Origin of the sequence: Amycolatopsis sp. NPDC057786 (genome assembly GCF_042797905.1) — a bacterium.
In the GTDB taxonomy this organism is placed as follows: domain Bacteria; phylum Actinomycetota; class Actinomycetes; order Mycobacteriales; family Pseudonocardiaceae; genus Amycolatopsis.
Genome location: NZ_JBHVKW010000054.1, coordinates 1 through 55,039, shown reverse-complemented (window position 1 = coordinate 55,039; position 55,039 = coordinate 1). Strand labels below are relative to the sequence as shown.

The following is a 55,039-nucleotide window of genomic DNA, read 5'->3' as shown; positions in this document are numbered from 1 at the left end:
GCCCCCTTCCTTGCGCCAGGCGCAAGGAAGGGGGCCTTCATGTACTTGGCGAGGGATGACCTTCAGGGCTGGACGCGGACGTCACTACCCGCCGCGACCGTGACAAGGGGCCGCCACGCCACATTTGACTTACCACTCACGAGAACGGTCAGAGGCGCCGCCGCTCCAGCATCGTCAAGTCGGCATCGAAGTCCGGGAACCCGGCGGGCACCGAACGCGTGCTGACGCCGGGCGAGACCGGAGGCAGACCGGCCCACCGCCGCACGGTGTTCGTCGCTTCGGCGGCCTGCGCCGCGGGAAGCTGCGAGATCCGCGCGCCGTGGTTCCCGCCCGGCACCGTGTAGCTGTACGAATCCTTCGTGCCGAAGCCGAGCTTGAACGGCTCCGCACTCCACGGGTCGTTCTCGCCATTGACGAACATCAGCCGCTTCCCCTGGGACTTCACCCAGAAATCGATGTCCGGCATCGCCAGATGGTCGAACCGCGGGATGTCGACCGAATCCGGCACGAACGTCCGCGACACGTTGGAGCCCGGGTAGCGCAGCAGATCCCGCAGATAGCCTTCGTAGGACTCGGGGGCGCCGAGCTGGTAGGCCGCCTGGAAGTAGTACGGGACGTAGACCTCGAGGTTCTGGTCGGAGTAGGTGTTCAGGCTCTCGACGCGTTCGAACCAGGCGTAGACCTCCGCCGCCGGGGCACCCGCCTTCGGGATCGTCGCGCAGTCCGACTGCCTCTGGTACTGCCAGAAGGCGAAGTACGAGTCGATGACGGAGATCTCCAGCGACACGTCCGCGGAGCCGACGGTCTTGAACGTGTAGCCGTTCTTGGCCGCGTCGGCGGCGGCGAGCGCCGCGAACTCGGAACGCCGGGTCAGCACGTCACGCTGGATCGCCTTCAGCGCCGACCGGCAGGCCGGGGCGTCGCCGACGTTCGCCAGGAACCGGTTGTAGCGGTCGTGCGCGTTGATGACGTCGTTGGGCGCGACGTACGGGATCGTCGCGTCGACGTCGTCCGGGAAAAACCTACGGAAGTAGGTCGCCGTCATGCCGCCCTTGCTGCCGCCGGTCGCGAGCCACTTGCCAGGATAGATCCGCTTGAACGCCTCGACGGCGCGGTGCTGATCGGCGGCGGCCTGCCAGATCGTCAGCTGCTTGCCCCAGTCCGGATTGTCCGGCCGGGAGGGGGTGAAGAACCGGTACTCCATGGACAGCTGGTTGCCGTCGACGATCTGGGTCGGCTCCGAGCGGTTGGGCGCTTGCGAGACGTTGTACCCGCTCGTGTACACCACGGTCGGCGACCGGAATTCCTTGTGCAGCAAGGTGAATCGCTGCTGGAAGGTGCCGCGGTCCGGCCTGCGGTGGTCGACCGGCTGGGTGTAGGTGAGTTTGAAGAACCGGTACCCGGTCGGCGCCGGATTCTCCGAGACGACGGTCAGCCCGGGGATCCGCGCGAGCGCGTCCTCGATGTCGCCGGGTGCCGCCTGCGCGGCCGGGGTCAGCCCGGCCAGTGCGAGAACGATTGTCGCCAGAACCGACCACGCGGCCGTAAGCTTCCGCATCCATGCCCTCCCCATCGGGACCTGTTGAGCGGTCGGATACTCACAGAGACCCCGCCGGTGGGCAATCGCCTATCCGGTCGAGCCGCGCAGCACCCGGTCGACGTAGGCCTTGATGGCCGCGAGGGCTTCGGGAGAGCTCCACAGTTCGAGGACGTGGGCGTCGTCGCCGGTGCGGTGTTCGGCGATGCGCTCGTGGAACGGCCGGTGCAGCTGCGCCTTCGTGTGCGCGTACGCGGCCGCCGGGATCTCGGCGAGCTTCCCGGCCACCTCCACCGCCCGCTCGACGACGTTCCCGGGCGCGGTCACCTCGTTCACCAGGCCGAGCCGGAGCGCGTCCGCCGGCAGGTGGGTCTCGCCGAGGAACGCGAGTTCGGCGAGGACGTCGGCGCCGAACCCGGACCGCAGGATCTCCAGCGCCGCCAACGGGAACGGCACGCCGACGAGCAGCTCGGTGATCCCGATCCGGCCGGGGCCGTCGGCGAGGACGCGGCGGTCGCAGGCGGCGGCGAGCACCGCCCCGCCGGCGATCGCGTGCCCGTTGACGGCCGCGACCACCGGGCCGGGGAAACCGAAGACCGAGAGGAACGCGTCCGACAGCGCGGGCAGGAAGTCCTCGAGATAGTCCGCGCCGCCGTCGTGCACCCGCCGCAGGTCGACACCCGCCGAGAAGATGCCGCCGGTCCCGGTCAGCACGACACCGCGATGGCCGGCGAGCTGGACGTCTTCGAGCCGGACGGTCAGTTCCCGGCAGAACTCGGTGTCGAGTGTGTTCGCCTTGCCGTGCTGCAGGGTGACGACGGCGATCCCGCCTTCGTCGTCCACGCGGATCGAGGAGGTGGCCATGGCCTCGACCGTACCCGAGCCCGCGAGGATCTACAGTGGACCGCTCAGTCCCTGAGCTTCACGGTGACCGTCGGGCTGAAGGACCGCTTGCGGTTCCAGCCGGTCTCGGCGCCGATACCGAGCTGGATGGCGCGGTCGGCGGGCGCCCAGTAGCCGGTGCGCACGAAGTAGGCGTCCATCGAACACAGCCTGGCACAGGACTTGCGGTTGCAGATCGTCTCCCAGCCCCACTGCCTGCCGCTCTCCTCGACGCCGTTGCGCCGGACGAAGAGATGCGGATTGCCGATTTCGCGGCAGTAGGCGCTGCCCTCGGAGATGTAGAGGACCCCGTCGATCTTGTAGAACCGATTGTTGTCGAGAAGTGTCACCTGGCCCGAGACGGCGAATCCGACCCGGCCGCCCTTGCCGGTGCTCATGGTCCAATCAAGAGAGAATTCCTGGACCGGTGTCTCGACTGACTGGGTCATGGTGACATCCCCGCTTTCCGCTCGCGTCGGCACCTTTCCACTGAAGATAAGGATTTTCCGGAGGTCCCCGAAGATGAATGCGGGGTTTTCACCCAATGAGTCGATGATCGGAAAATCGATGTTCTCATGCGCATGAAACACCGGTTACCCGCGCTAATGGGTGAAGGTCGCCACGGCCAGTGAAAACCGGGGCCCACCAGGGAAGAGGGTTTCGTCTTCCCGGTGGACCCCGGTGTTTTTCCGGTGCGGAAACGCTCTCAGCTGGTGATGTCCTTCGTCGCGAACCGGCGGCCGGCAAGAAGGAAGAACACCGTGCCGTACAACGCCGCGGACAGCATGCCGTTGGCCATGTTCGTCCAGTCGATGTCGGTCGAGATCAGATCCATCCACGAGAACGCGAAATGCGTCGGAAGGTAGTCGCGCAGCCCTTCGAGCGCGGTGATCTGGTCGAGGATCTGCGAGACGATCGCGACGATCACCGCTCCGCCGACGGCGCCCAGCGGGGCGTCGGTGGCGACCGAGAGCAGCATCGCCAGACCGGCCACCCACGCCAGCTGCAGGATGATGTAGACCGTCGCGAGCCCCATGGCGATGAGACTGTCGCCGAACGACACGGCGTCCCCGGTCGGGCTGATCGCGTCGCCCGCGCCGTACCAGATGACGCCGACCACCAGCGAAACCAGCGGCAACAGGATCAGCGCGACCGCGGACAGGATGCCGGAGACGATCGCCTTCTGCCGCAGTACCCGGTGCCGGGGGACCGGCATCGCGAGCAGGTACTTCAGGCTCGACCACGACGCCTCGCTCGCGATCGTGTCGCCGTAGAACAACGCCACGATCATCGGGAGCAGGAACGTCCCGGAGACGAACAGCGCGAGCACCACGAAGTTCGGCGCGCTCGCGGTGGCGAGGTCGACGAAGCCGCCGCTGCGGCGGTTCGGGTTGGCCTGCCCGATCTCGAACGCGATCACCAGGATGAACGGCAGCAGCGCGACGAACCCCAGCATCAGCTGGGTCCGGCGGCGTTTGAGCTGCCGTTTCAGTTCGACGCCGAGCCGCAGCGTCCGGTCGGCGCGGTAACCCGCCACCGCCCCGTCCGGGCCGACCTCGGTCGGTTCGTGCGACGCGACCTCGGTCAGCTCCAGCAGGGCCGCCGGATCGGTGTGCACGCCGTGATCCGCCCGGGTCGCCGGGCCGGAACCATTGGTCTTACTCACCCTTCGAGTCCTCTCCGACCAGCTGCAGGAACGCGTCTTCCAGACGGCGCCTCGGCCCGGCCTGCTCGACCGCGACCCCGGCCCGCACCAGGACGGCGACCGCCTCGGCACGCGCGAGACCGTCGAGATCCGCGTGGACCAGTTCACCGTCGACGTCGACGCCGGATACGCCGCCGACCTTCCGCAGCGCTTCGGCCGCTTCGGCGGGCTTGTCGACGCGGAACGTCGCCTCGCCGCTGGACGCGGCCAGTTCGCCGACCTCACCCGAGGCGACCAGCATGCCGCGGTGCATCACGACCACGTGCGTACAGGTCTGCTCGACCTCGGCCAGCAGGTGGCTCGAGACCACCACGGTGCGCCCGGTCGCCGCGTAGCGCTGGAGCACCTCACGCATCTGGTGGATCTGTGGCGGGTCGAGCCCGTTGGTCGGTTCGTCGAGCACCATGAGCTCCGGCAGGCCGAGCATCGCCTGCGCGATGGCGAGTCGTTGCCGCATGCCCTGGCTGTAGGTGCGGACCCGCCGGTTCACCGCGTCGCCGAGCCCGGCGATCTCCAGTGCCTCGGCGAAATGCGCCTTCTCCCTCGGGCGGCCGGTGCTCGCCCAGTACAGCTCCAGGTTCTCCTTGCCGGACAGATGCGGCAGGAAGCCCGAACCCTCCACAAAGGACCCGATCCGGGACAGCACCGGCGCACCGGGCGCGATCAGGTGGCCGAATACGCGGATGGTGCCCGCGGTCGGCGTGATGAGCCCCATCAGCATGCGCAGGGTCGTCGTCTTGCCCGCGCCGTTCGGCCCGAGCAGACCGAGCACCTGGCCGGGTTCGACGCGGAACGACAGATCCTTCACCGCGACGAACCCGCCCGCGTAGGCCTTGCGCAGACCTTCGATCACGAGCGGCGTCTTCGCCAGGCTCTCGTCGACGTCATGGGCACGGCGGCGGCGGAACGCCGCGATCACGGTAATCGCGATCCCCGCGAGCAGCGTTCCGGCGATCCCGAGCAACTGCGCGGTGGGCGCGCCCGCGCCGACCGAGTTGCCGGGGACGACCGGCACTCCGAGCCGTCCGCCGTCCGCCAGCCCGATGCGGAACACGGCGGGCTCGACCGGCGTCGCGAACGCCTGGTCCGTCGTGGCGACGACCAGCCGCAGCGTATGCCCGGCCTCCAACGGTCGCACGATGCCCGGCAGGGTCACCGTCACCTCGACCGGGCTGCCGTCGGCGGGCAGGCCCGAGACGCGGAAGGGGGCGACGGCGTTGGCCGGAAGCGTGCGGACACCTTCCGAGTTGACGTCGTAGAGCTTCGCGAACAGGACGGCTTCCTTCTGGGGAGCCGCGGCGGCCGGATCGGCCGAGATCTGAAGGCGGACCGTCGACGAACCGGCCGCGATCGTCTGCGCGTCGAGCGGCGGTGTCGCGAACTGCGCGGCCTGCCCCGGCGGATCCAGGCTGAACAGACCGGAAAGCCGGGACGAACCCGCCACCGCCCCGTTCAAGCCGGGGATCCCGCTCACCGCGGCGGGATTGCCGCCGGCGGGCCGCACGACCGGCTGTGGCGGGCCCGCCAGGGTGAACTGACGTCGCTCGGTGGCGTCCCCGGTCGCTCCCGGGTACGCCGGTGCGGTGACGGTCCGGACCGAGGGGGCGCCGTTGGCCCGCAGCGTGCCCTGGATGTCGTAGCTGAACCCGGTGCCGGGGTCGGTGCCCTGCCCGGTGAGGGAGAACTTGAGGAAGTCGGCGATCTGCGCGCGCAGTTTCTGCCCTGGCTTCCCGCCGTCGTGGCCGCCGGTGTACCAGATCGTGCGGACCTTGCCGCCGGCCGCGGTGATCTGCCGGGCGGTCGCGTCGGACTGGTCCAGCCCGAACAGCGTGTCGCTTTCGCCCTGCACCAGCAGGGTCGGCACGGTGATCTTGTCCGTCACGGACGCGGGGGAGACCCGGCGGAGCAGATCGACGGTCTTCTGGCTCGCCTTCCCCGTGGTGGCGAGCTCGGTGTAGGCCTGGCAGACATCGGCGGTGAACCGTCCACAAGGGTCGGCCGGACCGGACGGTGGCCGCTGCCCGTTCTGGCCACCGAGCGGCAGTGACTGCGCCGCGGCCCCCGCCGCGCCGGTGCCCTGCGCCGCACCGGATTCGCTCGTCTCGTCGCCGGCTTCGGGCGCGTCGTTGGCGGGGGATCCGCTCTGCGCGGCGCCGGAACCGGCGGAGAAGAAGATGCCTGCCCACGACTTCTTGAAGACGCCGTCCGCGGTGAACGCGCCGGCGGCCGGGGTGGCGGCGTTAGGCGCGGCCGGGGCGGCGGCGTTCGGGAAGAGGCCCTGCGCGAGATCGTTGTAGGTGATCACCGGCGCGATCGCGTCGACCCGTTTGTCGGTCCCGGCGAGCAGCAGGGACAGCGCGCCACCGTACGAGGCGCCGGACACGGCCACCTTCGGGTCGCCGTTCTCGCTGAGGACCTCGGGCCGGGTGGCCAGGCCGTCGATCAGCTTCTTGGCGTCGGCGACCTCCCGGTCGGGGTCGTTCAGCGCGATCTTCCCGGTGCTGCGGCCGAAACCGCGCGCGGACCAGGTCAGCACGACGAAACCCTTGTCGGCGAGTTCGCGGGCTTCGGTGGCGACGCTGTTCTTGTCACCGCCGAAACCGTGGGCGAGCAGGACGGCCGGAGCCGGGGTCCGTTCGGGCAGGTACGTGGTCGTGTCGATCTTCACGACCTCGGACGAGCCAGGGGTTTCGGGCAGGTCGAGGGTCGCGTCCTGGGTTCTGACCGCGGACGGCGCGGGTTCGCTGTTCGTCCACACGACGGCCGCGGCGGCCAGGACCACCACGACCGCGGCGAGCGCGGTGAGCTTCGCGCCTCGCGTGCGAGGGAGCGGGATTCGGGGCACGGAACGACCGTATTTCACCGAAGCTGAGAACCGCTTCCCCGGCACACACGGACCACACAAGGGTGACGTTAGGCCGCCACCGGAACGGGTACTCAAGGAGCGAGAAGAGGTGGGTGTGACGGGAGTTACGCCATCATCTTGGTGACAAGGGCAACCTTAACTGGCGTCATGCGTACAGACAGGTCAAACTGGACCAGCTGTGAGGGGAGTATTCCTTCGCGGCGGTGTCGTCAGCACGGTGGTCTTCGCAGGCCCCCGGCACCGTCGGCCGGTTTTTCGTACCGGCGGAAGAGACCTCCGGTTAGTTGCTGCTGTGCACTTTCCGGAGGGTTGGTTACATGTCTGTTCCCCTGTGGCTATGGATCGCCACGGTCGGCGGTCTGCTCGCGCTGATCGCACTCGACCTCGTCATCGTCGATCGCAAGCCACATGAGGTCACCACCGGCGAAGCCGCCAGGTGGGTCATCTTCTACATCGCCGTGGCCATCGCGTTCGGCGTCGGCGTCTGGGTCTTCGCCGGGCACGACTTCGGTGTCCAGTTCTTCACCGGGTACATCACCGAGTACTCGCTGAGCGTCGACAACCTGTTCATCTTCATGATCATCATGACGTCGTTCAAGGTGCCCGCGATCCACCAGCACCGGGTGCTGCTGATCGGCATCCTGCTCGCGCTCGCCATGCGCAGCGTGTTCATCGCCGTGGGCGCCGCGCTGATCGCGCAGTTCGTCTGGGTCTTCTTCCTCTTCGGCGCCGTCCTCATCTGGACCGCGATCAGCATGGTCCGCAACAAGGACGAAGAAGAGGAATACGAAGAGAACGCGCTCACCCGCTGGGTGCGCAAGCTCTTCCCGGTCACCGAAGAGTGGCACGGGCACAAGTCCTTCGTGAAGAAGGACGGCAAGCGCTGGATCACCCCGATGTTCCTGGTGATCGTCGCGATCGGCAGCGCGGACCTGCTGTTCGCGGTCGACTCGATCCCCGCGATCTTCGGTATCACGCAGGAGGCCTTCCTGGTCTTCACCGCCAACGCGTTCGCGCTGATGGGCCTGCGCCAGCTGTACTTCCTGCTCGGTGGCCTGGTCACCAAGCTGGTGTACCTGTCCTACGGCCTCGCGGTGATCCTCGCCTTCATCGGCGCCAAGCTGTTCCTGCACGCGCTGCACGAGTACCACGTCGTCCCGGACTGGCTGGACATCAACAACTGGGTCTCCCTCGGCGTCATCGTCGTGGTCCTGACCGTGACGACGGTGGCCAGCCTCGCGAAGGCGAAGAAGCTGGAAGCCGCCCAGCAGGAGTCTTCAATCAGTAGTTAGAGCTGCTAAGGATCGGGTACCGTCGGGGCCGTGCGTCCCGTTGACATCGAAGCCCTGACGGTCCCCGGCATCCTCGCGCTGCGTGGCGACCTGCTGCTCACCGCGGTGAGCAGGCCTGATCTGAAGACCAACAGCTACCGCGGAGCCCTGCGCAGGGTCGATCTGGGTGGCGGTGGAGAGGGGGCCTGGACCCACGGGGCCAAGGACTCCGCCCCCGCCATCTCGCCGGACGGCCGATGGGTCGCGTTCCTCCGGGCGGGGGAGGGCTCCGGGCGCGCGGCCAAGCCGCAGGTGCACGTGATGCCCGCGGCCGGCGGTGACGGGAAACGGATCACCGACGTACCTCTCGGCGCGGGTGCCCCGGTCTGGGCACCCGATTCCCGCCGGATCGCCTTCGTCGCCCGTGTGCCCGAGCCCGGCCGCTACGGCACCGAGAACGCGGACGGCGAAACGCCGGAGCCGGGGGAAGAAGCGCCGCGGCACATCACGAACCTCTTCTACCGCGTCGACGACGTGGGTTTCCTCAACGACCGTCCACAGCGTCTGTTCGTCGTGGACGCCATCGCCGCGCTGGACGACGAGTCGCCCGCCGAGCTCACGCCGCTGACCGACGACCGGGCCGACGTCGACCATCCTTCGTGGACGGCCGACGGCGAGCAGGTCCTGTTCAGCGGTCCGCGTGACTGGGCCGCCGAAGACACCGTCCGTTCGGACGTCTACGCCGTGCCCGCGGGCGGTGGCGAACCCCGGCAGCTGGTCCGCTCCCTGGGCACCGCGGACCGGCCGGTCGTCGCCCCGGACGGTTCGATCCTGTTCTACGGCAACGAATTCCCCGGTATGGAAGACGTCGCCCGCAACACCGGGCTCTGGCGGGCACCGTGGCCCTCCGGTGACGAGCCCTCTTCACCGCGCCGGTTGACCGACGTCGAAACGGTGGACTGCGACAACGCGGCGGGCTCTCCGGTCGTCGTCGGCGACGAGGTCCTGGTCGTGGTCAGCGCCCGCGGCGCCGCCGAGTTGCGCGCCGTTCCCCTCGACGCCGAACTGGCCGAGCTGAAGTCTCTGCGCCACCTGGCGGGCGAGCGCACCGCGGTGAAGTCGTTCGCCGTCGACGGTGAACGGATCGTCGCGGTGATCGGGACGCCCGAGAGTTCCGGGGACGTCGTGCTGCTTTCCGGCGGCGAACAGCGTGTGCTCACCGACTACTCGAAGGCGTTGCGGGACACCGGAATCCTGCCGCTGGACGAACTGAACGCGACCGCTCCGGACGGCTACCCGGTCCACGGATGGGTCGTCCGGCCCGAAGGAGACGGACCGCATCCCGTGGTCCTGATGGTCCACGGTGGACCGTTCGCGGCGTACGAATGGAAGGTCTTCGACGAGGCGCAGGTGCTCGCCGCCGCGGGCTACGCCGTCGTCCTCGGCAACCCGCGCGGTTCCGCCGGCTACGGCGAAAGTCACGGCCGGAGCATCGTCCACGGCCTCGGCACCGTCGACGCGGACGATCTGCTGGCGTTGCTGGACGAAGCGGTCAAACTGCCCGATCTGGACGGTGACCGGGTCGGCGTGATGGGCGGTTCGTACGGCGGCTTCATGACCAGCTGGCTCGCCGCACACCACGGCGGCCGGTTCCGCGCCGCGTGGAGCGAGCGCGCGGTCAACGCCTGGGACTCGTTCGTCGGCAGTTCCGACATCGGCTGGTTCTTCGCCGGGGGCTACGCCGGCGACGATGTCGAAGAGCAGCGCAAGCGCAGCCCGCTGACGTACGCGGGGAAGATCGACATCCCGTTCATGGTCGCGCATTCCGAGCAGGACTGGCGCTGCCCGCTGGAGCAGGCGCAGCGGATGTACGTGGCGCTGCGGCAGAACGGCGTCGCGGCCGAATTCCTGCTGTTCCCCGGCGAGGGGCACGAACTCACGCGTTCCGGTCTGCCGCGGCACCGGGTGCAGCGGTTCGACGCGGTACTGGAGTGGTGGGGGCGCCACCTCTGATCTTCGGTCCCTGGAGTGCCATGAAAGGTCCTTTCCTTGCAAAATTCGCAAGGAAAGGACCTTTCATGGCACTGGGGTCAGCTGAGAAGCGTGTAGTTCAGCTCTTCGCACACCCGGCCCAGCGGGACGTCGAGCCCCGGATGGTCCAGCGGGAGCAGGACGTCCGGCGCGACCGGCAGCGAGTTCCCGGCGGGCGGGTCCCACAGCGCGAGCGCGGGGCCGCCGGAGTCCATGGACGACCGGTACCAGACGCCGTCGAGGTCACCGAAGGCGGCGCGGATGGCGCGGGCCCAGGTCTGGGTGATCTTCTTCGGGCCGCTGGAGATCTCCTGCGAGGCGCCGACCCTGGTCGGCCACAGGCCGGCGAGGTCGAGCAGCCGCAGCGTGCGGGTCGGCCGGACGACGACCAGGCGCGGGCCGCGGGACTTGCGGTCGACCGTCGACGTGGTCTGGAAGACCTCCGCGATGCTGGTGCGCACGGTGAGACCGAAGTACAGGACGCCGTTTCCGGGGTCGGTGACCGGACGACCGCCGCGACCGGGGGTCTGCGGGTCGAACCGGCCGTGCGGAAGCGGGCCGGTGTAGCGGAACGAGTTCCACTGCTGGGGGTGGTTGCCGTGCGCGGTGAAGATCCTGACCAGCCTGGTGCCGGGGTGCACCGTCACCACGTCGTTGGTGCGGTGCAGCTCCTTGACCAGGACAGAGCGTGCGGGCGGCAGGGGGAGCCGGGCCATACCTCGGGAGTCGTCCGTCCTTGTCGGGTGATCTTGCTCGGTGGGGTCAGCCTACGGCCTACCCCCGACTGAAATTTCCGTCGTCGGGCAAGGATCTCAGAACGGCGAGCCCAGCGTGGCCACCAGTCTCGCGACGTGCTCGGGGTCGCCGCCGGAGAGGAGCCATTGGCGCGGGGTGGCGGGGTGCTCGTTGATCACCAGATCGGCCTGCGGAGTGCTCATGAACGCGGCGACGACGAGCGCGGGCTGGTCTTCGGGGACGGCGCGCAGCACGACCTCCAGGCCGGGCAGCACCCCGGAACCGGCGAACTGCCAGGCGGGCAGGCGCCAGCCCTGGTCCTTCCATCCGGTGAGCCTGCCTTCCTTCAGGCGGTGCCGGATCCGGCTGTCGTCCACGCCCAGTGCCTTCGCCGCCTCCAGTACGCTCAGCGCGGAATCGGCGAGTACGGCGTGCGCGGCGACCGTGCGGGCACGGAAGTCCGGCTCGTCCTCGCCCCGGGGGGAGAGGTCCAGGCCGACGTCGGTGAGCGCGGCCCGCTGGTCCGCCGAGAAATAGTGCGACGGATCGGGGTTCGGTGGAGTCAGTCTCCGCGCCGCGTCCTCGACGAGGTTCAGGAACTCGTTGGCGTCGACCTTCAGGCCCGCCTTGGCGAGAACGTTCTCGAGCGCTATGGACATAGCGCCTAGGGTAACGCGTCTGTGCGGGTTCGTGCGGTCTCATCTCGATTTCGTGGGTGAATTCACCAGAGATGAACACAGAGTGCACGGAATCAAACACGCGCAGTAGGCAATGTCGCCACAGTCTGCCTGGATCGGGCGAGCTTGTCCAGGACTTCGGCTTGACAGGTGGTAAACGGGAACTTACCTTCCGAATGGTAAACGATTTCTTCCCACCGCTTCGGAGAACCCGGCTGGCGTGGGGCCGGCTTGGGGGAACAAGGGGGTGGGGCGTTCCTGGGCGGCCGGTGCGAACCGGTCGCCCAGGCACGTCGTGCACCTGGGATCTCCGGGTGTCAGCCGCGCCGTGAACTCCGGCGCACGATCAGTTTCGCCTGCAGTGTGGTCGTGGTGGCCTTGCGCGTGCTGTCGCCGATCCGGGCGAGCAGCAGTTCGGCGGCGACCCTGCCCACCTCGTTCGCGGGCTGGGCGACCACTGTCAGCGGCGGGTCGATCAGCGTCGTCCACGGCGCGTCGTCGAACGACACGATCCCGACGTCCTGTCCCGCTCGCAGACCGCGTGCGGCCAGTGCCTCCAGGACACCGATCGTCATCGTGCTGTTGCCGACCAGCAGCGCGTCCGGCGGCTCGGGTTCGTCGAGCAGGCTGAGCGCGGCGAGCCTGCCGCCCTCGGCGCGGAATTCGGCCCGCCGGGTGAGCGCGTTCTCCTCGCCGACGGCATCGGTGTAACCGGCCAGCCGGTCTTCGGCCGTGCGCACCCCGGGCGGTCCGCTGACGCAGGCGACCCGCCGGTATCCGCCGTCGAGCAGATGCCGGGTGGCGTCGCGGGCGGCGAGGCGGGTGTCGACCAGCACCTGGTCGCCGGTGTTCTTCAGCAGCGGCCGGTCGACGGCGACCACGGGAGTGCCGCGTTCGGTCAGCCGGTCGACGTTGGTGGCCCGGCCGGTGGGGGAGAGCACCACGCCGGCGACCCGCTCCTGGAGCGCGACGTCTATATAGCGCCGCTCCTTCTCCTCGTTGTCGTCGGCGTTGCACAGCACCACCGAATAGCCCGCCGTCTGCGCGATGTCCTCCACGCCGCGGGCGATCGCGGTGAAGAACGGGTTCTCCACGTCGGAGATGATGAGCGCGAGTACCGCGGTCTCCTGACGGCGCAGATTCCTCGCGAGGCCGTTCGGGTGATACCCCAATTCGGCCGCGGCGGCCTGCACCCGTGCCGCGAGCACCGGGTCCACAGTGGACTTCCCGTTGAGCGTTCTCGACACGGTCGCCGTCGAAACCCCGGCCTTCGCCGCCACGTCGTTGATGGTGGCCACCGTGACCTCCCCTTCCGCAGGTGTGTTGACACCCTCGCACGGGAAGAATAGCTTGGCCGACAATCGTTACCATCCGCTGATCGCGCTACTCGCGCGGAGGAGTTCGGAGGCGTCGTGCGGGAACCGGGCCTGGTGCTCGGCATCGACATCGGCACCTCGAGTTCCAAAGGTGTCCTGGTCGATTCCCGGGGCGCCGTGGTGGCCCGGGCGTCCCGGCCGCACGGAACTTCCCGTCCGCGTCCCGGCTGGTTCGAGCACGACGCGGAAACCGTGTGGTGGCAGGACTTCGTGGCGCTGGCAAGGGAACTTTCGGCGGGCGCCGGGGATCATCCCATCATCGGAGTGTCGGTCAGCGGGATCGGGCCGGTGCTGTTGCCCGCCGACGCTTCCGGGAAACCTTTGCGCCCGGCGATCCTTTACGGCGTCGACACTCGCGCTTATGACGAAATCCGGGAACTGAATCGGGAATTCGGCGAAGAATCCATTGTGGAACGCGGCGGGAGCGCGCTCGGCTCACAGGCCGTCGGGCCGAAATGGCGCTGGCTGGCCAAGAATGAGCCGGACGTATTCGAGCGGGCGAAGCTCTTCCTGATGGCGAGTTCGTTCCTCGTGCTGCGCTTGACCGGTGAATACGTCCTCGACCATCATTCGGCGAGCCAATGTGATCCGATGTACGACCTGCGCGAGGCCCGCTGGGCGCCGGACCGGGCCGCCGCGATCGCCCCCGGTGTCGAGCTGCCGAGGCTCGCGTGGCCGACCGAGGTCGCCGGTTCGGTCACCGCCGAGGCGGCCGCGGAAACCGGCCTGCCGCAAGGGATCCCGGTGACCGCGGGGACTGTGGACGCCTGGGCCGAGGCGACCAGCGTCGGGGTCACCGCGCCTGGGGACACGATGCTCATGTACGGCACGACGATGTTCCTGATCCAGCTGCTCGCCGATCCCCGTCCAGTGCGGGGGCTGTGGACGACCCGCGGTGCCTTCCCCGGCAGCTATTCGCTCGCCGCGGGGATGGCCACCTCCGGCGCGATCACCGATTGGCTGCGGGATCTCGTCGGCGGTGAGTTCGCGGAACTGGCCGCGGCGGCGGCCGAGGTCCCGGCGGGCAGCCGCGGTCTGCTGATGCTGCCGTACTTCGCGGGAGAACGGACGCCCGTGCCGGACCCGGACGCGCGGGGTGTCATCGCCGGGCTCACCACCTCCCATGGTCGTGCCGATCTGTACCGCGCCGCCCTGGAAGGCACGGCGTACGGCGTGCGGCACAACCTCGAAGCCATGCGGGAGGCCGGTGGCGGCACCGGCCGGATCGTCGCCGTCGGTGGCGGGACACAGGGCGGGGTGTGGACGCGGATCGTCAGCGACGTCGCGCGGATCGACCAGGAGATCCCCGCGGAAACCATCGGTGCCGCGTTCGGAGACGCGGTCCTCGCCTCGATCGCGTTGGGGAGGGAACCGGATATCGAAGCCTGGAACCCCGTCGCCGAGATCGTCCACCCCGGCGCGGACGCCGAGGTCTACGACGAGTTCTACCCGTATTACCGTGACCTGTACCGGTCCACTGTGGACATCGCTCACTTCCTGGCGCGGAAGAACTCACTCGCTTTCAGCCCGGAGAGCTCCCGGCAATCGCGGCTCAGGTGAGCCTGGTCGGCGTACCCCGCCGAAAACGCCAGCGAGGCGAGATCCGGCGCCGTTCCCGCGAGGGCGATGGCGCGCTGGAACCGGGTGACACGCAGGTACGTGGCGGGGCCGTAGCCCACCGCGAGGGTGAACCGCCGCCGCAACTGCCGTTCCCCGGTGGTGAACCACTTCAACGCGGCGGAAACCCGGGGCGCCCCGCCGTCCAGCCTGGTGATGAGCTCCGAAACCTCCCGGTCGGCTCGTCCTGCTCCGCGCCGCTCGACGACGTCGGCCAGCGAAGCGGCACCTGAGAGCACGCGTTCGGCCAGCAGCGCGCCCTCCCCGCCCCACAGGTCGCCGAGGGGGACACGCTGATCGCGTAGCTCGTCGGCGCCCAGGCCCAGGACGTCACAAGCTCTGCCGGGGGCGAATCGCACGCCCCTTGCCCGTTCGCCGGTCTCCCAGGTCCAGGCCGCGGTGTCCGGTCCGGCGACGAAGACCTCACCGCCGCTCTCCACCAGATCCACGCAGCCGTCGGGCACGATCCGCTTCGGCGCCGTGCCCGTTTCCTCCCACAGGCAGCGCACGATGCCCGCCAGCTCGCCGGGTGCCGTCGTCTCCCGATACACAGTTGCCATGATGCCCCTGGCCTACGACAGAATCAGGCCGTGTCCGAAGCAGAAATCGATTCACTGGCCTGGATCCACGTCCGCGACCGCCGCCTGCTGTCGGTGCGGACCGAGGGAAAGGCCAAGTTCTACCTACCCGGGGGCAAACGTGAACCGGGAGAAGGCGACGTCGCCGGGCTGTGCCGGGAGATCAGAGAGGAGCTCGGCATCGAGCTCGACCCGCGGAGTTTCCGGTTCTTCGCGGTGCTGAACGAGCAGGCCGACGGATATGCGGACGGTCGCCGCGTCCGCATGACCTGCTACACCGCCGACCATCGCGGGGAGCCCACGCCCGGCCGCGAGATCGCGGAGTCCGCCTGGCTGTCGTCGGCCGACGCGCACCTCTGCCCGCCGGCAGGACGGCGGGTGCTCGGATTGCTCGCCGACGCGGGTCTCGTCGACTAGGCCGTGGGCGGGTCGGCGGCGGGGTGAAGGCTCCCCTCGTCGCGTCTGATGCGGTGATGGGAGCCTTCGGCCCTGGTCGTGAGTGGTGAGGACGGTTAGAGCCAGCCGTGTCTTGGCTACCTGCTGCCGATGTGCCGGTGGCGTTTTCGCGTGACTGGATGGACGACACACGTGTTGGGATGGACGACACGCGTGTTGGGATGGACGACTCGCGTGTTCAGGCGGACGACTCGCGGTGGGACCGGGCCGCGCGTCGTGTCGTCCATCCAGTCACGCGTGTCGTCCGCCGGATCACGCGTGTCGTCCGGTCGATCACGGGAAATCGGCGGTCCTGGACCTCGTGAGTGGCGTTTCGGGTTAGAACCCCAAACGCCACTCACGACCGGCGACCGGAGGTGAAGGGGCCTTTCACTGCATCAGACGCGGCGAAGGGAGCCTTCAGCCCACCGCCGGCCCAGCCCGCGAACAGGACTAGCAGTACGTCGACCAGACCGGATCACTCAAAGTGAGCTGTTCGGCTCACTTTGCTTACGCCGATCGCTCCATGACCAGCGGCTCCCCACTCACTGGGACACCCAAAAGGGTGAATATCGGGTTTCTTCCCGATAACGGCTAACGCGGAGTCACTTTCGTGCGAGAAGTAGACGACGCGCTCGACGGAAGCGCGCTCGGACGAGAGAAGACCTCTCCATGGGTGTTCCCACCGCGACCCCTTCGGCATCGGCGCCAGGGCAGGGTGCCCCAGGCAGGCTGAAGCCGCTGGGGACCGTCGTGGTCGTGCTGGGGGTGATGGCCGTCGCCGTCACCCTGACCAGTTACGTGCTGCCGAAGGCCTCCAGGCCCGTGCAGAACCCGCCCGCGCCGCAGGTCGAACAGGTCGAACAAGCCGCGGCCGCCGTGCGCGCCGTGATCCACTCCGTCGTCTACGAGCTTTCCGGCGCGGAGGGCGCCCAGAACGTCACCTACGTCGCGCAGGGTTCCGAACTCATGCAGAAGACCGAAGTGACGGCGCCGTGGAGCACCACCTTCGAGCGCAGGAGCCACGAAGGCCACGACGAGTTCTACAGCCTTTCCGCGCGGGGGGCGGGCAGCGGCGCGTTGCGGTGCCGGATCCTCGTCGACGGCGTGGTCGTCAGCGAGCGCGCCGCTCCCGCCGCGGGCGCTCCGGTGACCTGCACGGCGTAGGTCCTACGGCAGGATCATCCGGGTGACGGATGGTGCGATCGCGTTCGGCCCGGTGCTCGCCTCGGTCTTGGCCGTGCTGGCGATCTTCGGCGCGGCGGTGGTGCAGTTCGGGCGGCTGGGGCAGGGCAAGGCGGTGCTGTTCGCGGCCGGGCGCGCCGTCGTGCAACTCGCCGCCGTGTCGCTGGTGATCGTCGGGATCCTGAAATCCGGGTGGCTGACCGGCGGTTTCGTGCTGCTGATGTTCACGATCGCGGCGGTCACCTCCGCGCGCCGGATCGGCGTGGCGAAGGATCTCGTGTGGGTCGCGCTCGCCATCGCGTCCGGCGTGGTGCCGGTGCTGACGCTCGTGCTCGCGACCGGGGTGGTCCCGTGGCGGCCGATCGCGATCGTGCCGATCGCCGGGATCGTCATCGGCGGCGCGATGTCCGCGACCTCGCAGGCGGCGAGGCGCGCGCTGGACGAACTCGTGTCGCGGCACGGCGAGTACGAAGCCGCGCTGGCGCTGGGATTCCTGCGCCGCCCGGCCGCGCTGGAGATCTGCCGCCCCTCGGCGGGACACGCGCTGATCCCCGCCCTGGACCAGACCCGCACGGTCGGCCTGGTCACCTTGCCCGGCGCCTACGTCGGTGTCCTCCTCGGTGGCGCCGGGCCGGTGCAGGCCGGCGTGACCCAGGTACTCGTGCTCATCGGGCTGCTGGCCGCCGAGGCGGTCGCGGTCCTGGTCGTCGTGCACCTGGTCGCGGCGGGGCGGATCAGCCGAGCGGCGACTGAAGATGCGCCGTGTCGTTGAACCGCCGCACCATCCAGTCTTCGCCCGACACCACCAGATGCGAGATCGAGCCGTTGTCCGCCCCGAGGAACGCGAACCGGTTCTTCGCGCCGCTCGCCTGCGCGAAGACCTCGCCGATGACACCGCCGTGGGTGAACACGGCGATCCTCCGGTCCGGGTTGGCCGCCGCCAGCCTGCCGATGGTCGCCCTGATCCGCCCGCCGAACGACTCCATCGTCTCCGCGCCGGGAATGACGTCCCAGCGCTGTTCACGCCACAGCTGTTCGACGATCGGGTGACCTTCGTAGGTGTAGCGCCGGAAAAGCCCGTTCTCCCACTCACCCAGGTGGATCTCGCGCAGGTCCGGCTCGACCTCCGGCGTGAGCCCGAGCTTCGCCGCCAAGGGCGCCGCGGTCTGCGGCGTCCGGCGCAGTGTCGTCACGTACAGCGCGGAGATCCGCTCGTCCGCGAGACGGCGGCCCACCCGCTCGGCGTGGTCCCTGCCCTCCGGCGCGAGATCCGGATCGGCCTGCCCGTCGACGAGGTCGAACGGCGCGCTGCCCTTCGCCGGGGCCGATTCCCCGTGGCGGACAAGGAAGATCTCGGTCGCGCCGGGCGGGGGAGAGAACCGGTGCTGGCGGTATTCGACTTCCTGCTCAGGGGTGCTCATGCTCCGGACGATACCCAGGTCGCGTCCGGTGCGTCTTGTCCGCGATCTCCGCGCCCAGCCGGCCCCTGACGGCACGGGCGGATGCGGCCGAGTACGACCCGGTACGAGGCCGATCCGCCCGCACCGCCAGGAACCACCTGGATCACGGAGCCCATCGGACAAGACACACCGGACACGACCTTCAGCCCAGCTGTTTGTCCACGAAGCACCAGCGCCAGGTCTCGCCGGGTTCGTGGCTGCGCATCACCGGGTGCAGGGTGTCGTGGAAATGCTCGGTCGCGTGCTTGCCCGGTGAGGAGTCGCAACACGCGACGTTCCCGCATTTGACGCATTCGCGCAGATGCACCCAGGTCATCCCGTTCTCGACGCAGACGGCGCAGACGTCGGGGGAGCTGGGTTCGACCGCGGGCCACTCCTTGGTCAGATGTTTGCAGGATCCCGCCGTCGCGGCGGGGGTGCGTAGTTCCCGATCTGAGTCCGGCACGGCCTCCTCCTCCCTGTCCAGCATGGATTCCTCGATGTCGAGGCGTTCGAGGATCCGGCGCAGGACATCATCATCGGCCATTCCGGAGTCACGCGCCTCCAGGAACTTCTCCCGCTCGACTTCGAGCAGCCGCAGCCGAAGCCGCCGGTACGCGTCGCTCGGGGTTTCGGTCAGCGTGCTCTGCCTGCCGAGTTCCTCCCACGCCGAGTCCGAGCGGTGCTGGAGCCGGCTGCGCAGGCGTTCGACGATGTCGTCGGGATCCTCGGGGGTCCGGATCTTCTCCAGCTCTTCGAGCGCGGCCCTCGTCATGTCGTGGAGGACGGCCGCCTCCTGCAGCGCGTCCTCGGCAGGGTCGGGCGGCGGCAGTTTCAGGCGGCGCACCAGCACCGGCAACGTCGTCCCGTGCAGCAGCAGCGTTCCCGCCACCACGACGAACGCGACCAGCACCAGCACCGCCCTCTGTGGGGTGTCCGCGGGCAGCACGAACGCCGCCGCGAGCGTGACGACCCCGCGCATCCCCGCCCACGCGATCACCGCCGAATACCGCCACGGCCAGGCGTGACGGTGGAACACGCGTCGGGCCAGGCCGATGCCCGCCATCCAGACGATCCGGGTGACGATGGTCGCGGCCAGGGTGGCGGCGCAGATCAGGACCAGTTCGAGCGCGGTGAGCCCGCTGTCGCCGACCTCGGTCATGATCCGGCGGACCTGCAGGCCGATCAGCAGGAAGACGATGTTCTCCAGCAGGAACTGGATGGTCTGCCAGTTCAGCCTGCTGGCCAGGCGCGAGCGGCCGGACAGCATGCTCGGCGCCTTGTGCCCGAGGATCAGCCCCGCGACGACCACGGCGATCACGCCGGACCCGTGGATCGCCTCGGCGGCGAGATAGGCGACGAACGGGACCACCAGCGAAAGCGCGGTGTCGGTGACCGGATCTTCGAGGCGGGTGCGGATCAGCGCGGTGAGCGCGCCGACGGCGAACCCGATCACCAGCCCGCCGCCCGCGGCCAGCAGGAAATCCCCGCCGACCTGCAGCAGGCTCACCGAACCCGCGATGGCCGCGATGGCGGTCCTCAACGCGACCAGCGCGGCCGCGTCGTTGAACAGGCTTTCGCCCTCCAGCAGTCTGGTCAGCTTGCGCGGCATCCCGACCTTGCGGGCGACGGCGGTGGCCGCGACCGCGTCGGGCGGCGCGACCACCGCGCCGATCGCGAGCCCGGCGGCCAGCGGCAGACCGGGGATCACCAGCCACGCCACGACCCCGACCGCGGCCGTGGTGAAGATGACGAGCCCCACCGACAACAGCAGGATCGGCCCGCGGTTGCGGCGGAAGTCGATGAGCGACGTGCGGATCGCGGTGGCGTACAGCAGCGGGGGCAGCAGCCCCAGGAGCACGACCTCCGGATCCAGTTCGTATTCCGGGACGCCCGGCACGTACGACGCGGCGACCCCGACCGCGATCAGGCACAGGGGCGCCGACCAGTCGAGTTTCCGCGCCGCGGCGGTGACCAGGAGGACGGCCACCACCAGTGCCACCAGTTCTACCGCGATCTCCACGCCGCTCATCATCACCCGGGAGCGTCAATACGCGCGCATCGAGGCCCGGCTAACGCTCCTCGAACCGCACCAGAGTGCCCGCCGGGTCGCGGAAAGAGCAGTCGAAAGCGCCCCAGGACTGCTTCATCGGTTCTTGGACGACGTCCGCGCCCGCCGCCTGGATCCGGTCGAAGGTGCCGACCAGATCCGGCGTGGACAGCACGATGATGCCGTGGACGCCCTTGGCCATCAGCTCGGCGATCGTCGCCCGTTCCTCCTCGGTGATCTCCGGATCGGCGGCGGGCGGGTGGAGCACGAGCGACGTCTCCGGCTGTCCCGGCGGGCCGACCGTGGCCTGGAGCGGGCCCTGGTCGCGCACTTCGAAGCCCAGGATGTCGCGATAGAAGGAAAGTGAAGCTTCGAGATCGTCCGCGGGAAGGTAGGACGCCTGAATCGAGAGGGTCATACGACTCAAGGTAGGTCGGCGCGCGGCGGCGACGCTTCTCGATTCCTGATCGGTCGCATGACCTGTTTGACGACGCAGCCGGGCATGCCCCGGCCGTCTTCCGCCGCCTGTTTGCGGTACGCGCTCGGCGAGATGCCGACCAGTTCGGAGAAACGCGTGCTGAACGTGCCCAGCGACGAGAAACCGACGTCGAAGCACACTTCGGTGACCGACATGTCCCCGCGTCGCAGCAGCATCATGGCCCGCTCGATCCGGCGGGTCATCAGGTAGCTGTACGGCGATTCGCCGTACGCGGCGCGGAACTCGCGGCTGAGGTGCCCGGCGGACACATGCACGCCGCGCGCCAGCGCTTCGACGTCCAAAGGCTGCGCGTAGTCGCGATCGATCCGGTCGCGGACACGGCGCAGCATCGCCAGGTCCCGCAGACGCGGGTCGGGTTTGCCGGTCACCCGGAAAGCGTAACCCAAGCCCCGACGGGAGAGGCCCCCTCGCCGGGTGGCGAAGGGGCCTCTGGCGACGCCCGGTCTAGAGGGTGATCTTGTCGATGTTGGGGCCGCCGTTCGCCGTGGTGGCGACCGCCTTGATCTTGTTCACCCCCGCCGCCAGCGTCACCTTGACGGTCCTGGTCGTCCAGTTCGGCCAGGCCCCGGTGCCGCCGAAGCCGACACCGGAAGCACTGATCGAGCCGTTGACCGAGAAGTCCAGCGGCCGGTTCGCCGTCGACCCGTTGGCGTAGCGGACGACCACGTCGTAGGTGCCCGCGGCCGGCACGTTCACCGTCCACTCGACCGAGCTGCCCGCGACGTTGTCGTAGTTGACGAAGCCGGTGCCGGTGAACCCGGCGTGGTTCGACTCCACCGCGCCGCGGTCGATCGTGGCGTCCTCCGCCTGGTAGTCGATCGGGTCGGCCGGTCCGGAGCCGTCGGCGGGAACTGTCTGCGTGCCGGTGTTCCAGCCCGAGACGCGGACCGAAGGCCTGGAGCCCTTGAGGTCGGCGGTGCGGTACTTCGCGGTCAGAGTGGTCGTTTCACCCGGCCACAGGCTCACCGCGTTGTCGTTCCACTCCACCGGCAGCACCGGCTTTCCCGCGGCGTCCACGACCTTCGAGTCGACGTAGAACGCCGGGAGCTTGCCGCCCGAGGTGTTCTTCAGCGTCACGGTGGTCGTGGTGGTGCCGTCGCCACCGGCGACCGACTTCGCCGTCGCGCTGACCGCGGACTGCCCGAGGTTCTTCAGACCGGACAGGTCTGCGTAACCCGACTGAGGTGTGTAGTACCAGTCGCTGCCGGCCCAGTTCAGCGTGTCGGCCTTGGTGGAGAGCCAGTACACGTTCCGGCTGACCTCCTTGCCGGACGAGTCGGTGAGCACCAGCTTCGCCAGGTAGGTCGTCGAAAGCCCGCTCACCGCCGGGACGGTGACCGCGGTGGCCTTGGCGCCCAGCGCGCCGACGGACAGCCCGGTCTTGGTGTTGCTGTACTTCTCGGTGCCGTCGAGGTTGTACAGCTTCGTGGTCGCCGTCAGCCCGCTCACCGCGTTCGACGTCTGGTTGATCACCACGACCGACCGGTTGTCGTGCGAGTACTGGATGTGCAGCGGCTCGTTGGCCTTCTTCGCCCCGTAGTAGGCGCCGTTCTGGTCCATGTAGGCGTCGAACAGCTGCCAGTGCAGCGAGGTCCACGGGCTGTTGAGCATCCAGTAGATCAACCCTGTCGACGGGTTGGTCGAGTCTGTGTAGTTGCGCGAGTGCGACTCGAACTCCGCGCGGACGTTCTCGTACTGCGCGAGCTGCGCCTTCCGCACGAAGTCGTTCAGGTCGGCCGGCGCGCCGTAGCGCTTGGTGAGCGCGTTGGCGAACAGCTTCAGGTTCGCGAACGTCGTCGACGAAGAACGGTGGTACTGGGGTGCCGACGGGTCCTTCCACATCGTTTCGAGCTCGCTGTCCGACATCATCCGCTTCAACGTGTCCATCGTCGGGATGTCGACGCCCGCGCTGGTCTCGGAGTTGAAGCTCCAGGCGCCACCTCGGTCCTTCTGCGACTTGTCGTACCAGTAGACGGGCGGGACGTAGTCGTACGGGCCGTTCATCTTCATGCCGGAAGCGCCCGTGATCGGGGACGGCCGCTTCGACGCCGACGGGATCACCGGGAGGGTGAAGTCGGCGGCCTTCATCGCGTCGAGGTAGCCCTGTTCGATCCGCCGGTCCGGCGCGAAGTCGCTGCCGATGTGGAAGGAGATGACGCTCGGGTGGTCACGCAGGCGCTCGGCCTCGGAGAACATCGACGCCTTGGCGATCGGGTAGTCCGATTCGACCCACGGCTCGCCCTTCTCCTCGCCGTTGACGTGTCCTTCCCATTTGTCGCAGCATTCCCAGCCCGGCATGGTCAGCACACCGAGGTCGTCGGCGAGGTCGAAGAACTCGTCCGGCTCGATGTGGCCTTCCAGCCGGACCGTGTTGAGGCCGAGGTTCAGCACGTATTTGAGCTTGTCGGCCGCCGCGGTCTCGTTCCAGCGCAGGAACAGGTCCGGGGTGTAGCCGCCGCCCCTGATCAGCAGCGGTTTGCCGTTGACGCTGTACTGCCGCCCGCCGCTGGAGTTCAGCGGCGCCTTGACGTCGCGGACGCCGAACTTCGACTTCGAGGTGTCCGACGGCGTGCCGCCGACACTCGCGGTCAGGCCGAGTTCGTACCGGTGCTGACCGCCCATCCCGGCCGGCCACCAGAGATTCGGCTTGTCGAGGCCGACCACGCCGAAGGTGACCGTTTTGCGTTCCTTGGCGGCAAGCGAGACCGTCTGGGTGATCGGCTTGCCCGCGACCGTGCCGGCGACGGTGGCCTGCACCGCGTTCGCCGAGTCGTTGCGGACGTCGGCCTTCACCGTCAGGTCGGCGCGGTCCAGCGAGGAATTCAGCTTCTGGACCACGTGGGCGCTGCGCAGCGCGACCGGGCCGCTGCGGCGGACGAGGACGTCGCGCACGATGCCCATGTTCTGGTCCGGCGGGGTCTGTGCCCAGTCGATCCAGCCCATCGAGAGGTCGTTGTTGGGATCGTTGGGGTAGACCTTGAACGCGACGCTGTTGACGCCCTGGCGCACGTGCGCGGTGATGTCCAGGTCGTGCCGGGTGTAGGCGCCGTTGACCTGATCCTTCGTCGCGATCCTTGTGCCGTTGACCCAGACGTCGGCCTTGGAGAGCACGCCGCTGAAGTCGAGGTACGTGCGCATCGAGGTGTCCTCGACGTTCAGGTCCGTGCGGTACCACCACGGCACCGAGAACTGCGCGGTCGGGACGTTCTTCATGTTCGTCGAGTAGAACGGGTCGGCGTACTTGCCGTTCTGCAGCAATCCGGCGTAGACCGTCGAGCGCGACGACACCGGATACCAGCCGGCGGTGGGGAAGCCCGGCTTCGACACGGCCGAATCGTCGCTGACCTGTGCCGAAGACTGGATCACGTAGCCGGGGATCGGGGTGGCGTTGCCCGCGGCGGCGCCGACGGACAGCGGCACGGCCACTTCCGCGCCGGTGGCCGCGGGGGCGCTGGTCACTCCGCAGACCGCGGCGGCCAGGGCGGTGACGGTCATGGCCAGTAACGGGATCCGGGTTCTCTTCTGCCGAAAACTCACGAGCGCGCCTCCTTGGGCACACGGCGGCGGACCTTGGCGAAATCGTTAAGAAAGTTCCCTAACAATATGGGGAGAGATAGTAGCCGCCACGTCACGCGGAGAACAGACCCTTGCGCGGGTTCGTCAGCTGACGGGCGCCACGTAACTCCACTGCCCGTCGACGCGGACGAAGGAGCTGTTCTCGTGCATGCTGCCGGGTTGACGGTCCTGCCGGTAGTGGGCGCGGAACTCCACGGTGCCCTCGTTCTCCAGGAGGCCGCCGCCGGTCTTGCCGAGGATCTCCAGGTACGTCCAGCGTTGCCCGGGATCGAGTTCGAGATCGGTGGGCCTGGTCTTCGGGTGCCAGGTCTTCGTGAGGTATTCGGTGTCGCCGACGGCGAACGCGCTGAACCGCGACCGCATCAGGAGTTCGGCGGTCGGCGCGGTCGCGGCTCCCCGGTGGAAGCGGCCGCAGCACACGCCGTAGGGCTCGCCAAGGCCGCAGGGGCAACGGGACTCGTCGGTGATCACGCCGCCGATTGTGTCACCGCGCCGCCGCGGTGGTTTCGAGGTCTCGCGCCTGCTTGAGCCAGCCGGTGAACAGATCGGCGTCGATGTCCTCGACGGAGCGCAGCTTGACGTGCGCCATCTCCCGTGCGCTCGCTTCCAGCCTGCCGGACTCGTCGTCGACGAGCTGCCCCTTCCACAGGGCGAAGGTGACGTACGACGAGTAGGCCTTCATCAGGCAGGTGAGGTTCTTCCCGACGGCTTCGCCGGCGCTCCACGTCGGTGAGGCGTGGTACATCGCCTCGATGGAACCCGGCAGGGCGGCGTTGACGATCGGGCGCAACGCGGTGGCGACTTCGCGCAGGTTCTCGGGCAGGGCGGCGATGTAGTCGTCGACGTTCGCGAACTTGGCCATGACTCGTTCTCCTTCGGTCGGTGTGGTGCCCAGCCAACCGCCCGAAGGGTGAAGTTGTCAAGACAAAAAAATTAGTCGGTGGGTTTGAATGTCTGACCTCGTGTTTCCAGCGCCTCGCGGATGATGCGGAGTGCTTTGGGGCCGACGCCGTGCAGGCCCGCGAGCTCGGCTTCGGTGGCGCGGGTGAAGTGCTCCAGCCGCGTGTAGCCGGCCGCGGTGAAGGCGCGCGTCGCCGGGTTGCCGATGCCGGGCGGCAGGTCGGGCTGATCGTTCATGGGTGTCCTCTTCGGTCGGTGTCCGGCCTGGTCGCCGCCCATTGTGGACCGGTGCGGGGTCAAGGTGCGGGGAACTCGACGGCGACGTCGACGGCGGTCTCCAGCGTCGCTTCGCCGGGCCGTCCCGAGGCTGGGGCGGATTCGGCGATCACGACCAGCTTCTTGGTCAGCCTGGAGTCGTAGTTCTTGCCGGTGAAGCGGCTTCCCGGCGGTGCTTCGCCGAGGAGCACGACGTTGCCGGTGCCGTCCTTGTCGACAAGCCGTTTCAAGTCGCTCGCCTCGCCCGCCCTCGGCATCTTCACCCATGCGACGGACACGGCGATCGTGTTCCCGGCGCCGTCGTCGACGGTGACCACCACGCGGTCGAGATCCACGCAAGGATGGCGCAGGAAGAAACGCTGGACTTCGCCGAAAGAATGCGGTCCGCAGGTGAGTTCGCGCTTGGCGGTCCTCTTCAGCTGGCGCCAGCCCAGGCGTTGCCATGTCTCGGCATGGCGGCCTTTCTGTGCGGATTTCTTGCTGGAGCTTTTCCCTTTGAGGGCTTGGCTCGTGGCGGAATCCAGGGAGGCGGCAGTGCCTCCGCCGATGCCGTTGGTGGCGGCGACGACCACTCCTGCCGTGGCCATCGCGCCCGCGCCGTACTTGTATTTGATCCAGCGGCCGTCGGGGCCACGTGGTTGATCCACCATGATGCGTTCCGTCCCCTCCCAAGTCCGGAACGGCCGATCTTGCTCCGGGTTTTGCGGAATAATCGAGAGCTCTTGCGTCAATACGCCCGAACGGCGCAATCGATGGTCGGGTTTCCGCCGGTACCGAACGGTTTCCGGGGAAGCGCGGCTTGCCAGGGTGGGGCGCCTTGGCCTGGGCGCGATGAGGGGGGTCTTCATGTACTTCGAACGGGAGTGTTGTCCGGTGGGCAGATCTCGTCCATGACGCCGAGGTCGTCGCGTTGAGGGGGCATCGGCAGGTAGTGAAGGAGGCCTTCGCGGAGTGCCTGGGGGTGGGCATAGCGAGGGGCTCGTCGCCGGTGTGGCTGGCGGGCTCCTCGGGGGTTCAGCGGTGGTGGAGGGTGTTGCGTCTGGGTTGCCGGAGCGGGTCTCGGTATTGGGGTGGGATGAACTCTGGTAACCCGTCGGCGGCCATGCGGACTTCCCAGTCGCCGTGGTGGATCAGCCGATGGTGGAATCCGCACAGCAGCACGAGATTCCGGAGATCCGTGGGGCCGCCGTCTGACCAGTGCACGATGTGGTGAGCGTGGCAATTCTTCGGTTTCCGATGGCAGCCGGGGAACGCGCAGCCACCGTCGCGGATGTTCAGCGCGCGGCGTTGGCCGGGGGTGACGAAGCGCCGGAGTCGTCCGACGTCGAGGGGTTCTCTGGCGGCGTTCAGCACGACCGGCAGCATGAGGCAGTCGCAGGCGGCGAGGCGGGCTTCGCGGGCGGTCATGGTGCCGACGAAGTCGAGGCAAGCGGTCCCGAGGCCGGACTTGAGTTCGTCGAGGCTGATGGTGACGTTCACGAGGGTGCGGTAGCCGTTGGTGCCGGGCTGGTCCGGGCACGCGATCGCCAGGTCGAGGATGTCGACCCACGCGTCGCCCAGGCGTTCGCATTTCATCCGCAGATCCGCCTGCCCGAATTCGTCCACCGGTCGCGGCTGGGCGTAGGCCTCCAATGCGGCGGCGGTGCGGGCCCCGGTCTCGTCATCGAGCAGACCGGTCAGCTTCCAGAATCCGTCTTTGCGGCGCTCCAGGGTGATTTCCCGGCGCGGCTCTTTGGGTTCCGGGTCTTTCGGCTCGTTCCCGTCGGGATCGAGCAAGGCGAGGAGGTTCGCTTCGGCTTCCGCGAGCTGGCGGGGACCGGCGTCGCGGGCGAGATTCGCGAGGATCTTCTCCGCACTGGACCGGTCTTCGTCGGGGAGTTTCTTCAAGATCTCCAGGATCTGATCGATCCGCTCGTCTCCAACCAGACCCTCCGCGGCGACCGCAGCGGTGGCGGGCAGCGCAGGCGGGACTTCGGTGCCATCCAACGCGCGGGTGGGGTTCAACGCGAGCGCCCGCTTCACCACCGGGCCTGCTTCACCGCGCGACAACCCCGCCACATCCGCGAACCACGCGGCCGTCGACCCGTAGCCGTACAAGTCTTTGACGCCCCGAGACTCGATCTCCGCCAGGAATCTCCCCAGCCCCGGCGGTGGCCATCCGAATCACCCGCAGAGACTGCTGCACGCCATGCGCAAGTTCCAGCTTGCCGGCACGCCACAACTCCTGCGGCAACTCGGGAAGGAAGGTCTCGGACACCCCTCAATAATACCGCAAAACAATCGAACACGCGTTCGTAATATTAAGTAACAAGCGAAACTCGCGAACAACACTGAAGTGTGAATTCGCCTCGTGCGGTGACCACGCAAGGAAGGCGTGACGCAATTAGTCGACTAAATACAGACCCGCGTGCGAAGCGAGTAGCCGAACCCTTGCGAAAGGTAATCGCTTAGCATCGGCACCATGACGACAGTGGAACTGACCCGCTTCAAGGTCCCGTCCGACCGTGCGGACGAACTGCTCCAGGCCCGCCCCGCGATGCTCGCCGACTTCCGGGCCGACCGGGAAGGGTTCCTTGATGCCCAGCTGATCCGGGTCGACGACGAAACCTGGCTCGACATCGTGTGGTGGCGCTCCTCGGAGGACTTCGCCGCGTCCCGTGAGAAGGGGGCGAACCTGCCGGGGATCAAGGCGTTCTTCGCGCCCATCGCCGAGTTGGTCTCCGCCGAGGAGGGCACCACCGAGGACTACCGGGCATAGCCCACATACCGGGACACGAAATATCGCCGCTCCCGGCCCGTTGACCTGGGGGAATGAGCAAGGTCACGGAAAGGATCGGCGATGAGCACAAGCCTGGACACGTTCACGCGGGACTGGCGGGACTGGAAGACCCAGCGCGAGCGCGATCTCGCCGATCCGCTCGGCTGGCTCGCCCTGGTATCCCTCGACTGGCTCGAGGACAAGCCTCGCGCGTACGACGGGCTGCCCGGCCTGTGGTGGCAGGACGCCGACGCGGCGTACCTCGACCCTCAGGGCGCGGATCTCTCGCACGACGGCGAGCGGATCACCGATGTTCGTCGTTTCGAGCTCATCAACAGCGGTGCGACCACCCGGGTCGTCGCCGGCGACGTCGAGATCGAGGTGGCGCGCCGCGGCGGGTACCTGATCCGGACGCACGACCCGAAGGCACCGGTGCTGAACGCTTTCCGGGGTGTCCCGGCGTACGAGCCCGACGCGGCATGGGTGCTGTCCGGGACTTTCGAGCCCTTCGACGAGCCGCGGCCGACCACTGTCGGAGCGGTCGTCGAAGGGCTCAGCCACGTCTACGTCTCGCCGGGTGTCGTGCGGTTCGAGTACGACGGCGTGGAGCACACGCTCACCGCGTTCAACGGCAAGAAGGACGGCCTGCTCATCCTCTTCACCGATGCCACGAGCGGCGTCACCACCTACGCGGCGAACCGGTCGCTCGCGGTGCCGCCTCCCGCCGACGACGGGTCGGTGGTCCTCGATTTCACCCGCGCGACGAACCTGCCCTGCGCGTTCACCGATTTCGCCACGTGCCCGTTACCGCCGGCGGGCAACGACCTGCCGTTCGCGGTGGAAGCGGGGGAGAAGCTGCCCTACGAACGGCTGGGCTGAACAGTCGCGAGCGCCGTCATCGCCTCCTGTTCGAGCCGGGCCAGCTCGGACAGGAGGGCGGACGCGTCGTGCAGTTTCCCGGCGTCGCCGGTTTCCCCTGCCCGGGTGAACAAGTCCGCGACTTCTGTCCATAGTGGAGTGATTTCGCGGTATTTCTCATACGCGGTGCGGAGACCTGCGTCGTCGACGAGGGCCGCGGCTTCTTCGAGGAAGTCACGGTAGATCCGGCGGAAGAGCGCCCCTCCGGTCCCTGCCCGCTCCATCAGGACGGCGGCCTGCGGAAGGTCGCGCGCCGGATCGTTGCTGCGCTCCAGCCATTTCCGCACCTGGACGGCGGCCTTGCCGATCCCGCGGTACCCGAGGTTCGCGATGGGCGGGTCGAGGAACTCCGCCGCGTTGGCCAGGACGGCCGTGCGGATGGCGTCGGTGAGCGGAACGGGTGGCGCGTCCACGCCAATTGTGAACGAGCGGTTCTTCCCCGTCATCGGGCCCTTCTCCCCACGGGCGCGTTCGAGGCTCTCCAGTGACGTCGATACGGAGCCACCCTGCTGTGCCGTGTCGACAAGGAAAGCGCGCTCGTCGTCATAGCCGTACAAGGCGGCGAAGTGTCCTCCGAAGTGGACCTTCGACGTGAAGTACTCCAGGTGGTACGAGTCGAGCTGAAGACCGACCGGCACACCGGCGTCGATCTCTTCGGCCACGTTCCGCCACGCCGTGCGCGCCGACGTCGTTTCCTTGACCCGCAACAACAGCCCGAGCCGGTCGGTCAGCTTCCGCGTGATCTCGACGGGTTTGCTGCGCCCGCCGAGGAACGGGAACGGCAGGTTCTTCCCGTCCCAGTAGATGAAGCCCAGGCTTTCGCCGAGTCCGAACAGCATCGGCTCGGACAGCTCGATCCCGGCGTGCCGCAGGAGGACGCCGAGCGTGCTGGTCTCGCAGTGCTCCCCGCCCGCGGACGCGATTCCTTCGATGATCACGAGTTCACCGGCCAGGCGATTTCGGTGCGGTAGGCCTCGGGTGCGACGTCCGGCCCGGGCGCCACCAGGTACAGCTCCTCGGCGGGCCCAGCCGGGACCCGGTCGCGTTCGGCGATCCAGCGGCCGAGCGATCGGTATGCGGTCTCGACGTCTTCATAGCCACCTTCGTGGATCGTCGCCACGAGCAGTGCACCGGGAAGCTCGGCGGGACCGATCTCCCCGTCGTCCCGCACCGGCCCGTCGACCGGGACGAACAGTTCGACGGTCAGCTCGTCGGGGGCGTCGGTGACGTAACGGGCCCCGGGCGGTCCGGACGGCGTGACGCCTTGCGCGCCGAGCGCCGCGAACAGCCGGGCGTACCCAGGGCCGATCAGCTCGGCCAGACCGCTCAGCGGCGTCCGGATCGACAGGCGGGCGATCGGCCGCGGTGCGCGCACGCGTTCGTAGACATGCAGCCACCGCGCCGGTTCGGCGAGCACGGAGTCGAGCCCGTCGGTGATCGCCGCGAGTTCCGCGGCGCGCGCCGCCACCCGGTCGTGGTGTCGTTTGATCGCGGCTTTCACCTCTGCCGGGTCGCCCGCGTCCAGGATCGCCGCGATCTCGGCGAGCGGAACCTCCAGCTCACGCAGCCGCCGGATCAGGCTCGCGCGCGCGAACTGTTCGAGCGAATACCGGCGGTACCCGGTGCCGGGGTCGACACTGGCGGGTACCAGCAGCCCGATCCGGTCGTAGTTCCGCAGCGCGCGGACCGACAGCCTGGTGGCGTGCGCGAACACGCCGATCGGCATCAGGGTCGTCATGGGACCAGCCTGGACCCTCTCCCGGGGAGAGGGTCAAGCCGGTACCTCACTCCAGTGACAGCCGATCGAGATCCGGGGCGGACGCGTGGTCGTTGTGCAGCTTGATCGTGTTCGCCCCCGCCTTCAGCTCGATCGGCAAGGACGTCGTGAGCCGGGTGTTGTTGCCGGCGCCGTCGACCTTCACCTCGATCGGAGTGCCGCCGTCGACCGTGACGAAGTACGAGCGCGGCCCGTTGACGGTGAAGTCGATGTGGAGGGTGTAGCGCCTGGTCTCGGGCACGGTGACGTCGTCGAACCGCACGAACGAGCCGGGGTCGCCGCCGATGTTGCGGACCTTCTGCCCACCCGAGCACACCCCGCAGTTCGTGACGCCGGCGTCGCCGACGTCGTTCGCCGAGTCTTCGGCCTCCCGCATGAAGACCCGGTCCGCCGGCCGTGGGCTCACCCGGACGGGTCTGCTCACCGAGTGAGCCCGGCCGAGCAGGTCGAACGACGCGGTGACCGGGACGTCGGCCGCGGTGACACCTTCGGGGGAGACCAGCGTCCAGGAGGCTTCGAGCTCGTTCCCGACCCGCATCGACGCCGCCGTGGCCGGAGCGCCCTGCAAGGTCCAGCCCGCCGGGACGACGGGTGCGAGGCTGACCTGCTTGATCGTGTCGTCGGCGTCGAGCCGCAGCTTCGCGGTCACCCGAAGGGACTGCCGTCCCGGCGCGAGCCACTGGATACCGCCCGGTTCGACGGTCAGCGTGGTTTTCGGCGTGTAGGACGACGGTGGCAGGGGAGCGATCGCGATCCGGTCGAGGCCAGGCCCCGAGGAGGCGTCGCTGAACACCTTGACGGTGTTGGCGCCGGCGTTCAGTTCGACGGGGATCGCCGTCGAGGTCACGACTCCCGGTGTTCCGGCGTCGATCGCGGCCTCGACGGGGGCGCCGCCGTTGACACTCACCGCAACGGACGTCGCGGGACCGCCCATGGTGTCGAGCTGGAGCCGATGGCTTCCGGCTTCGGCGGCCGTCACGCCGGGATAGGTGACCGAGTTGCGCGGGCCGCCACCGAGCCCGGTGACCTGGAACGATCCGGAGCAGGACGAGCAGTGGGCGAGCCTCGCGCGGCCGTCGTGGTCGTTGCGGAAGGACTCCGCCTCCAACGGGTCCTGGGCGCCAAGCGCCGAGCTCGGGTAGCCGTACGCCACCTTGATCTCGTCGATCGCCAGCTGCTTGTAGAAGGGTTTCGCCTGCGGTCCGGACCAGGTGTTCAGCACCTCGAGTTTGACGAACCGGGTCTGCCGTTCGCCGAAATCGATGAACTGGACACCGCGGGCGCTCGGCATCGCGCCGGTGCGGACCGGTTTGCCCCAGTTCCGCCCGTCGTCGCTGACGTAGACGCGATAGTCCTTGATCCGCGCTGAGTCCTCCGGCCTGCCGAACGACTCGCGCGCGTGCGTCGGCGACATCTCGCGCTGGTTCACCGCGAGGTAAGCGGCGGTCCGTCGCCTGCCGAGGTCCAGGGTCAGCGACACCGGCTGCTCGCCGTCGGCGTCCCAGTAGTTCTCGAAGTTCCCGTCGACCAGGTTCGACGCCGGATGCCCGGCGCGCGAGGACGAAGCGGTCGTCTTGATCGTGTGGGAGTCGTGGAAGTGCCGCTGCCCGGCCGTTTCCACCTTGAACACCGTGTCGTAAGTGTCCCAGTCCTTGATATCCACAATGGTCAGATAACCGCCGGATTGGCTGAAGCGCAGCGACTTCCCCGTGCGCAGGTCCGATACCCCGGTCACCTTGTATCCGTTGTCGCGCAAACGGAGCAGGTCGGTGCGCGGCCGCGTCACCACATGGAGGTACTGCGTTCGCGCGCCGGGCTCGACGGTGATGACGCCGTGCGCGCCGTCGTTCCAGAACCCGGGCTGCATCCCGCCGTACAGGTACCCGCCGCCCTCCTTGCCCTGGAGTGAGGATTTGATCGGCGGCACCCAGCTCGCCATGAAGTTGTTGTACGCCTCCTGTTGTGGTGGGAACTTCCCGTTCACCATCGGGGTTTCGGCCATCAGCGACTTCATCGACGAACCCGCGTTGGTGATGTAGCGCCCGGTGGACAACCGGAAGTCGACGGCCTGGTCGGTGCCGTCGTACCACCAGCCGCCGTTGGTCGGCAGCTTGTAGTCGGCCTCGGTGAGCCTCGGCATCGGGGTGAAGGCGGCCTGCGGATAGTCGTACGGCGGTGTGATGCCGGTCTTCTGCTCGTTGCTGACGGTGTCCATGATCGGGGTGTCCTCGTTGTTGTTGCTCAGCAACCAGGACGGCCGTTTCTCCCGGATCTGTTCGTAGAGCCGGTTCTTCTCCCAGTAGTCGTTGTCGTTGTCGATCCAGAACCCGGCGAGGTCCGCGTAGCGGTCCATGACCTCGTGGAAGAGGTCGTAGCTGTACTCGCCGAAGCCCGGACGGGTCGTCAGGTCGACCTGCTTGCCCTTGTAGGCCGAGTACGCGGCGGAATCCAGTGACTCGACCCCGGTCTCCTTGTGCCACTGGGGATCGTCGGTCATGTAGAGGATCGTCCGGACGCCCTTCGCGTTGCCCGCCTTGACGAGCTCGCCGAGGAGGTCGCGGCGCGTGGAACAGCTGCCGGGGATCGCCGACGGCCACGGACGCGCGTAGCCCAGCCTGCTGTGGAACGTGGCGAGCACGATGTAGGAGGCACCCAGCTTGCGGGCCTCGTCCACCCAGTAGTCCGCGCTCCAACCGCCGTCGGTGACGGCGCGTTCCCAAGCGGCGCAATCGGTGTGGCGTGGTGCGGTGAACATGCCCCAATGGAGGAAGAGCCCGGAGGTGGCTTCGCGGAGCCACTTCTGCCGGGGATGGTGCACCTCCGCGCTCGCGGACGTCGTGGTGAGCAGGTTCGCCAGCAGGGCGAGAACCGCGGCGAGCCAGGCGGTGCGACGCACTCGAACTCTCATGACCATCCGCTCTCATCCAAGGCGTGGTTTCCCGAGAGATCCGATGATTGCGGCAGAAATGTCGATGGTCAAGCCCCGATGAGCGGGACGACGCTCAGGTCATCGGAGGTATTCCGCGACTAAGCCCTCTCGTCCGCGGTACGAGAGGGCCTGTCGGTCGTGACTCAGATGTTGAAGCCCGGATGGGTCGCGAAGGCGTTGTCGATCACGAGGTTCCCGCGCTGGCGGGCTCGTTCACGCAAGGCCGACGTCGTGCGGGCGCCCTGGGCGTAGAACCACCACAGGTAGAGCGCGCCGTACATCCAGGCGCCCTCGTAGCCCCAGGTGGAGTCGGCGCCGCTCTTGCCCGCGCCGAACACCGAACCCGCCGGGAAGTTCGCGTTGTGCGGTTTCCCGCCCTGGTGCCGCGATTCGTGGATCAGCGTCTCGGCGCGGCCGGGAACGTCCTTGGAGTACCAGAAACCGAGGTACACCTCGATCCGGTCGTCGACGAACGCCCCGCTGAACGAGCGCGCGATGGCGCTGCCGTCACCGCAAAGCGAGCGGAGGTCGTCGCAGTTGTCGCGGACGTACCGGCGCGCCCAGTTCAGCATCGCCCCGGAATAGGCGTCGTTCTGGTAGTCCTGTGCCGAATAGGTCAGCAGGTAGCACGCGTTGAACGTCCTGGCCAGCGGCTTGTCGGTGTTGCACGCGTCTTCCCAGCCGAAGCCGTCGTCCCAGTAGTCCTTGTTGCCCGCGAAACCGTAGGTGTTCCAGAAATAGTCGATGTAGGTCTGATTGCAGATCGAGGCGCCGTAGAAATTGTCCCCGGTCACGTTCTTGTCGGGCACGGTGTAGCTGCAAGTGGCCATCGGAGATCACCTGTCTGTAGAAGGAATGGATGGGTTCAGGAGCGCGGGGGTTCCGGCGGCGGCACGTCGTCCGACCGTGAGTCCTTCACGTACCGGCCGCCGACGGCCTGGGGGACACCACGGACGTCGACCCGGCGGATGTTCAGCAGGCGCTCGTCCTCGGTGCCGCCGAGCTCCTCGCGCACCCGCGCGGTGAGCTCGGTGTCCCCGGTCTCGGCGATGGCCTGTACCGCCGCGCGCCGTACCGTGAACACCTCGTGCCGGACCTGCCGCAGCAGCAGCTCCTTGGCCGCGCTGTCACCGGCGGATGCCAAGCGCGCCAACGCTTCCACGGCGGTGGTGCGGATGATCACCTCTTCGCCGACGGTGCTGATCCCGTGTGCGGGGTCGTCGGAACGCTCCGGCGGGATCGGCCGGCGCAGCACGTTTTCCAGCACCGGAACGGCGGCGGTGTGCCTCAGATCGGTGAGGAGCTGGACCAGGCCCCAACGCTCCAGATACTGCTCCTCGGACATGGCGTCGTACTGCGCTCCGAGCGCCGGGGCCACGTCGTCCGCGCGCTCACGAAGCCGGTCGAGGCTCCGCTGGTAGTTTCGCTCCGCGTCCTCGCCGGACGCGGCCATGGTTTCGGCTGCCTGGGTGACCAGTTCGCCGATTTCGCTGTTCGAGAAGCTTCCGAGGCCCGAACTGCCAGGGCCCGCTTCGAGATTGTCGCCACCCGGGCCCAGGGACGGGGTGTCGGGATTGCGTGGCATGAGGTTCTCCTTCGCAGCTGCGGTGATGCTGACGGAAGGAAGGAACGCGGGGAGGCGGGGCAGATACCGGATTTTCCGAAAATTCGCCCCTTGGGGCAAAACGTGATTTTCACCGCGGGAATCCGAAAAGGATTTTGCTCACCGGAAGCCGGGTGGCCGACGAAAAGCCTTCACGGATTCCCGCTCGTGATCAATGGCGGACGTCGATGACGACGCGGTTCGGCGACGTCAGGGTGAACACGGTGACCGATGTCCTCGATCGGACGCCGAGACCGATGGACAAGGTGCCTTCGTAGTCGCCGGTGACCGCGACCGCCATGACGTTGCGCAGATTCCGGGTCCGGAATTTCTGCGGTCCGGGATAGGTCGGATTCCCGGCGTCGTCGTGCGCGGCCGCCGGGGTCGCGGTGACCGCGACGAAGAATTCCCCGGTCAGCCAGACGATCTCGCCGGAACCATCGGCGATCAACTCGTCGACGAGGTCGTACCGGACGGCGGGTGCCGGGCCGGCGGTCAGATCGAGGACGACCCGGTCGAAGCCGGGGTTCTGGCCGGTGCGGATCCCGGTCATGGTGGGGATCTGTTGTGCCGCCGCGGAAACCGGTGTGACCGCGGCGATGGCGCCTGCCGCCATCAGGACGGTGGCGGCGAGTGCGCGTCGTAGGGTGATGGTCATGGCGATGACCTCCTGCCGGAGAGTTGGTACCGGAAAGACGCCACAGATCCCGATCGGTTGTTTTCTTCGCGCTATCGTTACTGATCTCCGAATATGCGTCGAACGATCTCGAAGTCGACGGGATAGTGGTTTTTAACGTCCTCCGCGAGCCAGGTCATGTATTGGAGATCGCTTTTCGCGGAAGCGATGGGATGCGTGAATTTCCGGAAACGCACGTGTCCGTGGAGCCGCCGCCCCGGCAATGTGCGCCGAGAAGGTATTCTCCCGAGCGCCCATCGGTCACCAACGCCGTCGTGGGAAGAGGCCGGGCGCCGGGCAATGCCTTCCATGTCGGCTCCGCTCACCCGGACGGACCACAGGGCCGGTGAGGACGTCAGCCCGGCTCGCCGTATCCGCTATGCCGGGGTCGTATCCGTAGTACGGCATCGCGCTGTGGTCCGGCTCCGGGAGCGCGAACGTTACGACGGCCATTTCTCGAACCCGCCGGATGTGGTGTACTAGTACACCTTGGGCGCGACGGCCGGCGAAAGCCTTCGCCGGTTCTGATCTTTCACGGTCAGGAGGAGTCTCTTGTCGTCAAGCGTGGGGGCGCCGAGCCGGTTCTCGGAGCGTCAGCGGTTCGCCTGTCAGCCGGTGTTCCTGGAACGCCTGCTCGTGAACGTGGAAATGCGGCATGGAAGGGCCTATCGCCGGTTGGCGGTCCGAACCGTCGTCGCCCGCGAGAACGGCGTCGACGGCTACACGGCGGGGGTTCCCGTCAAAGCGATCTTGGGATGCCGCGTCGAGACCTCGGCGGACGCCGTGGACCTGCGCTTCCCGAAACCGCTGCGCAAGGGCGAGCGGCACGAGTTCGTCTCCCTCGTGTGCGATGACGATCTGGACGGCGAGAGACGGTGGATCAACATCGACGTCGACCATCACGGGATCGCGCCAGGTGTCGTCGACGGTGAGGGCAAGGTCAAGGGAGGACTCAACGTCAGCATCACGTTCGACGACCACGTTCCCGAAGCCTGCTGGTGGTACGCGGAACAGACCGAGTGCGAGCGCGTGATCCGGCCGCCGGACGGCGATCGGCGACTGCTCGAAATCCGGCGTGGCGTCGTCGAGCACACGTTCGCGGGGCCTTGCCGGCCGCGCGAGCAGTACGGCATCGCTTTTCGCTGATGGGCGCCAGGGGAGTGAACATGGGCGATGACGTGGGCTTGGAGTCGCTGCTCGACTACGCGCGAGAGGACCGGGTCGGGCTCTCGGTCGTGGCAGCCGTGGCAGGAGCGAAGGTGGGCGAAGGCGCGACGTTCGCGGAGAGAACCGCGGAGCTGCTCTCGGTGGTGGGCGCCTTGATGGACCGAGGCGTTGTACCCGGCGACCTGGTGGGCGCGGATCGCGACTTCGTGGCGTGGCCGGGGTCGAAGGGTGACGTTCTGTCGCGGCTGGCGTGCGAGGTCAAGGCGTTGGGGGATCTTCCGGCGACGGGGGAGCTTTGCTGGATCCATCATCCGGCCGCGGCTGGGTGATGTTGCCCGAGTCGGGTCAGAGATCGGCGGCAGATCTCCGTGCCACATGTTCGATGTGGTGGGAGGTGGCCATGGCGACCCAGCGAAGGACTGACCCGGCGGTTCTCCCGCCGGTGCGTCGGTATCGCGTCAGTTCATCGCCCCCACGAGTAGCCCGGAGCTTCTGACGATCGGATGGCGCGGCAGGCTGTCACACAACCGCGACTTCGGCGAAGCTGGCCCGGCCGCTGCGTGCGTTCCTCCGGCACCCGGCGTATCGGGGCCGCGTCGAGCTTCACGCCATGGGTAGCCAGCGACCACGGTCAGACCAGGGGGACCGCTGGTACGAAGCCGTAGGCGGCTTCCTACGCGCCGTGGACTTCGACCTGGCCGTAATCCCGCTACGGCGTAAGTTCGCGTCGACCGGTGTCGGTGAGCATGTAGTACGGCCGCCAGTCGGGTGTGGACTTGTCGAACTCATGGGCGACCCAACCGAGGTTACGCATCTCCGCCAGCATCTCCGCCAGCCGCCGATGACTGACGGCCGCTGCACGCCGGAGATCCTGGGCGTAGAAGCGGGCTTCGGCGCCTCCCGCGAGGAACACGTCCGCCAGCCGGCTCATCTCTCGGGCTGACCGCATGGCCCGATTCTAGTCGTCCTCGTCGTCTTCCAGCCGTCGTGGAAGCCAAGCGAACCGCCCAGGTCGGCCTCTCGGTGAGGCTCGTCCGTTTTCGTGCAAACGAAACGGGGCTGCCTATGTGTCAGGCAGCCCCGTTCTGGAACGTCGTCAGCTCACCAGCCGCGTTCGCGCCACTCCGCCAGGTGCGCCCGCTGCTCGCCGAGAGTCGAGTCGTCCCCGTGTCCCGGATAGAACCAAGTCTCATCCGGCAGCTCGTCGAAGATCCGCGACGAGACATCGTCGATCAACGAAGAAAAGTCCTCCGGCGAACCGGTCTTGCCGACGCCGCCGGGGAACAGCGAGTCGCCGGTGAACAGGTGCGGGTGCCCGTTCGGGTCGCGGTACAGCAGCGCGATGGAGCCGGGGGTGTGGCCGCGCAGGTGGATCACGTCGAGGGTGATCTGCCCGACCTTGATCGTGTCGCCGTGTTCGACGAGGAAGTCCGGCGGGATCGGCAGCGGTTCGGCGTCCAGCGGGTGGGCGGCGGTGTTCGCGCCGTTCGCGCCGGCGACGGCGCCGAGGGCCTGCCAGTGATCTTGGTGCTGGTGGGTGGTCACGACGGTCTTCAGCGCGGGCCGGTCGGGGCCGTGGCCGATGAGGTCGGAGATCCGCTCCGGGTCGTTCGCGGCGTCGATCAGCAGCGCTTCGTTCTCGGCGCGGCAGACCAGCAGATACGCGTTGTTGTCCATCGGGCCGACCGACAGCTTGGTGATGGTGAGCGCGTCCAGGGTACGACGGGCGGCGTCGCCGCCGGGGTCGACATGCCCGGTGTAGGTCTCGACGATGTTCACACCGCATACGGTAGTCGTTCGCCTGCAATCGGTTCCACCCGCACAGGCGGCGCACAGGTGCACGACGTAGGCTCGCGTCGCCCCGCCAGCCGAACCACAGGACGCTCGTGCCCGACGCCTCGCCGCGCGCTTCGCGCAAGATCAGCTGGGACGTCCTTCGCGTGGTCGCCGTCCTCGCGGTCATGCTCGGGCACGTCACCCATCAGGGGGCGCTTCTGCATCCCGAACTGGTGGGGTACCCCTTTCGAGTAACCGCTCAGTTCGGCGCGGCCATCCTTCTGGTGATCTCCGCGTTCTTCGTGTGCGCGAGCCTGCGCAAGGGGAAGCCGGGGCGGTGGCTGTGGAACCGGGTCGCGCGGCTGGTGCCCGCGTACCTGGTGGCGGTGGTGGTCACCTACGTCGTCGCCCGGTACGCGACGATCCGGTTCAGCGGCTTGCCGTTCCCGCCGGGCCTCTCAGGGTTCCTGTTCGGCGTGCCGCAGGGACCGCCGTCCGATCCGTCGCCCTGGTATGTCCCCACCGGCGCCGATCTGCTCGCCAACCTGGGCATGGTCCAGGAATGGGGCTGGCGGTACGAACTCTTCTATTATCTCGACGGCGCCTACTGGACGCTCCCGGTCCAGCTCGTCGCCTTCACCGCCGCCGCCCTGCTGTGGCCACGCCGGTGGCGCACCCACCGGCTCACCGTGGGGCTGCTCTGGGCGCTGATCCTGGTGCCGCTTTTCCTCCGGTTCGTCGTGTTCGACCCGGTTTCCACGCCGAAGCTCGTGGAGACCTTCTACTACGGCCTCGGTCTGCATCGCGTGCACGTCTTCGCCATCGGGATCGCCATCTGGCTGTGGTCGAAACGACGTCTAGCGCACTGGCACGTCGCGTTGTTCGTGCTCGCCGCCTGCGCCGCGCAGGACCTGCAGGTCTTCCCGTTCCACCATGCCCTGCCGAACGATCCCGAGCGCTGGCCGTCGGCGATCGGGTTCGCGATCATGCTGCTGCTGGTGTGCCTGGCCGCGCGCGGACCGGACTGGCGGTTGCCCGGCCTCTCCAGGATCGCCCCGGCTGTCACCTGGCTCGCGGGCATCTCGTATGGTCTTTATCTGGTGCACCAGGAACTCGGTTACATCCTGGCCCGTGCCCTGCTGAACGCCGGTGTCCCCGGCTGGCTGCGGCTCCCCTTGGTGCTGGCCGCCGCCGTATTCGGGGGCTGGGCGATCACCGCCGGCGTGGAACGACCGGTCCACCGGTGGCTCACCGCTCGCCGGGATCGCCGCGAAAAGCCGGGAAAACCGCAGGTCAAAGACTCGGAACCGGTTTCTGTCGGTGGTGCCTCGTAGCATGGATGCGGCCGCCCGTGCAGCTATCGACCGGGACGGCGACCGCAGCTGAGAATGAAACCTGAAGGGACCCTGGCGTGGCTGATCGCCTCGTTGTTCGCGGCGCCCGCGAGCACAACCTCCGCGGTGTGGATCTCGACCTGCCCCGCGACAGCCTGATCGTGTTCACCGGTCTGTCCGGGTCCGGGAAGTCGAGCCTCGCCTTCGACACCATCTTCGCCGAAGGGCAGCGTCGCTACGTCGAGTCGCTGTCGGCGTACGCGCGCCAGTTCCTCGGCCAGATGGACAAGCCGGACGTCGACTTCATCGAGGGCCTGTCGCCCGCGGTGTCGATCGACCAGAAGTCCACCTCGCGCAACCCGCGTTCGACCGTCGGCACCATCACCGAGGTCTACGACTACCTGCGCCTGCTCTACGCCCGCGCCGGGAAGGCGCACTGCCCGCAGTGCGGCGAGGCGATCAGCAAGCAGACCCCGCAGCAGATCGTCGACCAGGTGCTCGCGATGGAGGAGGGCACCCGCTTCCAGGTGCTCGCGCCCGTCGTCCGCGGCCGCAAGGGCGAGTACCTCGACCTCTTCGAGAACCTGCAGCAGCAGGGCTACGCGCGGGTCGTGGTCGACGGGACGGTCCACCCGCTCACCGACCCGCCGAAGCTGAAGAAGCAGGAAAAGCACCAGATCGCCGTCATCATCGACAGGCTTTCGGTGAAGACCAGCTCGCGGCAGCGGCTCACCGACTCCGTCGAGACGGCGCTCCGGCTGGCCGACGGCCTGATCGAGCTGGAGTTCGTCGACCTGCCGGAGAACGACCCGCATCGCGTGCGCGGTTTCTCCGAGAACCTGGCCTGCCCGAACGGCCACCCGCTCGCGATCGAAGACCTCGAACCGCGGTCGTTCTCCTTCAACGCCCCCTACGGCGCCTGCCCGGACTGCACCGGTATCGGCGTCCGCAAGGAGGTCGACCCGGAGCTCGTGGTCCCGGACGACGAGATGTCCCTCGGCGAGGGTGCCATCGCGCCGTGGGCGGGCGGCCAGAGCGCGGACTACTTCATCCGCCTGCTCGAGTCGCTCGCGGAGACCATCGGCTTCCGGATGGACACGCCGTGGCGCAAGCTGCCGGCGAAGGTGCAGAAGGCCGTTCTGCACGGTGTCGACGAGCAGGTCCACGTCCGCTACAAGAACCGCTACGGCCGCCAGCGTTCGTACTACGCGAGCTTCGAGGGCGTCATCCCGTTCCTCGAGCGGCGCCAGGAGCAGACCGAGTCCGAGTACATGCGCGAGCGGTACGAGGGCTACATGCGCGAGGTGCCGTGCCCGGCCTGTCAGGGCACGCGGCTCAAGCCGGAGATCCTCGCCGTCACCCTGGAGCACAAGACGCAGGGCGACCGGTCGATCGCCGAGGTCTGCGCCCTGTCGATCGCGGAGGCCTCGAAGTTCCTCGACGAGCTGGAGCTCGGCAAACGCGAGCAGGTGATCGCCGGCGCGGTGCTCAAGGAGATCCAGGCGCGGCTGCGTTTCCTGCTCGACGTCGGCCTCAACTACCTCTCGCTCGATCGCGCTTCCGGGACGCTGTCCGGTGGCGAGGCGCAGCGCATCCGGCTCGCCACGCAGATCGGTTCCGGTCTGGTCGGCGTGCTGTACGTGCTGGACGAGCCGTCGATCGGGCTGCACCAGCGCGACAACCACCGCCTGATCGAGACGCTGGTCCGCCTGCGGGATCTCGGCAACACGCTGATCGTCGTCGAGCACGACGAGGACACCATCCGCTCCAGCGACTGGGTGGTCGACATCGGCCCCGGCGCCGGTGAGCACGGTGGCCACATCGTCCACAGTGGACCGTACAAGAAGATCCTGCGGAACAAGGAATCGATCACCGGCGCGTACCTGTCGGGCCGCACCAAGATCGAGGTCCCTGCGATCCGGCGCCCGATCGACAAGAAGCGGCAGCTGACCGTCGTCGGCGCGCGCGAGCACAACCTGCGCGGTCTCGACGTGTCGTTCCCGCTCGGCTGCCTCGTGTCGGTCACCGGTGTCTCGGGTTCCGGGAAGTCCACGCTGGTCAACGACATCCTCGCGACCGTGCTGGCGAACAAGCTCAACGGTGCCCGCCAGGTCCCCGGCCGCCACACCCGCGTGAACGGGCTGGCGAACGTGGACAAGCTGGTCCGCGTCGACCAGTCGCCGATCGGCCGCACCCCGCGGTCCAACCCGGCGACGTACACCGGCGTGTGGGACCACGTGCGCAAACTGTTCGCCGCGACCACCGAGGCGAAGGTGCGCGGCTACCAGCAGGGCCGGTTCTCGTTCAACGTCAAGGGCGGCCGGTGTGAGGCCTGCGCCGGTGACGGCACGATCAAGATCGAGATGAACTTCCTGCCGGACGTCTATGTCCCGTGCGAGGTCTGCAAGGGCGACCGGTACAACCGCGAGACCCTCGAGGTGCACTACAAGGGCAAGACCGTCTCCGACGTGCTGAACATGCCGATCGAGGAGGCGGCCGAGTTCTTCGAGCCGATCAAGGCGATCCACCGGCACCTGGCGACCCTCGTCGACGTCGGCCTCGGCTACGTCCGGCTCGGGCAGCCCGCGCCGACGCTGTCGGGTGGTGAAGCGCAGCGCGTCAAGCTCGCCAGCGAACTGCAGAAGCGGTCCACCGGCAAGACGGTCTACATCCTCGACGAGCCGACCACGGGTCTGCACTTCGAGGACATCAGCAAGCTGATCGGCGTGATCAACGGGCTGGTGGACAAGGGCAACACGGTGATCGTCATCGAGCACAACCTCGACGTCATCAAGACCTCGGACTGGATCATCGACATGGGCCCCGAGGGTGGTTCCGGAGGTGGCACCGTGATCGCGGAGGGTACGCCGGAGCACGTCGCTTCGGTGGAGGAGAGTTACACCGGGCAGTTCTTGAAGACCGTTCTCGCCTGAGTCACCAATGCTATGAACGGTCCTTTCCTTGCAAATTTTGCAAGGAAAGGACCGTTCATAGCATCCGGAGGAAGAACTACCGCTTCCCCGTGGTCCGGTCCAGCACCGGAGAAGCGGGCCCGTAGTAGAAAGCGCGCAGCCGGTACGAAGCGCCCTCCTCGCCCGGCATCGTGGCGAGCCCGGCCGACGTCGTCCCCGGATCGGAGACCTCGACCGGCACGAACTCGGCGGCGCCGGGTTTCTTGATCTCCACCAGGAAACCGTCTTCGTCGCTGGAGCGATCGGTCCAGCTGAACCGCACCATCTCCTCCGGCGCGGGCACGGCCCGGAACGACGACGGAGCTGCCGAGCGATCGCCCGTCCGCAGGGACACGGCGGGCCCGACCGCGGCCGGAGTGGCGGGCCCCGAAACCGTGACAGCGTCCGAAACGGGGCCGTAGAACGGCCGGATCCGGTAGTAGAACCGCGTTTCCGGTATCAGGTCCGGATGCCGGAAAGTCGTCTGCCTCGGCGGCACGAACTGCAGGATCGTGTATTCGCCGTGCGGATCGGTGGTGTACTCGACGATCCGCCCCGCGGCGGCCGGATCGTCGTCGGGCCAGCTCAGGTCGACGTTCACCGGATCGCTCAGTGTCGCGGTGAAACCGGGCTCCTCGCCGCATCCCGACACGAAAGCGAACACCAGCAGCAGAACGGCCACGAGTTTCCTCGGCACGCCCAGGCCCTCCCGGGAATCAGGCGGCGGCGGAATCCGGAGGCGTCAGCATACGAGCGCGTCCGGTGATCGACAAGACCTCGGGTGAACCGCATCCCCGTGCCGTCCGTGTGGGAGGCAAGAGGAGGCGGCCATGGAGAACCGAGGAGAGGCCGGTGCCGATGCACAGTTCGATCGCGGCACGCGCCGAACGATCCACTCTGCCCCTGCGGGTTGCAGTACTGTCCTCGCCGACCCAGAAGACCGTCGGGAGGACGCGAGTGGCGATCGGAGGCCGGCGGCCCAAAAAGGCCAAAGGCGAGGACTTGGTCCGGCACTTGTACGCCGAACACGGGCGAAGCCTGCTGGCGTACGCGACGAGGCTGACCGGGGACCGCGCGGCAGCAGAGGACGTCGTGCAGGAGACCCTGGTCCGCGCCTGGAAGCACGCCGAAGACCTGGATGACGACGCGAAGGGATCGGTGCGGGGCTGGCTGCTCACGGTGGCCCGCAACATCATCACCGACCGCGCGCGGGCCAGGGCGGCGCGGCCGCCGGAAGTGGCGGAGCCGGAGGAAGGCGTGCCCACCCCGGCGGTGGAGCGGGATCACGCGCAGAGCGTCGTGGACTCCATGGCCGTGCTCGGCGCGATGGACGGCCTCTCCACGGAACATCGTGAGGTACTGGTGGAGATCTACTACCGGGGCCGGACGGTGGCCGAAGCGGCGAGATCCCTGGGCGTGGCCCCGGGTACCGTTAAGTCGAGATCTTATTACGCGTTACGGGCGCTCAGAGCCGTGATGGCGGGACCTGGAAAGGAGGTAGCGCGATGAGTGCGGTGGGACACGACCAGGGCCAGCTCGCCGCCTACGTCCTCGGCGGGCTCACCGCGGCGGAAGCGGCCACGTTCGAGACACATCTGGCGAACTGCCCCACGTGCCGTCGTGAGGTGCGCGAGCTGTCGGAACTGCGGTATCACCTCGACGAGGTACCGCCGGAGGCGTTCCTCGAAGGGCCGCCCGACGGCGGAGACCTGCTGTTGCAGCGCACGCTGCGTCAGGTTCGCGAAGAAGAGGGCATTCAGGAGCGCAAGCCGCGGCGGCTTCTCGCCGTGGCCGGCGCGGCCGTACTGGTCGTCGTGGCGCTGGGCGCGGGCGTGCTGGTCGGACGCCAGACGTCGCCCGAACCGTCGACGGTGGCGCTGCCCGTGCCGGCGTCGGCCGCCCCGGTGCCCGGCACCCGCGATCTCGCGGCCACCGACCGGGAAACGGGCACCCAGCTGGCGGTCCGGGTCGTCCCGGCGGCGGGCTGGGTCCGGCTCCACGCGAAAGCGACCGGTGTCCGTGAAGGCGAGAAGTGCACGCTCGTCGTGGTGACCAAGAGCGGAGAGCGGGTCACCGCGGGCAGCTGGCTCGTTTCGGAGAAGGGGCAGCGCGCGGGCGCCGGGATCGACGGTTCGGCACTGGTGGCCCCCGACGACGTGGCTTCGGTCGACGTCGTGACCATGGACGGCCGGAACCTGGTGTCGGCGCGGGTATGACGGACTCGGTCGCGGGTCGCGGAGGCGGTTGGTACCGCTTCCGCGACACCTGGCTGCTTCCTGCCTCGCCCAAGGCGGTTTTCGACGCCGTCGTCGACCTGGCCGCGTATCCGTTGTGGTGGCGCGACGTCCGATCGGTCAGCCAGGTCGACGAGGACACCGCCGAACTCGTCTGCCGGTCCAGGCTGCCGTACGCGCTGACCGTCCGGATGCACCGGGATCGGCAGGACGAGCGCGAGGGCCGGGTGCGGGTCCTGCTCAGCGGCGATCTCGAAGGGATGCTGGCCGGCGTGCTGATGGCGGCGGGGGAGGGCACCAGGCTGGAGATCACGCAGGAGGTCGAGGCGCGGAAACCGTTGCTGCGCAAGCTCGATCGGATCGCTCGGCCGGTGTTCCGGATCAACCACGCGCTCATGATGCGCCGGGGGCACAACGGATTACGGGGATATCTGGCGGCGTCCGCGAGTTAGGCTCGCGCCACGCTCTTCCGGATCGCAGAAGTCGATCTCTGCGTCATCCAGGAACTTTCCTCGACCGGCTTGGAGTTCGAGGCGCTCGCCGCCGATCCAGGACTCTGGCTGCCCCCGGACGATCCCGCCTCGGACCGCTCCGGGAGGCGTGCCGGGCCAGTGGTGTCCATGCCGTCATCGGCCTTCCGTTCGTTCTTGGGCCGACTGGGGAAACCGTTGCCACGTATGGAAGTGCTGTCGGCGAGGTCTCCGAATGGGCTTACGCGACGATCACTTCCTGAGCCTTCCGAGCTCGCAGAACCACGGCCGCGACGAAGACGGCGAGAGCGAGCAGCCCGGCGCTCAACGCGTACGCCGTCCGGTAGCCGCTGGTGAGGGCTTCGGGAATCGCGGTGCCCTCGGCCAGGAGCGAGCCGGTGCGGGACGCGGCGGCGGTCGCGAGCACGGCGGTCCCGATGGCCGCGCCGATCTGCTGCGTGGTGTTGATCAGTCCCGAAGCGACCCCGGTGTCGGCGGGGGAGACGCCGGACATCGCCTGCCCCATCAGCGCCGGCATTGCCGCGCCGAACCCGATGCCCATCAGGACGAGCGCGGGCAGGACGTCCGTCGTGTAGCTTCCGTCCGCCTCGACGGTGGCGAGGAAGCCGAGCGCCACCGTGACCAGGGAAAGCCCGGTGACGAGTACCGTTCGTGCCCCGAAGCGGTGGTTCAGCCGCTCGGCGAAGACCAGCGACATCACCGCGATCGAGAGCGGGGCGGGCAGGAAGGCGAACCCGGTGCTCAGCGCGTCGAGCCGGAGCACGCGCTGGAGGTAGAGCGCGGTGATGAACTGGAAACCGAACAGCCCGGCGACCATCAGCACCATCACCGTGTTCGCCCCGGACACCGAGCGGAGGCGGAAGATCCGCAGCGGCAGCAGCGGTTGACGGGCCTTTGCCTGCCGCAGCACGAAGCCGGCGAGCAGGAGCAGGGACACCGCGAGCAGCCCGAGCGTGCGGACGTCGGCCCAGCTGTACTCCTCGGCCTCGACGATCGTATAGACCAGCAGCATCAGCCCGCCGGTGACCAGTCCGGCGCCGATGACGTCGGTGCCGCCGCGCAGCCCGGGGCCCCCGTCGTCGGCGAGCAGCCGGACGGCCAGCGCCAGCGCGATCGCGCCGATCGGCAGGTTGACGAAGAACGTCCAGTGCCAGTCGAGCAGTTGCGTGAGCGTTCCGCCCGCGATGAGCCCGATCGACGATCCGGCGGCCTGGGTGAAGCTGTAGACACCGATGGCCTTCGCCCGTGCCCGCGGTTCGGGGTAGAGCGTGGTGATCATGCCGAGCACGACGGCCGACGCCAGCGCGCCACCCGCGCCTTGAAGGAAGCGGAACCCGATGAGCTGCGCCTGGTCCTGGGCGATTCCGCAGAGCAGCGAAGCGAGGGTGAACAGGCCGAGCCCGGCAAGGAAGACCCGTTTCCGGCCGATCAGGTCGCCGAGTCTGCCGGACAACAGGAGCAGCCCGGCGAACGCGATCAGGTAGGCGTTGACCACCCAGGCGAGGGTGGACGGCGTGAAGCCGAGGTCGTTCTGGATCGCGGGCAGTGCGACCGCGACGATCGAGCCGTCGAGGACGACCATCAGTGAGACGGCGCAAAGGACGGCGAGGGTGAGAGCGCGCATGGTGATCCTTCGAGATTTCCCCAGGTGATGCCTTGGTGTATCACTTGTAACAGCGCCCATCTTGTGTGACTCTGTTCCTCGCCGGAAGGAGGCACTTTCATGTCCCAGGGGAACACCGATGTGACCGCGCAGGCCAGGGTGGTCGATCCGGAAAAACTCGAGGTGTGCACCGTGCTCGAAGTGATCAACCGGATCAGCGGCAAGTGGGCGATCGGCATCCTGCTGGAGGCCACGCGCGGTCCCGTGCGGTTCACCGAACTCGAGCGGTCGGTGGAGGGGATCAGCAGGCGGATGCTCACGCTGACGTTGCGGAACCTCGAACGCGACGGCCTGCTCGTGCGCACCGTGTACCCGACGGTGCCGCCGAAGGTGGAGTACGAGGCCACGCCGATGGCGAAGGAACTCTATGCGTCGCTGAGCGGCTTGCTGAGCTGGGCCGAGCGCCACCGCGAGTCGATCGCCGCGTCCCGCGTCGTCTACGACGAGAAGGTCAGCGCCTGACGCCCGCCGCGTGCACGGCGCGCTGGACGTGCGAGCACAGCAGGTCGAAGTACCTCGTCTGGAACGGTAGATCCGTGCTGTTCTTCGCGGACCAGCTTTCCCAGAGCCCGCCAGGCCGCAGATAGCGTGACGTGTACCCGGTCGTGAGGTCGGCGTCGACGTGATGCAGGGCCGCGAGCGCCCATTCCTGGTCGTAGCGCAGATCCGGCCGCGCGAGGTATCGGTCCAGATAGGACACGAGGATCTCGGCGTCGGCGATGGTGCCGAACCGGGCGAGCGCGAAACAGTAGCCCTGCCCGGCGAAGACCAGGTCGCTTTTCAGGAACAGCTCCCGGAGACGTCCACGCCAGGCGGTGCGGCGGTCGACGCCGATCAGCCATGCCGCCGTGATCCGCGGCCGCCAATCCGCCGCGAGCAGTTCTTCGAGTTCGTCGTCGGTGATCGCCCGCGCGTCCTCGACGAGGTCGCGCAGGAATGTCTCGCCTTCGGGGCCGCTCATCATCCCGGCGAAGTTGCCGTGCAGCAGCTTCGCGTACCGCGCGATCACGTAGCGGTCGATGGCGTCCGGCATGCCGCTCAGTTTGCCGGAAAGAAGAAACCGCGGTGCGAGGACGGGGGACCCTCGCACCGCGGTTTCGTTCTTGCCGTGCGCTACACGCGTGCCACGGCCTTCTCCCTGTCTCCGTCACTGTCCTCGTGGGGATCCGAGGCGTGATCGTCGATCAGGGTGGCTTCGTCGAACGGCGCCTGACCGCTGAAGACCTGGTTGGCCCGTTCGCGGTCGAACTCCTTGGTCCACGTTCCGACCAGGACGGTCGCGACGGCGTTGCCCGCGAAGTTGGTCAGCGCGCGGGCTTCGGACATGAACCGGTCGATGCCGAGGATGAAGCCGACGCCGTCGACCAGTTCCGGCCGGTGCGACTGGAGGCCGCCCGCGAGGGTCGCGATCCCGGCGCCGCTGACGCCCGCCGCGCCCTTCGACGCGATGATCATGAACAGCAGCAAGGAGATCTGCTCGCCGACGCCCAGTGGCTGGTCCTGCGCGCTGGCGATGAACAGGGTCGCCATGGTCAGGTAGATGGCCGTGCCGTCGAGGTTGAACGAGTACCCGGTGGGCACGGTGATGCCGACGACCGGCTTGCTGACCCCGAGGTGTTCCATCTTCGCGATCAGGCGCGGAAGGGCCGACTCGGACGACGAGGTCGACAGGATCAGCAGGAATTCGCGGCCGAGATAGCGCAGCAGGGTGAAGATGTTGATCCGCGCGCCGAGCCACAGCACCGAGCCGAGCACGCCGAACACGAAGACCAGACAGGTCAGGTAGAAGCCGATCATGATGACGGCGAGGCTGCGCAGCGCGCCCCAGCCGGTTTCCCCGACCACCGCGGCGATCGCGCCGAACGCGCCCACCGGGGCCGCCCACATGATCATCGCGAGGATCCGGAACACCAGCCGCTGGATGTGCTCGATCCCGCGGCGGATCGGCTCGCCCTTGGTGCCCAGCTTCTGGACGGCGAACCCGGCGAGCAGCGCGACCAGCAGCGTCTGCAGCACCTGGCCTTCGGTGAAGGCGGACCCGAAGCTGGTGGGGATGATGCTCATCAGGAAGTCGACGGTGCCTTCGCCGCCCTCGGCCTGTTTGTGCGCCTTCGCGGCTGCGGCCGGGTCGAGGTGCAGGCCCTCGCCCGGGTGCAGGAGGTTGCCGACGACGAGGCCGATCGCGAGCGCGAACGTCGACATCATCAGGAAGTAGCCGAGCGACAGCAGCCCGACCTTGCCGACCTTCGCGGCCTTCGCCACCGATCCGATACCGAGGACGATGGTGCAGAAGATGATGGGGGAGATCATCATCTTGATCAGGTTGACGAAGCCCGTGCCGAGCGGTTTGAGTTCCTTGGCCAGACCCGGCGCGGCGAACCCGACGATGACGCCGAGGACCACCGCCGCGATCACGGCCAGGTACAGGTAGTGCATCTTGTCGCGACGTCGTGGCGCCGCTTCCGGCGTTGTAGGCACCTTTGCCTCCAGCTCAGGGGGTGTCCGTGGGATTGCCGGTCACTATCACCCGGCCAGGTGAGCTGGGTCACGGTTGTGTTCATTGAGTTCGCGCGAGCGGCTTCCGGGGAATTCCGGCCGGGCGTGCCGAGCGGCCACGGGAACGGTGTGCTGGTATGAGCGGGTGCCCTCGACGACGCGGACCCGGACCAGGCGCGGCAGTCTCGCCCGCCAGCTGCTGATTCTCCAGCTCGTGGTGCTTTTCGTGCTCGTCGCGGCGGGGGTCGCGTTCGCCTATCTCGATTCCGTCCGGGCCACCGAAGACCGGGCGGAGGACAAGGTCGTCGCAGTCGCCGAAGCGGTGGCGGACGCGCCGGGGGTGCTGGCCGCACTGTCCACATCGGAGCCCACTGCGACGCTGCAGCCGTTCGCGCAGCGTGTCCGCGCGGACACGGAAGTGGATTTCGTGACCATCATGGACAAGAACGGGATCCGCTACACGCATCCGAATCCGGACCTGATCGGCCGGCCGTTCATCGGCAACATCGGCGAGGCGCAACGCGGCGGCAGGGTGCTCGAGACCTACGCCGGCTCGCTCGGGCCGTCCGAACGCGTCGTGGTGCCGGTGCACGGCGCCGCCGGACAGGTCGTCGCGCTGGTGTCGGTCGGCATCACCGTGGAGGCGATCGACGCCGAACTGCGGGAACGCCTGTGGCCGCTGATCGGGGTCGCGGCGGCGGTGCTGGTGGTCGGCGGGATCGGCAGCTATCTGGTGAGCGCCCGGCTCCGGCGGCAGACCAGGGGGATCGCGCCCGAGGAATTGAGCAACCTGTTCGAGTATCACGAAGCCGTCCTGCATTCCGTGCGCGAGGGATTGCTGCTCGTCGGCGGCGACGGGCGGGTGGTGCTGTGCAACGACGGGGCCCGCGCGCTGCTGGGGGTCACCGACGATCCGGTCGGCCACGAACTGTCCTCATTGGACATTCCAGAAGATCTCGTCGAAGCGTTCGCCTCGGGGGAGGAGCGCACCGACGAACTCCATCTCACCGAAACCAGGGTGCTCGTCGTCAGCACGTCGCCGGTGCGCTCGCGCGGGAAGGCGATGGGCACCGTGGTGATCCTGCGCGACCACACGGAACTCCAGGCGCTGACCGGGGAACTGACCACCGTGCGCGGCCTGGCCGAGGCGCTGCGGTCCCAGGCGCACGAGGCGGCGAACCGGCTCCACACCGTCGTTTCGCTGGTCGAGATCGGCCGTCCCGAACAGGCCGTCGAGTTCGCGACCGAAGAACTCGCGCTGGCGCAGGAACTCACCGACCGCGTGGTCGGCGCGGTCGCCGAACCGGTGCTCGCGGCGCTGCTGCTCGGCAAGGCGGCGGAGGCGAGCGAGCGCGGCGTCGAGTTCACGATCACGCCCGACACCGTGATGGAGGACGCGGACACCGGTGTCCCACCGCGGGATCTGGTGACCATCCTCGGCAACCTGATCGACAACGGCATCGACGCGGCGGTGGGGAACGCCGGCGACCGCGGGCGGCCCGGTGTCGAAGTGACCGTCCGCGCGGACGCCGACGGGTTGCTGCTGCGGGTCGCCGACACCGGGCCGGGCGTCGAGGACGTCGAAGAGGTCTTCCGGCGCGGCTGGTCCACCAAACCGGAGGACGGCCACGGGCTCGGCTTGGCACTGGTGGGTCAGGCGGTGCGGCGGCACAGTGGGACGATCGACGTCGGCCGCGACGAGGGCGCGGTGTTCACCGTTCGCTTGCCGCCGAAGGAGTCCGCGCGATGATCAAGGTGCTGGTCGTCGAGGACGAACCGGTGGCCGCCGACGCGCATCGGGTGTACGTCGAGCGGATGCCCGGCTTCACCGTGTCCGGTGTCGTCCACTCCGGTGGCGACGCCCTGCGGTTCTGCGAACGCGAACCGGTCGACCTGGTGCTGCTGGACTTCTATCTCCCCGACACGCATGGTCTCGCCGTCTGCCGGTCGCTGCGCGCCGCCGGGCTTCCGATCGACGTCATCGCGGTGACTTCGGCGCGGGATCTGGCGCTGGTGAAGGCCGCCGTGTCGGTCGGCGTGGTGCAGTACCTGCTGAAACCGTTCACTTTCGCCTCGCTGCGGGAGAAACTCGAGCGCTACGCCGAGTTCCACGGCGCTTCGGGCGAGGTGACCGGACAGGCTGAGATCGACCGCGCGCTCGGCACGCTGCGCACCACTGAGCGGCAAGCCCTGCCGAAGGGGATGAGCTCGCAGACCCTGGAGGCGATCACCGAAGTCCTCGCCTCGGCCGCCGACGGACTCTCCGCCGGGGCGGCCGCGACCGCGATCGGCGCCTCGCGCGTCACCGCGCGCCGGTACCTCGAATACCTCGCCGACAACGGTCTCGCCCAGCGCGAACCCCGCTACGGCCAGGTCGGCCGCCCCGAGGTCTGGTACAAACCGAGAACCGTATAACGACCTATACGTGGGCTCGGCGGCTACCTTGGGCGTCGTGAAGATCGGCGAACTCGCGCGGAAGACCGGGGTCAGCGTCCGTGCGCTGCGCTATTACGAGGAAGAGGGCTTGATCAGCCCGGGCCGGGAAGGCAACGGCTACCGCGACTTCTGCGAAGGCTCGGTCGAGGCCGTCCTGCAGATCCGCGGGATGCTCGACGCGGGCCTCCCGGTCAGGCTTATCCGTGAGGTCCTCCCGTACCTCGACGGGCCAGGAGAAGTCCGGCCGAAGGAGCCGTGCGAGTACATGATCGGCGAGGTCGCGCGGCAGCGGGAAGTGCTCGATCGCCGGATCGCGCTCATGACCCGCAATCGCGACGCCCTCGACGCGTACCTCCGCGACTTGACCCTCACGCAAATGTGAGGGTCTTAGCGTGCGGACATGACTTCGATGCGCGCGCTGCGACAGAACTCCTCGAACGGTCCCGAAGATCTCCACTTGATCACCGACGCTCCCGTCCCGGTGCCGGGACCAGGTGAAATCCTGCTGAAGGTCACCGCCGCCGGGGTCAACTTCGCCGACGTCATGCAGACGCGGGGCACGTACGAGGGCGGGCCGGAAGCCCCGTACGTCGCCGGGTTCGAGGCCGCCGGGGTGGTCGTCGCCGTGGGGGAACGGGTGACCGCGCCCGCCATCGGCGATCACGTCGTCGGGACCGGAGGCGGGGCCTTCGCCGAATACATGGTCATGCCCGCGGCCGGCGCGGTCCCGGTGCCCGAGGGCTGGTCGGACGACCAGGCGATCGGGCTGATCCTGAACTGGGTCACCGCGCTCGCCGCACTCAAACCGCTGGGCAGGCTGGCCGCCGGAGACCGTGCTGGTACAGGCGGCGGCGGGCGGGGTCGGTCAGGCCGCGGTCCGGCTGGCCAAGCACTACGGGGCGACCGTCATCGGCGCCGCGTCGCCGGACAAGCACGACTCGGTCCGGGCGCTGGGCGCCGACCGCGTGGTCGGTTACGGCGAGGAGACGGGGGAGGTGGACCTCGTGCTCGAGTCGGTCGGCGGGGCCACGTTCGAGGCCGGTCTCGCCGCCGCCAAGCGGGTCACCGGACGGGTCGTGGTCTACGGCGTCGCCGGGGGAGAGGTCGCGATCACCAACCGGGACTTGAACTTCCGGCATCAGATCCATGTGATCGGGCTGCACCTCGGCGTTCTGATCGAACACGCGCCCACGATCTTCGCTGAGCTGATGGACGAACTGCGCGCCCTCATCGCCGCCGGTGTCTGCGTGCCGGGAAATCCGACGGTGTACGACCTCGCGGACGGGCCGAAGGCGCTCGCGGACCTCGAAGCGCGGGCGACGTCGGGAAAGCTGGTGCTCCGGCCTTGAGCCCGACATGATCATATGCGAACACGTGCATGTCAATAGGGCGAAAGTGTTGGTAAATCACCAGCTGGCGGAAACGACGAAAGTTGGTGCCGTGCCCCGTGCGGGACTTCTAGATTCACGAACCATTCCGTTGTCCTCACAAGGAGTGGGTCCATGGCAAGGAAGTTCTTCGTCTCGGCGTCGGTGAGCTTGGCGCTGCTGGCCGTCCCGGTCACCGCGGGCCAGGCCACGGCGGCGGTCCAGCCTGCTCAGCGGACCGCGGCGGCGACCACGGTCTACTACGACGCCTCGGGGGCGCCCAGCTTCCGCGCCGCCATCCAGGCGGGCGTGGCCAACTGGAACAACTCGGTGTCCAACGTGAAGCTGCAGGAGAGTTCGTCGGGCGCCACCCTGCGCTACACCGAAGGCAACGACCCCTCGGGTTCGTACGCCGAGACCGACGGCCACGGCCGCGGCACCATCTTCATCGACTACACGCAGGCGCGGGAGTACGACCAGACGCGGATCGCCGCGCACGAGACCGGCCACGCGCTCGGCCTGCCGGACAACTACCAGGGCCCGTGCTCCGAACTGATGTCCGGCGGCGGTCCCGGCCCGTCCTGCACCAACGCGAAGCCGAACGCCCAGGAGGCCTCGCGGGTGAACTCGCTGTGGGCCAACGGGCTCGTCGCGGCGGGCGCCATGCAGCGTATCTACAACTGACGCCTCGGGTCCCTGGTGCCATTCGGTGCCGGTGGGTGCCCGGTCCGGAGCATGTCGCGAAAGCCACAGTGATGATGATGTGTGTGGATGGAGTTCTGGCGGGGTCTGGCTCGGAAAGCCACTGACGCCCTGGTTGGGGTTGTC

At 68.3% G+C, this 55,039-nt stretch carries 52 protein-coding genes and 2 pseudogenes; 22 read left to right on the top strand and 32 right to left on the bottom strand.

Features of this window, described 5'->3' with window-relative positions:
- Positions 1-148: 148 nt before the first annotated feature.
- From ACFVM3_RS25180 to ACFVM3_RS25160, 5 genes are all read right to left on the bottom strand, one after another.
- Positions 149-1,558, bottom strand: coding sequence for a S28 family serine protease (locus ACFVM3_RS25180; RefSeq protein ID WP_378442273.1), 1,410 nt, complete (start codon positions 1,556-1,558; stop codon positions 149-151).
- Positions 1,559-1,627: 69 nt separating this feature from the next.
- Positions 1,628-2,401 (bottom strand): enoyl-CoA hydratase/isomerase family protein, encoded by a 774-nt coding sequence (locus ACFVM3_RS25175; protein ID WP_378442271.1) that lies wholly within the window; start codon positions 2,399-2,401, stop codon positions 1,628-1,630.
- Positions 2,402-2,445: 44 nt separating this feature from the next.
- Positions 2,446-2,868: a hypothetical protein gene (locus ACFVM3_RS25170; RefSeq protein WP_378442269.1), complete on the bottom strand. Its 423-nt coding sequence runs from the start codon at positions 2,866-2,868 to the stop codon at positions 2,446-2,448.
- Between the two features lie 257 nt (positions 2,869-3,125).
- A complete protein-coding gene (locus ACFVM3_RS25165) occupies positions 3,126-4,085 on the bottom strand; it encodes an ABC transporter permease (protein WP_340688298.1) in 960 nt (319 codons plus the stop codon).
- Positions 4,078-6,987, bottom strand: a complete 2,910-nt coding sequence (locus tag ACFVM3_RS25160; RefSeq protein ID WP_378442267.1) for an alpha/beta fold hydrolase — start codon at positions 6,985-6,987, stop codon at positions 4,078-4,080. The genes ACFVM3_RS25165 and ACFVM3_RS25160 overlap by 8 nt, the downstream gene beginning before the upstream one ends.
- 320 nt (positions 6,988-7,307) lie before the next feature.
- On the opposite strand from ACFVM3_RS25160, the gene ACFVM3_RS25155 reads away from it, so the two are divergent.
- Both ACFVM3_RS25155 and ACFVM3_RS25150 read left to right on the top strand, forming a co-directional pair.
- On the top strand, positions 7,308-8,282 hold the full coding sequence (locus ACFVM3_RS25155; protein ID WP_378442265.1) for a TerC family protein: 975 nt from the start codon (positions 7,308-7,310) through the stop codon (positions 8,280-8,282).
- A gap of 30 nt (positions 8,283-8,312) precedes the next feature.
- Positions 8,313-10,274: a S9 family peptidase gene (locus ACFVM3_RS25150; RefSeq protein WP_378442263.1), complete on the top strand. Its 1,962-nt coding sequence runs from the start codon at positions 8,313-8,315 to the stop codon at positions 10,272-10,274.
- 77 nt (positions 10,275-10,351) lie between these two features.
- Here the strand turns inward: ACFVM3_RS25150 and ACFVM3_RS25145 are convergent, their stop codons facing one another.
- The 3 genes from ACFVM3_RS25145 to ACFVM3_RS25135 form a co-directional block, all read right to left on the bottom strand.
- Complete coding sequence (locus ACFVM3_RS25145) at positions 10,352-11,008, bottom strand: RES family NAD+ phosphorylase (RefSeq protein ID WP_378442261.1); 657 nt, start codon at positions 11,006-11,008, stop codon at positions 10,352-10,354.
- Positions 11,009-11,104: 96 nt separating this feature from the next.
- The gene (locus ACFVM3_RS25140) at positions 11,105-11,686 is read right to left on the bottom strand and encodes a DNA-binding protein (protein WP_340688302.1); all 582 of its coding nucleotides are present in this window, start codon (positions 11,684-11,686) and stop codon (positions 11,105-11,107) included.
- Positions 11,687-12,021: 335 nt separating this feature from the next.
- Positions 12,022-13,002, bottom strand: coding sequence for a LacI family DNA-binding transcriptional regulator (locus ACFVM3_RS25135; protein WP_378442259.1), 981 nt, complete (start codon positions 13,000-13,002; stop codon positions 12,022-12,024).
- 114 nt (positions 13,003-13,116) lie between these two features.
- Between ACFVM3_RS25135 and ACFVM3_RS25130 the strand changes: the two genes are divergently transcribed.
- Positions 13,117-14,640, top strand: coding sequence for an FGGY-family carbohydrate kinase (locus tag ACFVM3_RS25130; RefSeq protein ID WP_378442257.1), 1,524 nt, complete (start codon positions 13,117-13,119; stop codon positions 14,638-14,640).
- On the opposite strand, the gene ACFVM3_RS25125 is transcribed toward ACFVM3_RS25130, so the two are convergent.
- Positions 14,571-15,257, bottom strand: coding sequence for a helix-turn-helix domain-containing protein (locus ACFVM3_RS25125; RefSeq protein ID WP_378442255.1), 687 nt, complete (start codon positions 15,255-15,257; stop codon positions 14,571-14,573). The two genes, ACFVM3_RS25130 and ACFVM3_RS25125, sit on opposite strands and share 70 nt — an antisense overlap.
- Positions 15,258-15,287: 30 nt before the next feature.
- On the opposite strand from ACFVM3_RS25125, the gene ACFVM3_RS25120 reads away from it, so the two are divergent.
- The 3 genes from ACFVM3_RS25120 (at position 15,288) to ACFVM3_RS25110 (ending at position 17,667) form a co-directional block, all read left to right on the top strand.
- Entirely contained in the window at positions 15,288-15,692 is a 405-nt protein-coding gene (locus ACFVM3_RS25120) for an NUDIX domain-containing protein (RefSeq protein ID WP_378442253.1), read from the top strand.
- A gap of 690 nt (positions 15,693-16,382) precedes the next feature.
- Positions 16,383-16,877, top strand: a complete 495-nt coding sequence (locus ACFVM3_RS25115; protein WP_378442251.1) for an MmpS family transport accessory protein — start codon at positions 16,383-16,385, stop codon at positions 16,875-16,877.
- A gap of 22 nt (positions 16,878-16,899) precedes the next feature.
- On the top strand, positions 16,900-17,667 hold the full coding sequence (locus ACFVM3_RS25110) for an ABC transporter permease (protein ID WP_378442249.1): 768 nt from the start codon (positions 16,900-16,902) through the stop codon (positions 17,665-17,667).
- On the opposite strand, the gene ACFVM3_RS25105 is transcribed toward ACFVM3_RS25110, so the two are convergent.
- The 10 genes and pseudogenes from ACFVM3_RS25105 to ACFVM3_RS25060 all read right to left on the bottom strand — a co-directional run bounded on the left by ACFVM3_RS25105 (position 17,630) and on the right by ACFVM3_RS25060 (position 27,892).
- On the bottom strand, positions 17,630-18,316 hold the full coding sequence (locus ACFVM3_RS25105) for a histidine phosphatase family protein (RefSeq protein ID WP_378442247.1): 687 nt from the start codon (positions 18,314-18,316) through the stop codon (positions 17,630-17,632). The two genes, ACFVM3_RS25110 and ACFVM3_RS25105, sit on opposite strands and share 38 nt — an antisense overlap.
- Positions 18,317-18,497: 181 nt before the next feature.
- Complete coding sequence (locus tag ACFVM3_RS25100; RefSeq protein ID WP_378442276.1) at positions 18,498-20,366, bottom strand: Na+/H+ antiporter; 1,869 nt, start codon at positions 20,364-20,366, stop codon at positions 18,498-18,500.
- Between the two features lie 40 nt (positions 20,367-20,406).
- Positions 20,407-20,802 carry a VOC family protein gene (locus tag ACFVM3_RS25095; protein WP_378442245.1) on the bottom strand — a complete coding sequence of 132 codons (396 nt, stop codon included), beginning with the start codon at positions 20,800-20,802 and terminating at the stop codon, positions 20,407-20,409.
- A 5-nt stretch (positions 20,803-20,807) separates the two neighbouring features.
- Positions 20,808-21,212: a helix-turn-helix transcriptional regulator gene (locus ACFVM3_RS25090; protein WP_378367503.1), complete on the bottom strand. Its 405-nt coding sequence runs from the start codon at positions 21,210-21,212 to the stop codon at positions 20,808-20,810.
- 115 nt (positions 21,213-21,327) lie between these two features.
- A complete protein-coding gene (locus ACFVM3_RS25085; protein WP_378442243.1) occupies positions 21,328-24,378 on the bottom strand; it encodes a carbohydrate-binding protein in 3,051 nt (1,016 codons plus the stop codon).
- Between the two features lie 165 nt (positions 24,379-24,543).
- The gene (locus ACFVM3_RS25080; protein WP_378442242.1) at positions 24,544-24,930 is read right to left on the bottom strand and encodes a YchJ family protein; all 387 of its coding nucleotides are present in this window, start codon (positions 24,928-24,930) and stop codon (positions 24,544-24,546) included.
- Between the two features lie 13 nt (positions 24,931-24,943).
- A complete protein-coding gene (locus tag ACFVM3_RS25075) occupies positions 24,944-25,321 on the bottom strand; it encodes a DUF1801 domain-containing protein (RefSeq protein ID WP_378442240.1) in 378 nt (125 codons plus the stop codon).
- A 71-nt stretch (positions 25,322-25,392) separates the two neighbouring features.
- On the bottom strand, positions 25,393-25,596 hold the full coding sequence (locus ACFVM3_RS25070) for a DNA-binding protein (RefSeq protein ID WP_378442238.1): 204 nt from the start codon (positions 25,594-25,596) through the stop codon (positions 25,393-25,395).
- A gap of 59 nt (positions 25,597-25,655) precedes the next feature.
- On the bottom strand, positions 25,656-26,483 hold the full coding sequence (locus ACFVM3_RS25065) for a hypothetical protein (protein ID WP_378442236.1): 828 nt from the start codon (positions 26,481-26,483) through the stop codon (positions 25,656-25,658).
- Between the two features lie 166 nt (positions 26,484-26,649).
- A pseudogene (locus ACFVM3_RS25060) lies at positions 26,650-27,892 on the bottom strand (DUF222 domain-containing protein).
- A gap of 204 nt (positions 27,893-28,096) precedes the next feature.
- Here ACFVM3_RS25060 and ACFVM3_RS25055 point away from each other — a divergent pair.
- Together ACFVM3_RS25055 and ACFVM3_RS25050 are read left to right on the top strand one after the other, a co-directional pair.
- A complete protein-coding gene (locus ACFVM3_RS25055; protein ID WP_378442234.1) occupies positions 28,097-28,393 on the top strand; it encodes an antibiotic biosynthesis monooxygenase in 297 nt (98 codons plus the stop codon).
- 81 nt (positions 28,394-28,474) lie between these two features.
- Entirely contained in the window at positions 28,475-29,272 is a 798-nt protein-coding gene (locus tag ACFVM3_RS25050) for a DUF1684 domain-containing protein (protein WP_378442232.1), read from the top strand.
- On the opposite strand, the gene ACFVM3_RS25045 is transcribed toward ACFVM3_RS25050, so the two are convergent.
- The 6 genes from ACFVM3_RS25045 to ACFVM3_RS25020 form a co-directional block, all read right to left on the bottom strand.
- Positions 29,254-30,249, bottom strand: coding sequence for a BtrH N-terminal domain-containing protein (locus ACFVM3_RS25045; protein WP_378442230.1), 996 nt, complete (start codon positions 30,247-30,249; stop codon positions 29,254-29,256). The genes ACFVM3_RS25050 and ACFVM3_RS25045 overlap by 19 nt on opposite strands.
- Entirely contained in the window at positions 30,246-31,049 is an 804-nt protein-coding gene (locus ACFVM3_RS25040) for a MerR family transcriptional regulator (RefSeq protein WP_378442229.1), read from the bottom strand. Before ACFVM3_RS25040 ends, ACFVM3_RS25045 begins: the two co-directional genes overlap by 4 nt.
- A gap of 46 nt (positions 31,050-31,095) precedes the next feature.
- The gene (locus tag ACFVM3_RS25035) at positions 31,096-33,996 is read right to left on the bottom strand and encodes a discoidin domain-containing protein (RefSeq protein ID WP_378442227.1); all 2,901 of its coding nucleotides are present in this window, start codon (positions 33,994-33,996) and stop codon (positions 31,096-31,098) included.
- 164 nt (positions 33,997-34,160) lie between these two features.
- Positions 34,161-34,847, bottom strand: coding sequence for a hypothetical protein (locus tag ACFVM3_RS25030; RefSeq protein ID WP_378442225.1), 687 nt, complete (start codon positions 34,845-34,847; stop codon positions 34,161-34,163).
- A gap of 35 nt (positions 34,848-34,882) precedes the next feature.
- Entirely contained in the window at positions 34,883-35,602 is a 720-nt protein-coding gene (locus ACFVM3_RS25025; RefSeq protein ID WP_378442223.1) for a HEAT repeat domain-containing protein, read from the bottom strand.
- Between the two features lie 190 nt (positions 35,603-35,792).
- Positions 35,793-36,278: a hypothetical protein gene (locus ACFVM3_RS25020; protein WP_378442221.1), complete on the bottom strand. Its 486-nt coding sequence runs from the start codon at positions 36,276-36,278 to the stop codon at positions 35,793-35,795.
- 570 nt (positions 36,279-36,848) lie between these two features.
- Between ACFVM3_RS25020 and ACFVM3_RS25015 the strand changes: the two genes are divergently transcribed.
- The gene (locus tag ACFVM3_RS25015) at positions 36,849-37,442 is read left to right on the top strand and encodes a hypothetical protein (RefSeq protein ID WP_378442220.1); all 594 of its coding nucleotides are present in this window, start codon (positions 36,849-36,851) and stop codon (positions 37,440-37,442) included.
- Positions 37,443-37,462: 20 nt separating this feature from the next.
- Entirely contained in the window at positions 37,463-37,792 is a 330-nt protein-coding gene (locus ACFVM3_RS25010; RefSeq protein ID WP_378442218.1) for a hypothetical protein, read from the top strand.
- A 380-nt stretch (positions 37,793-38,172) separates the two neighbouring features.
- Here ACFVM3_RS25010 and ACFVM3_RS25005 read toward each other — a convergent pair whose 3' ends face one another.
- Together ACFVM3_RS25005 and ACFVM3_RS25000 are read right to left on the bottom strand one after the other, a co-directional pair.
- Positions 38,173-38,412 carry a hypothetical protein gene (locus ACFVM3_RS25005; RefSeq protein WP_378442216.1) on the bottom strand — a complete coding sequence of 80 codons (240 nt, stop codon included), beginning with the start codon at positions 38,410-38,412 and terminating at the stop codon, positions 38,173-38,175.
- 152 nt (positions 38,413-38,564) lie between these two features.
- The gene (locus ACFVM3_RS25000) at positions 38,565-39,242 is read right to left on the bottom strand and encodes an MBL fold metallo-hydrolase (protein WP_378442215.1); all 678 of its coding nucleotides are present in this window, start codon (positions 39,240-39,242) and stop codon (positions 38,565-38,567) included.
- A 107-nt stretch (positions 39,243-39,349) separates the two neighbouring features.
- On the opposite strand from ACFVM3_RS25000, the gene ACFVM3_RS24995 reads away from it, so the two are divergent.
- Both ACFVM3_RS24995 and uvrA read left to right on the top strand, forming a co-directional pair.
- Entirely contained in the window at positions 39,350-40,573 is a 1,224-nt protein-coding gene (locus ACFVM3_RS24995; RefSeq protein WP_378442214.1) for an acyltransferase family protein, read from the top strand.
- A gap of 77 nt (positions 40,574-40,650) precedes the next feature.
- Positions 40,651-43,506 carry an excinuclease ABC subunit UvrA gene (gene uvrA / locus ACFVM3_RS24990; protein WP_378442212.1) on the top strand — a complete coding sequence of 952 codons (2,856 nt, stop codon included), beginning with the start codon at positions 40,651-40,653 and terminating at the stop codon, positions 43,504-43,506.
- A gap of 76 nt (positions 43,507-43,582) precedes the next feature.
- Here the strand turns inward: uvrA and ACFVM3_RS24985 are convergent, their stop codons facing one another.
- Positions 43,583-44,221, bottom strand: a complete 639-nt coding sequence (locus ACFVM3_RS24985) for a fibronectin type III domain-containing protein (RefSeq protein WP_378442210.1) — start codon at positions 44,219-44,221, stop codon at positions 43,583-43,585.
- A 260-nt stretch (positions 44,222-44,481) separates the two neighbouring features.
- On the opposite strand from ACFVM3_RS24985, the gene ACFVM3_RS24980 reads away from it, so the two are divergent.
- From ACFVM3_RS24980 to ACFVM3_RS24970, 3 genes are read left to right on the top strand one after another with little or no spacing between them, the layout of a single operon-like run.
- Positions 44,482-45,033 (top strand): sigma-70 family RNA polymerase sigma factor, encoded by a 552-nt coding sequence (locus tag ACFVM3_RS24980; protein ID WP_378442208.1) that lies wholly within the window; start codon positions 44,482-44,484, stop codon positions 45,031-45,033.
- Positions 45,030-45,740 (top strand): anti-sigma factor family protein, encoded by a 711-nt coding sequence (locus ACFVM3_RS24975; RefSeq protein WP_378442206.1) that lies wholly within the window; start codon positions 45,030-45,032, stop codon positions 45,738-45,740. The genes ACFVM3_RS24980 and ACFVM3_RS24975 overlap by 4 nt, the downstream gene beginning before the upstream one ends.
- Positions 45,737-46,210, top strand: a complete 474-nt coding sequence (locus tag ACFVM3_RS24970; RefSeq protein ID WP_378442204.1) for an SRPBCC family protein — start codon at positions 45,737-45,739, stop codon at positions 46,208-46,210. Before ACFVM3_RS24975 ends, ACFVM3_RS24970 begins: the two co-directional genes overlap by 4 nt.
- 259 nt (positions 46,211-46,469) lie before the next feature.
- Here the strand turns inward: ACFVM3_RS24970 and ACFVM3_RS24965 are convergent, their stop codons facing one another.
- Entirely contained in the window at positions 46,470-47,873 is a 1,404-nt protein-coding gene (locus ACFVM3_RS24965) for an MFS transporter (RefSeq protein ID WP_378442202.1), read from the bottom strand.
- 99 nt (positions 47,874-47,972) lie between these two features.
- On the opposite strand from ACFVM3_RS24965, the gene ACFVM3_RS24960 reads away from it, so the two are divergent.
- A complete protein-coding gene (locus tag ACFVM3_RS24960; protein ID WP_378442200.1) occupies positions 47,973-48,374 on the top strand; it encodes a winged helix-turn-helix transcriptional regulator in 402 nt (133 codons plus the stop codon).
- On the opposite strand, the gene ACFVM3_RS24955 is transcribed toward ACFVM3_RS24960, so the two are convergent.
- Positions 48,364-48,945, bottom strand: coding sequence for a DUF6000 family protein (locus tag ACFVM3_RS24955; protein WP_378442198.1), 582 nt, complete (start codon positions 48,943-48,945; stop codon positions 48,364-48,366). The two genes, ACFVM3_RS24960 and ACFVM3_RS24955, sit on opposite strands and share 11 nt — an antisense overlap.
- A gap of 80 nt (positions 48,946-49,025) precedes the next feature.
- Entirely contained in the window at positions 49,026-50,348 is a 1,323-nt protein-coding gene (locus tag ACFVM3_RS24950; RefSeq protein WP_378442275.1) for a cation:dicarboxylate symporter family transporter, read from the bottom strand.
- Positions 50,349-50,553: 205 nt separating this feature from the next.
- Between ACFVM3_RS24950 and ACFVM3_RS24945 the strand changes: the two genes are divergently transcribed.
- The 4 genes and pseudogenes from ACFVM3_RS24945 to ACFVM3_RS24930 form a co-directional block, all read left to right on the top strand.
- Entirely contained in the window at positions 50,554-52,158 is a 1,605-nt protein-coding gene (locus ACFVM3_RS24945) for an ATP-binding protein (RefSeq protein WP_378442196.1), read from the top strand.
- Entirely contained in the window at positions 52,155-52,823 is a 669-nt protein-coding gene (locus ACFVM3_RS24940; protein ID WP_378442194.1) for a response regulator, read from the top strand. Before ACFVM3_RS24945 ends, ACFVM3_RS24940 begins: the two co-directional genes overlap by 4 nt.
- Before the next feature lie 37 nt (positions 52,824-52,860).
- On the top strand, positions 52,861-53,226 hold the full coding sequence (locus tag ACFVM3_RS24935) for a MerR family transcriptional regulator (protein ID WP_378442192.1): 366 nt from the start codon (positions 52,861-52,863) through the stop codon (positions 53,224-53,226).
- Positions 53,227-53,244: 18 nt separating this feature from the next.
- A pseudogene (locus tag ACFVM3_RS24930) lies at positions 53,245-53,523 on the top strand (alcohol dehydrogenase catalytic domain-containing protein); the annotation flags it as partial.
- Here ACFVM3_RS24930 and ACFVM3_RS24925 read toward each other — a convergent pair.
- On the bottom strand, positions 53,505-53,630 hold the full coding sequence (locus tag ACFVM3_RS24925) for a hypothetical protein (protein WP_378442190.1): 126 nt from the start codon (positions 53,628-53,630) through the stop codon (positions 53,505-53,507). The pseudogene ACFVM3_RS24930 and the gene ACFVM3_RS24925 overlap by 19 nt on opposite strands.
- A 47-nt stretch (positions 53,631-53,677) precedes the next feature.
- On the opposite strand from ACFVM3_RS24925, the gene ACFVM3_RS24920 reads away from it, so the two are divergent.
- Complete coding sequence (locus tag ACFVM3_RS24920; protein WP_378442188.1) at positions 53,678-54,193, top strand: zinc-binding dehydrogenase; 516 nt, start codon at positions 53,678-53,680, stop codon at positions 54,191-54,193.
- A 153-nt stretch (positions 54,194-54,346) separates the two neighbouring features.
- On the top strand, positions 54,347-54,895 hold the full coding sequence (locus tag ACFVM3_RS24915; RefSeq protein ID WP_378442187.1) for a snapalysin family zinc-dependent metalloprotease: 549 nt from the start codon (positions 54,347-54,349) through the stop codon (positions 54,893-54,895).
- The last annotated feature ends 144 nt before the right edge of the window (positions 54,896-55,039 follow it).

Coding starts and splice junctions, on each gene's coding strand:
- ACFVM3_RS25180 (WP_378442273.1), bottom strand. CDS start 1,558: ATGCGGAAGCTTACGGCCGCGTGGTCGGTTCTGGCGACAATCGTTCTC.
- ACFVM3_RS25175 (WP_378442271.1), bottom strand. CDS start 2,401: ATGGCCACCTCCTCGATCCGCGTGGACGACGAAGGCGGGATCGCCGTC.
- ACFVM3_RS25170 (WP_378442269.1), bottom strand. CDS start 2,868: ATGACCCAGTCAGTCGAGACACCGGTCCAGGAATTCTCTCTTGATTGG.
- ACFVM3_RS25155 (WP_378442265.1), top strand. CDS start 7,308: ATGTCTGTTCCCCTGTGGCTATGGATCGCCACGGTCGGCGGTCTGCTC.
- ACFVM3_RS25145 (WP_378442261.1), bottom strand. CDS start 11,008: ATGGCCCGGCTCCCCCTGCCGCCCGCACGCTCTGTCCTGGTCAAGGAG.
- ACFVM3_RS25140 (WP_340688302.1), bottom strand. CDS start 11,686: ATGTCCATAGCGCTCGAGAACGTTCTCGCCAAGGCGGGCCTGAAGGTC.
- ACFVM3_RS25125 (WP_378442255.1), bottom strand. CDS start 15,257: ATGGCAACTGTGTATCGGGAGACGACGGCACCCGGCGAGCTGGCGGGC.
- ACFVM3_RS25115 (WP_378442251.1), top strand. CDS start 16,383: ATGGGTGTTCCCACCGCGACCCCTTCGGCATCGGCGCCAGGGCAGGGT.
- ACFVM3_RS25105 (WP_378442247.1), bottom strand. CDS start 18,316: ATGAGCACCCCTGAGCAGGAAGTCGAATACCGCCAGCACCGGTTCTCT.
- ACFVM3_RS25100 (WP_378442276.1), bottom strand. CDS start 20,366: ATGAGCGGCGTGGAGATCGCGGTAGAACTGGTGGCACTGGTGGTGGCC.
- ACFVM3_RS25095 (WP_378442245.1), bottom strand. CDS start 20,802: ATGACCCTCTCGATTCAGGCGTCCTACCTTCCCGCGGACGATCTCGAA.
- ACFVM3_RS25090 (WP_378367503.1), bottom strand. CDS start 21,212: ATGCTGCGCCGTGTCCGCGACCGGATCGATCGCGACTACGCGCAGCCT.
- ACFVM3_RS25085 (WP_378442243.1), bottom strand. CDS start 24,378: ATGACCGTCACCGCCCTGGCCGCCGCGGTCTGCGGAGTGACCAGCGCC.
- ACFVM3_RS25075 (WP_378442240.1), bottom strand. CDS start 25,321: ATGGCCAAGTTCGCGAACGTCGACGACTACATCGCCGCCCTGCCCGAG.
- ACFVM3_RS25070 (WP_378442238.1), bottom strand. CDS start 25,596: ATGAACGATCAGCCCGACCTGCCGCCCGGCATCGGCAACCCGGCGACG.
- ACFVM3_RS25065 (WP_378442236.1), bottom strand. CDS start 26,483: ATGAAGACCCCCCTCATCGCGCCCAGGCCAAGGCGCCCCACCCTGGCA.
- ACFVM3_RS25055 (WP_378442234.1), top strand. CDS start 28,097: ATGACGACAGTGGAACTGACCCGCTTCAAGGTCCCGTCCGACCGTGCG.
- ACFVM3_RS25050 (WP_378442232.1), top strand. CDS start 28,475: ATGAGCACAAGCCTGGACACGTTCACGCGGGACTGGCGGGACTGGAAG.
- ACFVM3_RS25040 (WP_378442229.1), bottom strand. CDS start 31,049: ATGACGACCCTGATGCCGATCGGCGTGTTCGCGCACGCCACCAGGCTG.
- ACFVM3_RS25035 (WP_378442227.1), bottom strand. CDS start 33,996: ATGAGAGTTCGAGTGCGTCGCACCGCCTGGCTCGCCGCGGTTCTCGCC.
- ACFVM3_RS25030 (WP_378442225.1), bottom strand. CDS start 34,847: ATGGCCACTTGCAGCTACACCGTGCCCGACAAGAACGTGACCGGGGAC.
- ACFVM3_RS25025 (WP_378442223.1), bottom strand. CDS start 35,602: ATGCCACGCAATCCCGACACCCCGTCCCTGGGCCCGGGTGGCGACAAT.
- ACFVM3_RS25020 (WP_378442221.1), bottom strand. CDS start 36,278: ATGACCATCACCCTACGACGCGCACTCGCCGCCACCGTCCTGATGGCG.
- ACFVM3_RS25010 (WP_378442218.1), top strand. CDS start 37,463: ATGGGCGATGACGTGGGCTTGGAGTCGCTGCTCGACTACGCGCGAGAG.
- ACFVM3_RS25005 (WP_378442216.1), bottom strand. CDS start 38,412: ATGCGGTCAGCCCGAGAGATGAGCCGGCTGGCGGACGTGTTCCTCGCG.
- ACFVM3_RS24975 (WP_378442206.1), top strand. CDS start 45,030: ATGAGTGCGGTGGGACACGACCAGGGCCAGCTCGCCGCCTACGTCCTC.
- ACFVM3_RS24970 (WP_378442204.1), top strand. CDS start 45,737: ATGACGGACTCGGTCGCGGGTCGCGGAGGCGGTTGGTACCGCTTCCGC.
- ACFVM3_RS24965 (WP_378442202.1), bottom strand. CDS start 47,873: ATGCGCGCTCTCACCCTCGCCGTCCTTTGCGCCGTCTCACTGATGGTC.
- ACFVM3_RS24960 (WP_378442200.1), top strand. CDS start 47,973: ATGTCCCAGGGGAACACCGATGTGACCGCGCAGGCCAGGGTGGTCGAT.
- ACFVM3_RS24955 (WP_378442198.1), bottom strand. CDS start 48,945: ATGCCGGACGCCATCGACCGCTACGTGATCGCGCGGTACGCGAAGCTG.
- ACFVM3_RS24950 (WP_378442275.1), bottom strand. CDS start 50,348: ATGCACTACCTGTACCTGGCCGTGATCGCGGCGGTGGTCCTCGGCGTC.
- ACFVM3_RS24940 (WP_378442194.1), top strand. CDS start 52,155: ATGATCAAGGTGCTGGTCGTCGAGGACGAACCGGTGGCCGCCGACGCG.
- ACFVM3_RS24915 (WP_378442187.1), top strand. CDS start 54,347: ATGGCAAGGAAGTTCTTCGTCTCGGCGTCGGTGAGCTTGGCGCTGCTG.